Origin of the sequence: Bradyrhizobium sp. Rc2d (assembly GCF_900099855.1) — a bacterium.
Taxonomy (GTDB): domain Bacteria; phylum Pseudomonadota; class Alphaproteobacteria; order Rhizobiales; family Xanthobacteraceae; genus Bradyrhizobium.
Genome location: NZ_FNCU01000044.1, coordinates 1 through 56,202 on the forward strand (window position 1 = coordinate 1; position 56,202 = coordinate 56,202).

Consider the following 56,202-nt stretch of genomic DNA (forward strand, 5'->3'; position numbering starts at 1 on the left):
ATGCGGACGCGGCGCGAGACGATCGAGCATCCCTTCGGCACGATCAAGGCCCGTATGGGTGCGACCCACTTCCTGATGAAGCGCCTGCGGAATGTCGCTGCTGAGATGGCGCTGCATGTTCTCGCCTATAACCTCACACGGGTGATGAACATCCTCGGCAAACCAAGCCTGATTGCAGCCATCCGCGCCGCCTGACGGCCGGAAGTGCGTCCAAAACTACAATCCCCCGGTCGCGGTACCTACTTTGGCCGGTCATTGGACGATTCGATACGCAAATACCGGCCGCGCGCAATACTTGGCGACCACGCCGCGTCAGGCCTATGCGTTTGCACACAACCAAGACCCGTAGCGGACCTTAGGCCGCCGCGCCGCGTCCAGAACGGTTCTGCCTGCATCATCTGTGCGGGAAGTTAGGCGGAATATGCTAGCCTTCATCGGACGCTCTAGGACCGACGCGATGAATTGGGCCGCTTCATTGGTGTCACACACTTAGCCGGAGGTCGCGCCATGCCGTTCGGTTGTAGGACAGTTGTGGGAGTCTTGCTCCTCGTGGGCACTTCGGTATCGGGCGGCGAGTTGCAGGTAAATGGATCTGCCGATTTCTTCCCGATAGGCGTTTGGTTGCAGTCGCCGACTCTCGCTGTCAATTACAAGGCAATCGGGATCAATACCTTTGTGGGATTGCCCGAAGGACCCACTGAAGAGCAACTCGCCGCATTGGCAAGGCAGCACATGTTCGCCGTTGCCGACCAAAACGACCTTGCGCTTAAATCGGTCAATCGACACGTTATCAAGGCATGGATGCAAGAAGACGAACCGGACAATGCTCAACCGATCGGGCCAGGACTGCACGGAACATGCGTCCCAGCAATTGAAGTCGCTCGGCGCACGCAAGAGATGAAAGCGCGGGATCCAACGCGACCGGTGATGATCAATTTCGGACAGGGTGTGGCCAACGAATTCTGGCGCGGTCGTGGCAGCTGCAACGGTGATCAGGGTTACTACGATATTGCGATCCAGGGGGCAGACATCTTGTCGTACGACATCTATCCAGTGGGATCCACTACTCCTCAAGTTAAAGGAAGGCTGGAATATGTTGCACGTGGCGTCACTAATCTCGCGAAGCGGGCTGCCGATGGGCAAAGCGTATGGATGGCAATCGAGACGACAGCACTAGATCCGACCCGTCGACCGACTGCGGCGGAGGTTCGGGCGGAGATCTGGATGGCATTGATTCATGGCGCGACGGGAATTTTTTATTTCGTGCATGAGTTTAAACCAACCTTCCGGGAAGACGCCATCTTCCGCTACCCTGATATCGTGGAGGAGGTCACGAGAACGAACCAGTTGATCCGGTCTCTCTCGCCAGCGTTGAACAGCCCAAGCGTATCCGGGGCTGTATCCGTAAGCTCGCAGGTCCCGATTGCAACCATGGTGAAGGTGTACAAAGGCGATACGTATGTCTTTGCCGTCGCGATGCAGAACTCTCCATCGATAGCGCGGATCTCGGTCAATAGCGTTCACCAGACCACCGCTCGTGTCATCGGCGAGGGTCGTAGCGTATCCCTCGCGCAAGGTTCTTTCGAGGACCAATTTGAAGGCTACGGCGTACATCTTTATCACATTCGATAGCACGCAATTCCGGAGCGAACGGGATTTCGCCGCCCAAGCTGCGGCTTCCGGATCTGGCCCAACTCGGACGTCTGGTTGGCTGCCGTAACGGGCCGGTGTCAGAGGCGGAGCGGACCTCCATCCGCGCCCTGAGTGCAGCGCGGATTATGAGCACGCGCTCCAGCCTAGGCGCAAGCGACGACCGCCTGTCCGCGTCTGGCGCGGGACCCGTGTCATCGTCGCCCCCATGATTATGGGTGTCACGGCGTCCGTGCTGCGGTTAGACTTGCCTCGCGCCGCGGGGGACACGCGGGTCGCGGGACGATGAACATGAGCGAACAGGGCGAGACGGGTGAGGCCATCACCATCCTCCTCGTCGAGGACGACGCGCCGACTTGCTGGCGGCTCCAGGACGCGCTGGTCAAGGCCGGTTACGAGGTGCGCAGTGCCGGCACGCTCGCTGAGGCCCGGTCTGCGCTCGGCGAGGGCACGCCTTGCGTGCTGCTCACCGATCTCAGGCTGCCCGACGGCCATGGCATCGAGCTGATTCGCGAAACCCGGCAGCGCTTTCCCGATACCGAGATCATGGTGATCTCCGCGCTCGGCGACGAGGAAAGCGTGATCTCGGCGATTACCGTGGGTGCGACCGGCTATCTCCTGAAGGATGCCTTCCCGACCGACATCGCCACCACTGTGCGCGATCTGGTCGCCGGCCATTCGCCGATCTCGGCCTCGATCGCCCGTTTCATCGTGCGGCGAACGCAGAGTTCGGCGGAGCCCTCGCCCGGCCCCGCGCTCAACACGGCCAAGCTGACCCCGCGGGAGATCGACATCCTCTGGGGCATCGCCAAAGGCTTCAGCTATGCCGAGATCGCGAGCCATCTCGGCCTGTCCAGGCAGACCGTGCCCGGCCACATCAAGAACATCTATCGCAAGCTCGAGGTGCACACCCGCAGCGAGGCCGTGTTCGAAGCGGTGCAGCAGGGCCTGATCAAGCTGTGAGCGAGATCGCGGCGAAGACAACAACGCGCCCGCGGCGCCGGCTGATCGTGTCGCGCCTCGTGCCTTATCTACTGCTCCAGGCCCTGATCGTCATCGTCACCATCCTTGGGCTCCGGCTGCTGCAACCCGGCGATCCCGAAGACTTCGCGGTGAGCGATTTTTCAGCGCGCGAGGACGGCACGATGCGCGCGGTGAGGCTGCCGCACTTCACCGCATCGCGCTATTCGCTGGCCGACCCGCCGCTCTACACTGGTGCCTTCACATTCCGCAGGGGCGATGCGGGATCGGGATGGTCGGTGTATCTGCCACGCTTCAGCAACGCGGTGGAGGTCGCCGTCAACGGCGTCGTGGTGCTGGATTCCCGGCGTGATGCCAATGCCAACCGGCCGGACCGCAACACGCCGCAGATCGCTGCGATTCCGTCCTCGCTGCTGCGCGACGGCGCCAACGATCTCACGGTGCGGCTGTTCGTCTGGGGGCCGCTGAAGGGCTTTCTCGATACCGTCTATGTCGGGCCGGATGCCGCGTTGCGTCCTGCCTATGAGACGCGCACGCTGCTGTTCGTCACGCTGCCCGTCGTGTTCTCCGCCTGGCAATCGATTCTCGCGGTCATCCTTGCGATCATGTGGCTGATGCGGCGCCACGAGCCGGTTTACGGCGTGCTGGCGGCGGCGATGGTGCTCGGCGTGGTGCAGGCGTTCGTGCCGCCGCCGGTGCCGCCGGCCACGACGTCGCGGCTCGCCGCCGTGCTGCTGGCATCCGCACCGATCGAGAGCGCGCTGATCGTCGTGTTCGGCATGCTGTTCTTCGGCTGGCGTTGGCCGCGCTACGGCACGCTGCTGTTCGTGCCAGGCCTCGTCGTGTTCGTGGTCGGACTGATCGGGGGCCCGCCGCTGCCGCGCATTCTCTTTCTGGTGCTCGGCATTCCCACGGTCGGGCTTTGCCTGTTCCTGATGGCCTGTGTGACCGCAGCCGCAGTGGTCCGGCGGCAGGACGCGGCAAGCTTCACGATCGGCTGCGCCGTGACCATCGTGCTGGTCTGCTGGGTCCAGGACATGCTCACGGTGTTGGAGATCGTGACCAACGATCGCATCTTCGTCTCGCGCCTGTCCTATTCGGCGATGCTCGTCGCGATCGGCGCCGGGCTGACCTGGCGCTTCGCGCGCGCGCTGAACCAGGTCGACAGCTTTGCCGGCCAGCTCGTTGCACGGGTGGGCGAGGCCGAGGAACGGCTGAAGGCGAGCTTTGCCCGCGAAGAGGCGCGCGCCCGTGCCGCTGCGCTCGCCAATGAGCGCACGCGGCTGATGCGGGACCTGCATGACGGACTCGGCGGCCAGCTCGTCAGCATCGTCGCGCTCTCCGAGCGCGGCCATGAGGGCGCGACCATCACGGAGGCCGCTCGCGCAGCACTGAAGGATCTGCGCCTCGTCATCGATTCCATGGACGACATCGGCGGCGACCTGATGCTCGCGCTCGGCTCCTGGCGCGAGCGCGCGACGGCGCAATTGCGGCCGCACGACATCGCGCTCGACTGGCGCGTGGCAACGCCGCAGGGCCTGCCACTGCATCCGGAATTGCGGCCATGGCACGTCATCCAGATCGTGCGCATTCTCGACGAGGCCGTGACCAACGCCGTCAAGCACGCAGAGGCGCGCCACATCGCGGTCGGCATCGAGACGCTCGACGACGATCACGGGCCGTATGGCGTGATCAGCGTGACGGGACGACGGCAAAGGCTTTGCCCTCGCCGGCAATGGCGCGAGCGCCGGCCAGACCGCGCGGGGCTTGCGCAACATGAGGAGCCGCGCCGCCCGCTGCGGCGCGGTGCTCGATCTGAGCTCGGATGCCTCAGGCACGCGCGTGCGGCTGCAATTGCCGCAGCGTTTTCCCGACAGCGATGCGGCTGCGGGCTGAAAAGCCCCCTCCCCGAACGTGTGGGGCGCACGGAGAGAGGGGACGGGCCGGTCCTCTGCGGAGGACGGGGGGCGTTCGTCCGCAGGGGCTTCGTTGGCCCGAAGCAATGCAATCAAATCAACCGAATGGAATATCAGCGCACGCCGACGCGGTTGACCGGGCCGCCGCGGTTCATCGGCGTACCGGCGCGCACGCCGACACCGGGCGCGCCGACACCGGGCGTCGCGACCGCGGCCCGCGCAACCGGAGCTCCCGGCGCGACCACCACGGCCGCAGTCGGCCGCACCACGCAGCCCTTGGGCACGCCGACCGTCTTGCAATAGACCACGGCCTGCGCCGGGCTCGTGCCCAGCGACACCATCGCCGCACCCGCCAGCGCCATGATCGTCAGCCCGGCGCTCAGCGCTCCCGCTCTTTTCGACATCTTGCTCTCCTGCTTCCCGTCCGGCGTCCCGGTGCAATCACCGGGTTCGCAGCCGAGGTGCAGCCTGAATGGCAAAAGACCGGGCGCGGATACATGCCATGAAGATGGGGGTGCCATGCCTGAGAGAGCGCACCCGGTGCCATGAACATGGCATGGACTTGCGCCCGGCCTTCGCGAGATCGTCCGGCCCGCTTGATCCCAGGCGGGACCAACGACAATCCCAAAGAGGTGTTTTATGAAGATTTCGGTTCTTGCCGCGCTGCTGCTCGCCGCCACCGCCATGTCCGCCGCCGCGCAATCCGGTCCGACGCCGCAGGAGCAGATGGCCTGTCGCGGCGATGCCAGCAAATTCTGCGCCGAACATATCGGCAAGCCGCCGGAGATGAATGCCTGCCTGCGTCAGAACAAGACCAAGCTCTCCGACTCCTGCCGCAAGGTCGTGGAATCTCACGGCGGCTGAGCCGGCCCTCAAGTCCGGGAGCGCTCCAGCGGAGCGAGCCCGGACTCTGTTTTGCGGATCATGCTTTAGTCGTCGTCAGGCCCGAACAGCCTGATCTGCGGGAATCCGCTGCGTGGGCGGCTTGCGATATCGCGGGCATCGGAGTCTTCGCGGATGTTGCGCGCGACGTCGTCCCAATCGGTGCGGTCGCGCGGGCCGCGCATCTCGCGGGACTCGTAATAGTGGCGGCGCTCGGCCCAGCGTTCGCGGCGCTCCATCCGGCGCCGTTCGGACGCGGCGCGCTTCACGTCAGAATCCCGCGCCTTGGCATAGGCGTTGTCCGGTGAGGCGGCCGGCTCTGTCGACGCCTGCTGCTCCGCAGGCCTGGGCGCGGCTGGTGCCGGCTTGGACAGTTCCTTGGACTGCTCCTTGGGCGGCTCGACCGCGGCTGCTTGCGACGGCCGCGGTGCTGGCGGTTCAGCGTTGGCCTGAGAGGTTCGCGTATCGGGCTTGGCGGGTTCAGGCTTTGCCTCGGCCTGCGCCGGCGCGGCAATGATCGCGCCAAAAGCCTGCGAACCGGTGAGATAATTCACGCGCTCGGACGGTGCGTTCATCGCCGCCGCTGTGCCAGCGGCGTCGGCGCGCTTGCTGGTGTCCGGCCCCTGCTTGGGCGCGATCGGATTCATGATGTTGCCGGCGACGATGCCGCCGCCGAGACCAATGGCGATGGCCGCGACAATGGTTCCGGCACCGACGAAATAGGCTGTCGAGGCGCGCATTGATCCACTCCCTCTTTGGGGCGAGCAACGCACGTTGATTGCCGGATGTTCCTGATACGGGAGCAGTTCCCAAAGGAACTGTCAGATCTGCTGCGCGACCTTCTCCAGCCCGATGATGCGGGCGAGCTTGCGCACTTCCTCTTTCTGGTCGTCACGCAGCTGGAACAGCAGCGGCATCGCCGCCGACTTCAATTGCTGGACCTCGTCGCAATTTGGATCGATCGGCACGCCCGGCGCGTTCGGATTGGAGAGCTTGTTTGCCGAGATCTTGCGGACGACGTTGCGGAGCGCCGTCTCGACCGAGGGCCAATAATATTCCTGCGACGATGACAGTTTCAGGCGATCCCTGATGCCCGCGATCTGTGCGTCGGACAACAGCGCATAGGATTTCTGCGGTTGCGGCTTGGCCACGACTTTCGGCTTGGCCGGGACTTCGACGGCGGGGACCTCCGCTGCGGCGGGCGCCTCGTGCGAACTTGCCTTCGGCATCGGGAAATCGGAAGGCGTCGCGGCGGCAAAGGCCTGGCGCAGCGGCTCAGTCAGCACCGGCGTCTGGGCGAGCTTGTCGGCGGCGACCTGCACCGGTTCGATTGCGGCCGAAGCCAGCGCCAGCGTCGGAACCAGACGGTCGGCCTTGGCGGCGCGATTGGTGGCGAGCGGTTTGGCCGGAGGCGCCTGCGTGATCATCTCCGCGCTGACACTGGGCACGCTGTCGCGGCCGAGAATGGCGGTCGTCGCAGCGCCAAGGACGAGAAAACAGGTCAGCGCGACGATGGTGATGGCTTTGGACAAACGTCTCTCCGCGCCCAACTTTCAAGTCCACGTGATCACTGCCCGGAAACTGGGCGATAATTAAGGCTTAACCGTGCAATTGCGGCGGCAATCGCGCGGACTGCGGCGACATCGCCTGAAAAGCTCAACGAAATCAGGCAGCTGCCGCCAGTTCGTAGGCATCCTGGATGTCGGCCACGATCTCCGAGGCCTCCCAGACCGCGCGCGGCTCGACCGATTGCAGCGCCACCGTCCAGTTGCCGCCTCGGCGAGTACGGGGGACGCTGACGATGTCGAAGCGCACGTTGCGGCACAGCGGATGGCGGGCCAGCGCGTGGGCCACGCGAACGCGGATTTCGTCCAACGTCGCGGCTGTCTTGCCGTTGAGATAGTTGAAGTCCATCGCCTGTCCCTCTCGGTCCTGATTGGCGGCCTTGAGAGGATTCTTGGCGGGCGATGGTTAATCTGCCGTTAAGTGAGCGGGGCGGAAGAGCGCGGGATTAACCGTGATCGGGGCGCCGGAGGCTCTTCTCCCTCTCCCCGTCCTTACGGGGAGAGGGTCGGGGTGAGGGGCTCTCTCCGCAATCAAGGTGACAGTCGGACTCGCGGAGGCTCCCCCTCACCCGCCGCGCTTCGGACGATGCTTCGCATCGCTCGGCGCGCGTCGGCCTCTCCCCGCACGCAGGGAGAGGCGAACAAGTCTACCGCCCGCCCGCCTCGCGATATTCGGTAACCGTCCCCGCAACGAGATCGTCGACAGTGAGCACGTCCGTCACCCCCGATGTCGAGTGCCCGCCGCTCCAGATGTCGCGCCAGCGTTTCGGCCGGCTCTCGCGCGCGGCGACGTCGATGTCCTTGGCAATGTCGATCGCCCCGCGCGCCGGCAGGTCGTCGGGATCGAGACCCGCGGCCACGATCGACGGCCTCAGCATGCTGGTCTGCAGTCCCGTGAAGGCGGTGGTGAGCAGGACGTCGTCGGCGCTGCTCTCGACCAGCATCCGCTTGTAACGGTCATCCGCCATGCTCTCGCGCGTCGCAATGAACTTCGTGCCCATGTAGGCGAGATCGCAGCCGAGCACTTCCGCGGCATGCAGCGCGTGGCCGTCGCTGATGCCGCCGGCGAGCACGATGATGCCGTCGTAGAATGCGCGCACCGCGCGGACAAAGGCGAACGGATTGAGCCAGCCGGTCTGGCCGCCCGCACCCGCCGTCAGCAGCACCAGCGCGTCGGCGCCTGCTTCCGCCGCACGCTCGGCATGCCGGATCGAGGCGACATCCGCCAGCACCAATGCGCCGGCATCATGTAGCGGCTTCACCACGGGCGCAGGCGAGCCGACCGAGGTGATGACCATCTCCGGCCTGTGCCGCAGCAGGACGGCGAGATCCTGCTCCAGCCGCGCGTTGGAGCGGTGCACGATCAGGTTCGGACACAGCGGCGCCGCCTTGCGTCCGGTTTGCTCTTCGTGCTGCCGCAAGCGGGTTTCGATCGCGGTGAGCCATTCGTCGAGCTGTTCCGCGCTACGGCAATTCGCGGTTGGGAAGCTGCCGATCACGCCGTTGCGGCAGGCCGCGACCACGAGCTCGACGCCCGACACCAGAAACATCGGCGCCGCGATCAGCGGCAGATCAAGACGATCGCGAAAGCGCTGCAGTCGGTCTGATGGCACGCAAATCTCCTTGTCATTCTTGCCGCCCTGCGCGGGCTTTGTCGTTCCATCCCGCATTCGCTGTGCTAGCGTCATCAGCAACATTGGCACGCCAGAAGCCGATGACAAAGCAACGAGGAAACATATGTCCGATCCGCTCCACGCATCGTCCCCGGCTTGTGCGCAGACGCTACGGGCGCTGTCGCGCTATCCCGGCCGCACCGCTTTCGCCTGGCCTGAGGGATCGCTGAGCTATCAGGGCACCATCGACCTGATCGGACGCATCCAGGGCGTGTTCATGCGGCTTGGATTGCAGCCCGGCGCGCGCGTCGCCTTCCTCACCGCCAACCGCGCCGACACCTGGTGCGCGGGCGTCGCGGCGCAGTTGTCGCGGCTCTGCATCACCTGGCTGCATCCTTTGGGATCGCTGGAGGACCAGCTGTTTCAACTCGAGGATTCCGACGCCGAGATGCTGGTGGTCGACGCGGCCGCCTTCCGCGATCGCGGCGGCGACCTCGCCGCGAAGGCCGGCCGGCTCAAGGCGGTCTTCACCATGGGACCAGCCAGCTACGGCGTCGATCTGCTGGCGGCGATCGAGACTGCGGGACACGCCAGCGCGCTGTGCCTCGCCGGCCCCGACGATCTCGCCACGCTGAACTACACCGGCGGCACGACCGGCAAATCCAAGGGCGCGCTGCGCTATCACCGCGAGAATGCCGGAGCCGCCGCCGCGATCCTCGCCGACTTCGAGATTCCCGAGGCCGCGCGCTATCTCACGGTCGCACCGATCAGCCATGTCGCCGGCACAAAGGTGCTGCCGACCTTGATGCGCGGCGGCACCGTGCACATGCTCAAGAGTTTCGATCCCGAGGCGATGCTGGCGACGATCGCGCGCGAGCGCATCAATTTCACGCTGCTCGTGCCGACCATGATCTATGTGCTGCTCGATCATCCCGCGCTCGGCAAGACCGACCTGTCCTCGCTCGAGCTGGTGCTCTATGGCGCCTCCGCGATGTCGCCGAGCCGGCTGGTCGAGGGCATCGAGCGCATCGGGCCGGTGTTCTCGCAGCTTTACGGACAGACCGAATGCTATCCCGTCTCGGTGCTGCGCAAGGCGGATCATGATCCCAAGACACCGGAGCTGTTCCTGTCCTGCGGCTTCCCGATCGCGGCCTGCGAGGCCAAGATCCTCGACGACGACGACCAGGAGGTGAGGACGGACGAAGCCGGCGAGATCTGCGTGCGCGCGCCGCACGTGATGGCGGAGTACTGGAAGCGGCCCGACATCACCGCCGAGACGCTGAAGAACGGCTGGGTCCACACCGGCGACATCGCGCGCAAGGACGAGCGCGGCTACATGTTCATCCTCGACCGCAAGAAGGACATGATCGTCTCCGGCGGCTTCAACATCTTCCCGCGCGAGGTCGAGGACGTGCTGTCGCAGCATGCCGACGTCGCCATGGTGGCTGTCGTCGGCATTCCCGACGAGAAGTGGGGCGAGGCCGTCACCGCCATCGTCGTGCCGCGCGAGGGCGCAAGGCCCGATCCGGACGAGCTGATCAACCTGGTGAAGACGCGAAAGGGCTCGGCGCACGCGCCCAAACAGATCCAGTTCGTCAAGCAGCTGCCGATGACCGGCGTCGGCAAGGTCGACAAGAAGGTGTTGCGCGCGGGCTTCTGGAGCGGGCGGGACCGGATGGTGGGGTGAGCGTCCACGTCGTGAGCCGCAACGCTGCCTCTTCACATCAGGTGTCATCGCCCGGCTTGACCGGGCGATCCAGTACGCCGCGGCCTCTCGATTCAATCAGAGCCGCCTCTGGAATACTGGATGCCCCGCTTGCCGCCTTCGCTAAAGCTTCGGCGCCCCTGGACCTTAGCCCCGGCGAAGCCTTGGCGTAGCCGGGTCGCGGAGCATGACACCGAGATTGAGGCGCGGACTTCGCGCGAGCTACGACCTTTTCTCGATCACCAGGCTTTGCACCGCCCGGCCGAAATAGCCCTGCCGGTCAGCCAGCCGCGACATTGCCAGCCCGGCGCCGTCGGGGCCGATCCAGGAGTCGCCGTCGAGCAGGATCCACTCGCCCACCGGCTGCCGCGCAAAGCTCACGGTGAGATCGGCGTTGATGTAGGTCCAGGCGCGGAAGTCGAGCGTCGAGGCGGTGCCGTTGGAGAAGTCGGCGGCGACCACGGCGCGCATCGCCTGCGAGATCGCCTCGCCTGCAATCAAGGGATGATCGACGCGAAACCAGATCGCGCCGGCGCCGGCCTGGCCGAAGCGGCCGCGCGCGGCCCGCATCGAGACCAAGCGCACGAACGGGCTGGTGGCAGCGTGGCCATCCTCGATTAGGGAGTCCTCGGGCGAGGGCAACGCAACCGGCAGCTCCTTGACGTCGTCGGGCAGGCTCAGCGCCTGGCGCCTGATCTTGAGCACGGTGGCGCCGACCACCTGCACGCCGTCGGCAAGCAGCTTGATTTCGCAGAGCTGGATCTTGCGGCCCTCACGCAAGACCTCGGTCGCGATCGTCAGCGGCGCGACCGGCACCGGACGCATCAGATCGATCGTGACCCGCGCGATCTCCATCGGAACAGGCGTCGGAATGCGTTCGGCCGCCCACGTCACCAGCGACGCCGGCGCCGAGCCGTGCTGCATTCGGCGGTCCCACGGCCCCGCGGCGTCCGGGCTGGTGACGACGCTGTTGCCGTCGACGCGGTAGATGGGGGGCATGGTCGCTCCGTCGCACACATTCGCAGTTCAAAAACAGGTGTCGTCCCGGCGGAGGCCGGGACCCATACTCACAGACCGAACTTGGTGAAGCGAGATCGGGGCTGATATCAGCCGCAACAACAACCTATCGGGGGTATGGGTCCCGGCCTTCGCCGGGACGACGAATGAGAACTAGGCGTGCCACAACAGCCGCCCATCACAACGGCGGATCGATCGCTTCGTCGTATTCCTTCTTGAAGCGTGCGATCAGGTCGGCGGCGGGCAGGATGCCCTCGACGCTGCCGATGCCCTGACCCGAGCCCCAGATCTCCTTCCAGGCCTTCGGCTTGGCGCGCTCGCCGGAGGCGTCGGTGCCGAAGTTCATCTTGGAGGGATCGGAGGTCGGCAGGTTTTCCGGATCCATGCCGGCGGCGAGGATCGAGGGCTTCAGATAATTGCCGTGCACGCCGGTGAAGAGGTTGGAATAGACGATGTCATCGGCGCTCGAGCCGGCGATCATCTCCTTGTACTTCTCGACCGCGTTAGCCTCCTTGGTCGCGATGAAGGCCGAGCCGATATAGGCGAAGTCGGCGCCGAGAATGCGCGCGGCGCGGATCGCCTTGCCGTTGCCGATCGCACCCGACAGCGCAATTGGGCCGTCGAACCACTTTCGCGTCTCGGCGACGAAGGCGAGCGGCGAGATGGTGCCGGCATGGCCGCCGGCGCCGGCTGCGACCAGGATCAGGCCATCCGCGCCCTTCTCGATCGCCTTGTGCGCGAATTTCTGGTTGATCACGTCGTGGAAGACGATGCCGCCCCAGCCGTGCACGGCCTGGTTCAGCTCCTCGCGTGCCCCGAGCGAGGAGATGATCATCGGCACCTTGTACTTGGCGCAGAGCTGCATGTCGTGGTCGAGCCGGTTGTTCGACTTGTGCACGATCTGGTTGACCGCGAACGGCGCCGACGGCTTATCGGGATGTGCGCGGTCATAGGCCGCGAGCTCCTCGGTGATCCGCGCCAGCCATTCGTCGAGCAATTCCGGCGGCCGCGCGTTCAGCGCCGGAAACGAGCCGACCACACCCGCCTTGCACTGCGCGATCACGAGATCGGGCACCGAGATGATGAAGAGCGGCGAACCGATCACGGGGATCGACAGGCGGCCCTTGAATAAGGCAGGCATGGACATTGCGGAATGGTCCTCTCTTGGCGGTCAAACGAAGGTTGGGATCATACCAACAAGGCAATCTTTCCACTGTCAAGTATTGCGTTGTGACGCCATGGCGGATGTGGCTACCGCAATTTCCAACGCGCGGAATTCTTACCCGTACAATCTAACCGTCTTCTTCATCATTGCGAGCGCAGCGAAGCAATCCAGACTCTCTCCGCGGAAGGATTCTGGATTGCTTCGTCGCAAGGGCTCCTCGCAATGACGTGCAGAAAAAGCATCGATCTCCCATGCGCACCGGAAGTCGACGCGATGACTTCACCCGATCAGATCCGGGTTGATCAGCCGCTCGAACGAGAACATCTCGTCCCACTTCTCCTGCGTCAGCAGCTTGCGCTCGACCACCACGATCTGGTGCAGCGACTTGCCGCTCTTGTAGCCCTCGCGTGCGATCTCGGCGCATTGCTTGTAGCCGAGCAGCGGCTTCAGCACCGTGACGATACCGAGCGAGTTCAGCACCATGTTGCGGGTGTGCTCCTCGTTGGCGGTGATGCCGACGACGCAATGCTCGCGCAGGCTGTTGACCGCGCGCTCCATAGTGCGGATCGAGAAGAACAGCGCGAACGAGATCACCGGCTCCATCACGTTGAGCTGGAGCTGGCCGGCGCTGGCGGCCAGCGTCACCGTGGTGTCGAGACCGATGACGAGGAAGCTGGTCTGGTTGACCACCTCGGGGATGACCGGATTGACCTTGCCGGGCATGATCGAGGAGCCCGGCTGAAGCTGCGGCAAGTTGATCTCGTTGAAGCCGGCACGCGGGCCGGAGGCAAGCAGGCGGATGTCGTTACAGATCTTGGTCAGCTTGCTGGCGGTGCGCTTGAGGATGCCCGAGAGCTGCACATAGGCACCGGTGTCGGAGGTCGCCTCGACAAGATCGCCGGCGAGAACGAACTCGACGCCGGTCAGCGCGCTCAGATGCCGGACCGCGAGCTTGGGATAGCCGACGGCCGCGGTCACGGAGGTGCCGATCGCGGTGGCGCCGAGATTGATCTCGCGCAGCAGCGCACGGGCCTCCGAAATGCGATCCACCTCCTCGCCGATCGTGGTGCCCCATCCCCGGAATTCGGCGCCGAGCGACATCGGCACCGCGTCCTGAAGATGCGTGCGGCCCATTTTCAGCACACGGTCGAACTCGCGGCCCTTGGCGAAGAAAGCTTCCTGGAGCTGGCGCAGCGCCGTCATGTAGCTCTCGAGCCGCAGGATCAGCGCCAGGCGAAAGGCGGTAGGATAGGTGTCGTTGGTGGACTGGCCGTAATTGACGTGATCGTTGGGGCTGACCTGCTGGTAATCGCCCTTCGCAAAGCCGAGCGATTCCAGCGCGAGGTTGGCGATCACCTCGTTGGCGTTCATGTTGGTCGATGTGCCGGCACCGCCCTGAATGAAGTCGGTGACGAACTGATCCATCATGTCGCCGGCAATGACGCGGTCACAGCCCAGAATGATCGCGTCCGCGACCTTGGCGTCGATCGCGCCGAGATCGCGGTTGGCCATGGCGGCCGCTTTCTTCACGTAACCAAGCGCCTTCACGAAGTAAGGCTCCTGGCTCATCGGAATGCCGGTGATGTGGAAGTTCTCCTTCCCGCGGATGGTCTGGACGCCGTAATAGATGTCGTCGGCGATCTCACGCTGTCCGAGGAAGTCCTGCTCCGTACGGCTCATTGGCGCTCCTTGTTGCATGCGCGCAGGCCATCACGTTAGTTCTGGCACAGCGCGCTGGTCACGAAAGTGTCGGTGCGGCAATCGTCCGGCTTGCGTTGCCGGCCCGGTATCAGGACCTTGGCCGAGCATTTCTCGGCTGAGTCGGCGTTCAGGCTCTTGCCTTCGCGATAGCCCTTGCTCTGGCAGAGTTGGTCGGCGGCCTGCTTGCAGTCGGGCGCGCCGTTCGCGGAGGCCGGACAGGCCGCACGCCCCGAGACCATGGTGGACGGCTTCGCCAGCCGCGATAAATCGTTCATGGTCTCGCTCGGGCTTTTGATCGGCGGCAGGATCGAGGGCAACTTGTCGAACAGCTTGCCCATTTCGTTGATCAGCCCGGGATTTTCCTCGCGCGCCGGCGGCGCCGAAGGAGCGGGTGTCGACGGCGGCGGCGCGGCCTGCGTCCCCTGCTCCTGGAGGCCGAGCACGGGCGGCGCAGCTTGCGGCCATGCCGTCCTGCCGGCGAAAACCAGGAGCAGCACTGCTGACATCAGCGTCCCGAACCGCATGGCCGGTTTGCCGGATCGAACCATCATGACGGCAAGCGTAGCCGATGCCGGCGCGGCGGCAAAGCGCCGCGAGGTTATTGAGCGAGCATGGTCCTCGCGCAAACGCTAGATCAGCTTGATCGCCACCACGAAGCCGAGCACCAGCACGGCGGCGCCGATCGCCACCCAGAGGCCGAGATGCTTCTCGATCCTGACGCGGATCCAATCGCCATAGCGGTTGAGCAGGATCGCGACGACGAAGAAGCGTCCGCCGCGCGCAACGATCGAGCACAGGATGAACAGAAGGATATTGTAGCCGGCAAAGCCCGAGGTGATGGTGACGAGCTTGTAGGGGATCGGCGTCAACCCCTTCAGCAGGATGATGATCGCACCCCATTCCGCATAGGAAGCACGGAAGGCATCGACCTTGTCGCCAAGGCCGTAGACCTGGATCAGCCACTGGCCGACCGAATCGAACAGCAGCGCTCCGATGGCGTAGCCAACCATACCGCCGACCACCGAGGTCACGGTGCAGATCGCCGCATAGACCCAGGCGCGCTGCGGGCGCGCCAGCGACATCGGGATCAGCATCACGTCCGGCGGTACCGGAAAAAACGAGCTTTCTGCGAAGGCCACGGCTCCCATGATCCAGAGCGCGTAGGGCTTGTGGGCGGCGTCGATGCACCAGTCGTAGATACGTTTCAGCATGGCGCCGCGATGAAGCACCATGGGACGGATTTGTCCATGCCGAGATTGAGGCGAATTATGACGTTTCTAGTGGCGCTTGCGCGCGGCACGGCCCTCGAGCGCGACAATTGGCCGCCTTGAGGCAATTCGCGGTGACGCGACCTTAGGCAGCTTCATCCGCGATTTCGGCAGCTTCTCGGCGATGCCGAGCATATCTTCACGCCTCGTCATCTCCCGCCAGACGTCCTCGGGACGGACCCCGGCCGAAGCCCACAGCACGGTGAGATTGTAGAGCAGGTCGGCGCTCTCCCGGATCACGGCCTCGCTATCGCCGTTGACCGCGTCGATCACGACTTCGATGGCCTCTTCGGCCAGTTTCTTCGCCATTTTGGAAGGCCCGCGCTGAAACAGCCGGGCTGTGCGCGATGTTGCCGGATCAAGATCTCTGGCCGCGAGCACAGCCAGATATAGCCGCTCAAGCGAATCACTCATGGTACTCAAACTACTCTAAACCCATGGCGAGCGCGTTAACGCGCGACAATAAAAGCGAAAAACAGGCCGGCGCGGCAAGCGCGACGGCCCGTTGTGGTCAACCTTTGGTAGCCGGAGCTAGTAGCAGTTGGTGTAGTAGCCCTGGCCGCAGTACTCGGACGGAGCCGTACCGCCATAGCGCTGATACTGGTAGTTGGGGCCCGGACCATAATAGGGCCCGTAAGCAGGACCGCTGTAATAGGCAGGTCCGCCGTAATAGCCGTAGCCCGGACCGTAGTCATAGGCGTAGGCGTCCCGGCTTGCGGCGATGGCGAGACCCGTGCCGATGGCTGCGAAAGCCGCAGCTGCGGCCGCACCGCCTCCACCGCCATGCCAGTGGCGGCCGCCGGCGTATGACGCGGCCGGGGCAATTGCGGTCAGTGCCAGCACCGCGGCGGTGGCAAGAACGGCCTTGCGGCCGACAAATTTCGAAAAACTGTCAAACATGTGGACCCTCCTTGGGACCTCGAATGGTGCCTATAGACAGGCTCGTGTCTGTCAAACACCCGCATCCCATGTTGGGTTCCCCAACCCCAACACAAGCTGAACGGGGTTGCGTAATCGTGACGCAACCTCCGCTCATCCGCCGTTCATGTTGGCGCGGACAGACTGACTGCCAGCCGGCGCTGCGAGCGTCACGAAACCATAACAATGCGGGACCGGCGCACCCGATGTCGGAATTCAAGACGATCGTCCTTCGTTGTCTGCTGGCTCTCGTGATCTCGCTTGCGACACTGATTGCACGCGATGTCAGCGTGGCCGAAACCGCCGCCCCATCCGTTGCGATTCACTTCACCTTCGACCGGCCATTGGACGCGAGCATGGCGCCGTTCTTCCTGGCGGCAAAGGACGGCAAATTCGGCGCCGAGCATCTCAGCGTGTCCTTCAACACCGCAGCCGGATCGTCGGAAGCGCTCGCGCGTGTCGTTAAGGGCGACAGCGAGCTCGCGCTGGTCGACATCAACGAGTTGATCCGCTTTCGCGACAAGGAGCAGGCAGCGCCGGTCAAGGCGGTGTTCGTGCTGTTCAACCGCGCACCCTACGCGATCGTCGCGCGCAGGAGCCGCGGCATCCACCTTCTGTCCGATCTCGACGGCAAAACCGTCGGCGTTGCCGACAGCGACCTGTCGATGCGGCTGTGGCCCGCACTGGCGCAGCAGAACGGCATCAATGTATCGCACGTCAAATTTCACAAGATCAGCGCGGCGGTGCGCGAGCCGATCCTCTCCGCGGGCCAGGTCGATGCGGTCGCCGGCTTCAGCTATCTGTCGGCGGTGAACCTGCGTGACCGCGGCGTGCCCGAAGCCGATCTCGTCGTGCTGCGCTATGCGGATTACGGCTGCGAAGCCTACGGCTTTGCCGTGGTGGTCAATCCCGCCTTCGCCGCAGCAAAGCCGGACGCCGTCAGGGGCTTCGTCCGCGCCTTGATCGCGGGCATCAACGCGACCGTCATGGAGCCGGGGCGCGCGGCGGAGGAGGCCGCGAGCCGCATCGAGGACGGCGACCGCAACCTGGAGCTGGAGCGCCTGCGCACCGCCCTCGCCGACAACATCCTGACCGACGAGGTCAGGCGCAACGGCCTCGGCGGCATCGACCTGGCGCGGCTCGATCGCTCGATCGGCCAGGTCGCGCAGGACTTCAAATTCCGCAAACGACCGACAGCGACCGAGATCTTCGACGACCAATTCCTGCCGCCGCTGGCGGGGCGGCTGATCAACTGAACAAAACCGAAAGCTTCCGCTGTATCTCGCGTACGATCCCTGCTTAGAATACAGGCTCCGTCGTCGCCGAGTTCCTCGCCCGCATGTCCATCCTCCGTCTCTACACCCGCGTTCTCGAACTGCTCGGCAAGGAGGCGCGGCTGGGCTGGCTGCTCGCGGTTGCCAATCTGCTGCTGGCGGGCTCGCAATTCGCCGAGCCCGTGCTGTTCGGCCGGATCGTCGACGTGCTCTCGGGCAAGACAGTAGCCGGCTCGAACTCGGCCTGGCCATTCCTGGCCGCCTGGGTCGCCTTCGGGCTGTTCACCATCGCATGCAGCGCGCTCGTGGCCTTGCAGGCCGATCGGCTCTCGCACCGCCAGCGCCAGGCGGTGCTGACCGATTATTTCGAGCACATCCTGCAACTGCCGCTCACCTTCCACTCCGGCACCCATTCGGGCCGCCTGATGAAGGTGATGCTCAACGGCACCGACGCGCTGTGGCGGCTATGGCTCGGCTTCTTCCGCGAGCATTTTGCCGCGATCCTCTCGGTCGTGGTGCTGCTGCCGCTGTCGCTCTACCTGAACTGGCGGCTCGCGATCCTGCTGTTCGTGCTCTGCATCGTCTTCACCGCGCTGACGACCTTCGTGGTGCGCAAGACCTTCGGTATGCAGATGGAGGTCGAGGAGCACTACAGCGAGCTCTCTGCGCGCGCCTCCGATGCGCTCGGCAACGTCGCGCTGGTGCAGAGCTTCGTCCGCGTCGAATCCGAGGTCAAGGGGCTGCGCTCCGTCGCCGATGAGCTGCTGGCCGCGCAGATGCCGGTACTGTCGTGGTGGGCGCTCGTCACCGTCATCACGCGCGCCTCCACCACCATCACCGTGCTCGCGATCTTCACCCTCGGCATCGCGCTGCACGACCAGGGGCTCACCTCGGTCGGCGAGATCGTGATGTTCGTGAGCTTTGCGACGCTGCTGATCCAGAAGCTCGAGCAGGTCGTGAGCTTCATCAACAACGTATTCATGGAAGCGCCGCGGCTGCGCGAATTCTTCAACGTGCTCGATGCCGTGCCCGCGGTGCACGACAGGCCTGACGCGATCGATGCCGGCAGATTGTCCGGCCTCGTCGAGTTCCACGACGTCACCTTCTCCTATGACGGCAAGCGCCCTGCGGTCGAGGACCTCTCATTCACGGCGCTGCCCGGCCAGACCATCGCGCTGGTCGGTCCGACCGGCGCCGGCAAGTCGACCGCGATCGCGCTCTTGCATCGCGCCTTCGACCCGCAATCCGGCTTCATCAAGATTGACGGCATGGACGTGCGCGGGATCACGCTGACGTCGCTGCGGCGGAACATCGGCGTGGTGTTCCAGGAGGCGCTGCTGTTCAACCGCTCGATCGCGGAGAATCTGCAGGTCGGTAAGCCGGATGCGACCGAGGACGAGATGCGCAAGGCGGCCGCGCGCGCGCAGGCGCTCGAGTTCATCGAGCGCAGCGGCGGCTTCGAGACCAACGCCGGCGAACGCGGCCGCATGCTCTCCGGCGGCGAGCGGCAGCGGCTGTCGATCGCCCGCGCGCTGCTGAAGGATCCGCCGATCCTGATCCTGGACGAAGCGACCAGCGCGCTCGACGCCGTCACCGAGGCCAAGGTGAATGCCGCTCTCGACGAAGTGATGAAGGGCAGGACCACGTTCGTGATCGCGCACCGCCTATCCACCATCCGCAACGCCACGCGGATCCTGGTGTTCGAGAACGGCCGGGTGACCGAAAGCGGAACTTTCGATGAACTCGTGGCCAAAGGCGGCCATTTCGCCGAGCTCGCGAGGGCCCAGTTCATGGTCCAGGAAAACGCACGGGCCAGCGTGACGGCGGCCGAGACTGCCGCGACTCCGGTCAAATCCCAGTAGCAAGTCCCCATAGGCCCGTCGAAATTCGGCCTATTTCATTGCGGAATACCGCACCGGTCCCCCTATTCTCGACGCATCAGCCGGTATAGGTTTGCGACGCCGCAAGCGGCGGCGCTGGATTTCAAAACCGACCATCAGACCACGAGAACCGCAGGGAATCGGCGGGTCTCCAAGGACCGGAATCGGATAGTGCACGCCCTTCGCCCGCTGCTTCGCAAATCGCTGTTCAACCTGCTCGCTGCGAGCCTCGCATGCGCCGCATTGTTCGCGCCGGGCGCAGCGCGAGCCGAAGCGCTGCTGCTGATCGAAGCCGATAGCGGCAAGGTGTTGCAGGCCGATAATGCGACCATCCCCTGGTACCCCGCCTCCGTCACCAAGATCATGACCGCCTATGTGACGCTGAAGGCGGTCAAGGACGGCAGGCTCACGCTCGACACGCTGCTCACGGTGTCGCCGACGGCAGCCTCGCAGTCGCCATCGAAGATGGGCTTCCGCCCGGGAACGCAGCTCACCGTCGACAACGCACTGAAGATGATGATGGTCAAGTCGGCGAACGACATGGCCGTGGTGCTTGCCGAGGGCGTCGGCGGCTCGATCGACGGCTTCTCCGCGATGATGAACGACACCGCGAAAAAACTCGGCATGACGCAGACGAGCTACGTCAATCCGAACGGCCTGCCCGCCGACGGCCAGATCACGTCCGCGCGAGATCTCGGAATCCTGGCGCGCGCGTTCCTGCGCGACCTGCCGGAGTACGAGTACTTCGTGCACATCCCGGCGATCCGCTTCGGCAAGCGCATCACCGGCAATTTCAACAAGCTGATCGGCCGCTATCCCGGCGCCGACGGCTTCAAGACCGGCTTCATCTGCGCCTCCGGCTACAATCTCGTGGCATCGGCCACGCGCAACGGTCGCCGGCTGATCGCCGTGGTGCTCGGCGCCAATTCCGGCACCGCGCGCGCGGTGAAGGCGGCGCAGCTGCTCGAGCGCGGCTTCAGCCAGGACAATCTGACATGGCTGCGACCTTCGCTCGGCACCGTCGATAATCTCGTGCCGGTCGACGCCTCGCCGCCGAACTTGCGCGACGAGATGTGCGGGCCCAACCGCAAGCGGCCGGCCAGCGACGATGACGATGCGCTGATCGCGGCCAATGGCAGCACGACCGGATCGGCCTCGGCCACCGGCGGCGAAGCCCAGGTCACCTTCTTCACGGCCGGCCTGCAGCCGCCCATGATGAAGGCTTCCGAGCTGATGGCCTCTGCTCCGGCCGCTGCCGAGCCCGTGCTGGTCTATACCGGCCCGACCCGTACCGGCACGGCCCTGATCGCGGCGGTCGCCGCCGATGCCGACCAACAGACGGTGGCAAAGCCGCGTGGCAAGAAGTCACGCGTCGCCAAGAAGCCTGACGCCGCCGACAAGCCGAAGGACGGGACCAAGGACGCGGGCAAGGAATCGAAGACGGCGGCGGCGAAGCCGGCTGCCAAGCCTGACGCTAAGACCGACAGCAAGAGCGATACCAAGACCGCAGCCAAGCCGGCCGGGACCAAGCACGCCGCGGCCAAGCACGATGCGGCAAAACCCGCCGAGAAACCGGCGGCAACCGGCGATCAGGCTCCCAAGCCCGCCAAGCCCAAGGCCGCGACCAAGCCCGCCGCCACCAAGCCGGCCAACAACAGTTAACGGCCCCTCAGGCTGGACCGCGCCCGCACTTCGCACCTGCGGCAGCGCGGTCTGATGATTCCAGTAGCTACTCCCGGACCTTTGCCCTAAGCCTCGACGGCTTGCCACCCGTTCCGGCAGGCTCGATACTGGCGGCAATGAGGCAAGCCCGAGACACAACGGGCTCAGTTAGATGAGGGGAGTTTCCATGGAGCGCATCTGGCTCAAGCAATATCCGCCCGGCGTGCCCGCCGATATCGAGCCGACGCAATACGCCTCGCTGGTCGACCTTTTGGAGGAGAGCTTCACCAAGTTCGCCGACCGCAAGGCGTTCATTTGCATGGACAAGTCGATCAGCTATCGCGACCTCGACCAGATGTCGGTCGCGCTCGCCGCCTATTTGCAGGGCCGTGGGCTGCAGCGCGGCGCCCGTGTCGCCATCATGATGCCGAACGTGCTGCAATATCCGGTCGCGACCGCTGCCGTGCTGCGCGCCGGTTTCGCGGTGGTCAACGTCAATCCGCTCTATACCCCGCGCGAGCTCGAACACCAGCTCAAGGATTCCGGCGCCGAGGCCATCATCGTGCTGGAGAATTTCGCCCACACGGTCGAGCAGGTGATCGCGAAGACGCCGGTGAAGCATGTCATCGTCGCCAGCATGGGCGACCTGCTCGGCTTCAAGGGCGTGATCGTCAATCTCGTCGTCCGTCGCGTCAAGAAGATGGTACCGGCATGGTCGCTGCCGGGCGCGGTGCCGTTCAACGACGCGCTCTCCGCCGGCCGCGGCATGACCTTCAACAAGCCAAAGCTCTCGCCGGGCGACGTCGCCTTCCTGCAATATACCGGCGGCACCACCGGCGTCTCCAAGGGCGCCACCCTGCTCCACCGCAACATCGTCGCCAACGTGCTCCAGAACGACGCCTGGCTCCAGCCGGCGCTCGCCGCGCCGCCGCATGTCGATCAGCTCATGATCGTCTGTGCGCTGCCGCTCTATCACATCTTCGCACTGACGGCCTGCTACCTACTCGCGGTGCGCGCCGGCGGCTGCAATCTCTTGATCCCCAATCCACGCGACATCGCCGGCTTCGTCAAGGAGCTGGCGAAATACCAGGTCAACAGCTTCCCGGCCGTGAACACGCTCTACAACGGCCTGATGCATCATCCCGACTTCAAGAAGCTCGACTTCTCCAAGCTGAAGATCTCGAACGGCGGCGGCATGGCGGTGCAGCGCTCCGTGGCCGATCAATGGAAAGCGATCACCGGCTGCTTCATCGCCGAAGGTTACGGCCTGTCGGAGACCTCGCCGACGCTGACCTGCAATCCCGCGACGGCAACGGAGTTCACGGGTACGATCGGCATCCCCGTGCCTTCGACCTGGATCTCGATCCGCGACGACGACGGCAACGAACTCCCGCTCGGCCAGGCGGGCGAGATCTGCGCCAAGGGCCCGCAGGTCATGTCCGGCTACTGGAACAGGCCGGAGGAGACCGCCAAGGTGATGACCGCTGACGGATATTTCCGCACCGGCGACATCGGCGTGATGGACGAGAAGGGCTACACCAAGATCGTCGACCGCAAGAAGGACATGATCCTGGTCTCCGGCTTCAACGTCTATCCCAACGAGATCGAGGAAGTGATCGCGAGCCATCCGGGCGTGCTCGAATGCGCCGTGATCGGCATCCCCGATTCCAAGTCGGGCGAGGCGGTGAAGGCCTTCATCGTCAAGAAGGACCCGAACCTCACGGCGGAAGCCGTGATCAAGTTCTGCCAGGAGCAGCTCACCGGCTACAAGGTGCCCAAGCACATCGAATTCCGCAACGACCTGCCGAAGACCAATGTCGGCAAGATCCTGCGCCGGCAGCTTCGCGACGAGAAGAAGGCGGCGGCGTAAGGCCGCTTTCCATTCATGCTGGAAGTCGGCGACATCACGCCATCGGACATTCTCACCTTCTGGCGCGAGGCCGGCCGCGAGTGCTGGTACAAGCGCGACGACGCTTTCGACGCAGAGGTCAGGCGCCGCTTTCTCGCCCTGTGGCAGAAGGCGGCCGCCGGCGAGCTTGCATCATGGGAGACGAGCGACGACGGCGCGCTCGCGCTCGTCATCGTGCTCGATCAGTTTCCCCGCAACATGTTCCGCGACACGCCGCAGGCTTTTGCCAGCGACGCGCAGGCGCGCGATGTTGCCCGCCGCGCCATCGAAAGGGGCATAGATCGCAGGGTCGATCCCATCCTGCTCGAATTCCTCTATCTGCCCTTCATGCATTCCGAGCACCTGGCTGACCAGCTGCATTGCGTTGCGCTGTTTCAAAACACCGACAATGCCGTGAACCTGAAATACGCTCGCGAGCACGCCGACATCATCCGACGGTTCGGCCGCTTTCCCCACCGCAATCGCCTGCTCGGCCGTGACACGACTGAGGAAGAGCAGGCCTTCCTCGACGGCGGCGGTTTTACGGGCTGATGACATCACGGTGAACAGCCGCTGCCTTCGCCGCTTCCGCCGCCGGCAATATTGTGCAGGCCGGCGCCACGGTCTAAAAAGCGGGACCGATATTCAGGGAGACCGATGATGGCGATCCAGACTGGCGACAAGCTGCCCGAGGCGAAATTCCGCGTGATGACGGCGGAAGGTCCGCAGGTGAAGACCACCGACGATATCTTCAAGGGCAAGAAGGTGGCGCTGTTCGCGGTGCCCGGCGCCTATACCGGCACCTGCCACAAGATGCATCTGCCGAGCATCTTCCTCAACGCCTACGCCATGAAGGACAAGGGCGTCGACACCATCGCCATCGTCTCCGTCAACGACGCCTTCGTCATGAATGCCTGGAAGCGCGACACCGACCAGCGCGACGAGGCCATCTTCCTCGCCGACGGCAACGCCGATTTCACCAAGGCGATCGGCATGGAGCTGGACGCCTCCGCCAACGGCCTCGGCATCCGCTCCAAACGCTATTCGATGCTGGTCGAGGACGGCGTGGTCAAGAAGCTGAACCTCGAGGCGATGCCCGGCAAGGTCGAGGTCTCCGGCGGCGATACGCTGCTGGGGCAGCTGTAAGGCGCGACATTCTCGCGCCACTTGCACAACTGTCATCGCCCGCGAAGAAGGCGGGCGATCCAGTACGCCGAGGCTTCTCGGCTCAACCACAGCCGCCTCTGGAATACTGGATCGCCCGGACAAGCCGGGCGATGACGCCGGAGAGCTTGGCGACGACGTCGCCTACTCCCTCACCCTCTGCTGCAACCGCGCCATCGCGATCCCGTCTCGCGCCAGTTGATCGGCGCGTTCGTTTTCGGGATGGCCGGCATGGCCCTTGACCCAGTGCCAGCGGACTTCGTGCTGCTTCAGCGCGGCATCGAGACGCTGCCATAGCTCGACATTCTTCACCGGCTTCTTGTCGGCGGTGCGCCAGCCGTTGCGCTTCCAGCCGAAGATCCACCCCGTGATGCCCTGACGGACATATTGGCTGTCGGTGTAGAGATCGACCGTGCACGGCTTCTTCAGTGCTTCGAGCGCGGAGATCGCCGCCATCAACTCCATCTGGTTGTTGGTGGTGTGGCGCTCGCCGCCGTTCAGCTCCTTCTCCTTGTCGCCGAACTTCAGGATCGCGCCCCAGCCGCCCGGCCCGGGATTTCCCGAGCAGGCGCCGTCGGTATAGATCGTGACATTCGGAAGCTCGCTCACGCCACCAGTCCTGAGGGCATCAGCCCATAGTCGCGTACGCTCGTCACGCTCTGATGGAAGCGCAGCTTGCGGACATATTCCAGCGGATCCTTCGGCTTCACCAGCGCGCCCGGCGGCACGTTGAGCCAGTCGACCAGCCGCGTCAGCAGGAAACGGATCGCAGCACCGCGCGCGAGCAGCGGCAGCGCCGCCTCCTCGGCTTCGGAGAGCTTTCGCACCCGGCCATAGGCATTGAGGAAGGCGCGCGCCTTGGTGACGTTGAAGGAATGATCCGGCTCGAAGCACCAGGCGTTGAGGCAGATCGCGATGTCATAGGCCAGCATGTCGTTGCAGGCGAAGGTGAAGTCGATGATCCCCGAGAGCCGGTCGCCGAGAAAAAAGACGTTGTCGTTGAAGAGGTCGGCGTGGATCACGCCCTCCGGCAGGTCGGTCGGCCAGACCCCGCTCGAGAGATGATCGAGCTCGGCGGCGAGGAACGCGCGCAGGCCCGGCTGTACCTCGTCGGCACGGCTTGCGGCCGCATCGAACAGCGGCCGCCAGCCAGCGACCGAGAGCGTATTGGCGCGCTTGATCGCGAAGTTGACGCCAGCCAGATGCATCTTCGCCAGCGCCTCGCCAACGCCGGCGCAATGGACCACGTTCGGCTTGCGCGGCCACACGCCTTCGAGAAAGGTGATGATCGCGGCCGGCCGGCCCGACAGCTCGCGCAGCGCCTCGCCGTCCCTCGCCTTCACCGGCAACGGGCAGTTGATGCCGTGCTCGGCGAGATGCGTCATCAGCGCGAGGAAGTAGGGCAGGTCGTTCTTCGCCACGCGTTTCTCATAGAGCGTGAGGATGAACGATCCGGTCGTCGTATGCAGCAGGAAGTTGGAGTTTTCGACGCCCTCGGCGATGCCCTTGTAGGAGAGCAATTCGCCGAGATCGTATTGCTTCAGGAAATCCGCAAGCTCGTCGGCGGCAACGTCGGTGTAGACCGCCATGCAGATTTACTCTGCGGCGGCTTCGGGGCGCACCGAGCGCGGCAGCGGAAAGAACTCGTTCTCTTCCGCAGCCGAGACCGTCTCCACATGCAGCGTGTAGCGCTCGGCGAACGCGTCCATGATCTCCTCGACGATCACTTCCGGCGCCGACGCGCCCGCAGTGATGCCGAGGCTCGTGATGTTGCCGAACTTGTCCCAATCGAGGTCGGTGGCGCGCTGCGCCAGCACCGCGATTCTGCAGCCCTCGCGCTCGGCGACCTCGCGCAGGCGCTGCGAGTTCGACGAATTCGGCGCGCCGACCACGATCAGGGCGTCCACCACCGGCGCCACCTTCTTCACCGCGAGTTGGCGGTTGGTGGTGGCGTAGCAGATGTCTTCCTTGTGCGGCCCGTTGATGTTCGGGAAGCGCTCCTTGAGCAGCGCCACGATCTCCGCGGTGTCGTCGATCGACAATGTGGTCTGGGTCACGAAGGCGAGGTTGTCAGGGTCCTTCGGCGTAATGGTCTTGGCGTCCTCGGCGGTCTCGATCAAGGTCACGGCGCCGACCGGAAGCTGGCCGAGGGTGCCGACCACTTCGGGATGATGCGAATGGCCGATCAGGAAGATCTCGCGGCCGCGCTTGAAGTGGATCGCGGCCTCGCGGTGCACCTTGGTCACCAGCGGGCAGGTCGCATCCAGCGAGAACAAATTGCGCGACTGGGCATCGGCCGGAACCGACTTCGGCACGCCATGGGCCGAGAACACCACCGGCGCGGTGGTGTTGTCAGGTATTTCGGCGAGCTCCTCGACGAAGATGGCGCCCTTCTTCTTCAACCCATCGACGACGTACTTGTTGTGCACAATCTCATGGCGAACATAGACGGGGGCGCCGTATTTATCGAGCGCCCGTTCCACGGTGTCGATCGCCCGGACCACCCCGGCGCAGAAGCCGCGGGGAGAACAAAGCACGATCTTGAGGTCTGGTTTGGCTGACATTGAGCGATCTCGGGACCGAATCACCCGTTTCGCCTTCTGGCGGGGGCGGTCGATGGATGGAATTGGGCTTAAAACAGCTGCTTGGACCTTACAGCGACTTTAAAAGGAATTGGGCCCCCTTTCGGGCGCTGTCAAGGCACTATCTATAGCAGAACCATTGCGTGGCTACCCCCTCCGGGCTTATATAGCGCGAATTCCCTGTCATCGCTGATGACCACCGGTTTCGCCTCCAGAGGGGTGGGCGAAGCACAAAGGAGATTTGCCATGAGCAACGCACCTCTGATGCCCAAGGCGACCGCCGTCTGGCTGCTCGACAACACCGCGCTGACCTTCGACCAGGTCGCCGATTTCACCAAAATGCATCCCCTCGAAGTGCGCGCGATCGCCGATGGCGACGCTGCCCAGGGCATTAAGGGCATGGATCCCCTCTCCAACGGTCAGTTGACCCGCGAGGAGATCGAGAAAGGCGAGAAGAACCCGGACTACCGGCTTCGCCTCCAGGAGAGCAAGGTGGTGCTGCCGCCCCAGCCCAAGCGCAAGGGCCCGCGCTACACCCCGGTCTCGCGCCGCCACGAGCGGCCGAGCGCCATCCTCTGGCTGCTGCGCAACCATCCGGAACTGAAGGACGCCCAGATCATGCGCCTGGTCGGCACCACCAAGAGCACGATCGCGAGCGTGCGCGACCGCACCCATTGGAACACATCGTCCCTGACCCCGATCGACCCCGTCACCCTCGGCCTCTGCTCGCAGATCGAACTCGATTTCGAGGTGCAGCGCGCCGCCAAGGAAAAGCCGATCGACGCAGCCTATGGCGGCGCCACCTTGCTGCCGGCCTCCGAGACCACCAAGAAGGACGAGTACGAGCCCGCGGAGAAGTCCAGCGACGATCTCAACGTCGACGCCGTATTCGCCAAGCTGAAGACGCTCGGCGGCAAGAAGCAGGAGGACGAGGAGGAGTAGGCTTCCTTCCCTGCACCGCATCCGGTTCGAACGCGGCGGAGCGATCCGCCGCGTTTTTGCTTGCGGGCGGGAACTTTCGCGACACCGCTACCGGAACGATGCGGCTGACGTCGCATTGTTTCCAGCGCGGAGGATCAGCGATGCGGGACGAAAACCATTTTGCGTTGATGCTGGGGCGCGCTGTCCTGGCAGCATGGGGCGACATGCCCAGGGATATCCAGGAAGCCCTGTTCGAGATTGCCCTGACGGACCGCCCTGGCGATCGCGACGATTTGGCGAAGCTGCTGCATGAGCGGCATCCGCGGACGGCGCACGCGGGATAGCCGCTTTCCACCGTTATCGCATTCGCTGGTGAGACGATGCCAAGCACCGTCAATGTCAGGCCCCGGCGATGACGATCCCATAACAATCAAACGGAAAATACACCGCGGCGCCGGGGCCCGACCCGGCGCCGCGAAACGCCGTCAGAACTTGTAGGTGACGCCCGCGCCAACCAGCCACGGGTCGATATGCGCAGTGCCGGTGACGGGCAGGCCAGAGACGGTCGCCGAGTAGTCCGGCCGCAGCCAGAGCTTCTTCACGTCGACGTTGAGCCCCCAGTGCCGGTCGAGCATGTAGTCGAAGCCGAACTGCACCGCCCCACCCCAGGCATTGCTGACGTGCAGGCTCGTGGTGGTGGCGACGATCGCGGGCGGCCCGACGATCGCGGCCGGCGTGTTGGCGGCCGAATTGTTGAAGAACACGGTGTAGTTCACACCGGCGCCGATATACGGCTTGAACGCGCCGAAATTGTCGAAGTGATATTGCAGCGTCAGCGTCGGCGGCAGCAGGGCGGTCTTGCCGATCGGCAGGTTCGCGAGCGAACCGGTGCCGCTGATCGAATGCCTGGTCACGCCGAGGATCAGCTCGGCCGCGATGTTCCTGGTGAAGAAATAGCTGATATCGAGCTCGGGCACGACCTGGTCGCTGATCGAGAGGCCCGAATTCGGCGACGACAGCGACGGCACGCCTGCAACGTTGACAGTGCTGCCGCCGGCATCCGGCAGCACGCCGAGCACGCGCAGGCGCACCATCCAGGGATTGAAGCTTTCTACCTGTGGCAGCGCCTTCTTGTAGACCGGCAGATCGGCGGCCTGCACTGAGGCAGAAGTCACCGCGAGCATCGCGCCAATCGCTGCGAGCCGTGCCAAGTTTCTTATCGTTCCGTCCATCTTCATTCCCCTTCAGCATCTCTCGCGCGTCGTTGCGCGATACGAGCGTCAGAGCAGAAAGGAGATGATGAAGGATTTGACGCCGATCAAATCAGGACAGGCCGCCTGCGATTTGGTCGCGGCGTGGCAGATGTGTCACGGGAAACGTGAGTGCAGGCAAGCGGCGCGGCATGATAATTCCGCGCCAGCGTTCACGGCCGTTCCGGATGGTTCAGCATGTATTCGCCGAGATCGCGCTGACGGCGGTCGGCGCGCGCGGTGGCCGCATTGCGCTGGACGTCGCGGTCCTTGCGGCAGGCCACGTATTCCGGCGAGCCCTGCGCATAGCCGCGGCTCTGACAGACGGCGTCGTCGTCGTCGCCGCCCACCGCCACCGGCGTCTGGTAACGCGCAGAGCAGGCGGAGAGAACGATGGCGAGAGTGACGGCTGCAAGCAGACGCGACGTGGCGGCGAGTGGCATACGAGGTCCCCTATTGGCCGGCACTGTTTAACGCGGAATGCGGAGAATGTAAGTCCTTGGATACCGTCCCCTCTCGCTGTCATTCCCCGCGGAGGCGGGGAATCCACTACGCCGCGGCGGTCATTGGGTCACACAACTGCCGCCGCGGAGTACTGGATCGCCCGCCTGCGCGGGCGATGACAGCGGAAGGTGGAGAGGGCGGCATTGCGCCTCACAGGCAGAACGACCGGCGCAAATCTCACACCCTCCCCTTCAGCGCCGCGCCGATTTCGTCGAGCACCCTGGGATCCTCGATCGTCGCCGGCATGGTCCAGGCCTCGCCGTCCGCGATCTTCTTGATGGTGCCGCGCAGGATCTTTCCGGAGCGCGTCTTGGGTAGGCGGCCGACGGTGATCGCGAGCTTGAAGGCGGCGACCGGGCCGAGCTTGTCGCGCACCAGCGCGATGATCTCCTTCTCGATCTCGGCGGGCGCACGCGTCACGCCCGCTTTCAGCACCAGGAAGCCGCAGGGCACCTCGCCCTTGATCGCGTCCTTGACGCCCAGCACCGCGCATTCGGCCACATCCGGATGCGAGGCCAGGATCTCCTCCATGCCACCGGTAGAGAGGCGATGGCCGGCGACGTTGATAATGTCGTCGGTGCGGCCCATGACGAAGACATAGCCGTCCTCGTCCTTGTAGCCGGCGTCCGAGGTTTTGTAATAGCCGGGAAATTCGCTCAAGTAAGATTCCTTGAAGCGCGCGTCCTGATTCCACAGCGTCGGCAGGCAGCCCGGCGGCATCGGCAGCTTGATAACGATCGAGCCCATGGTGTTGGGGCCAACTGGCTTTGCCGCTTCGTCGACGATGTCGACTTGGTAGCCTGGCATCGGCACCGTCGGCGAGCCGTGCTTCACCGGCAGCATGCCGAGGCCGACCGGATTGCCCGCGATGCACCAGCCGGTCTCGGTCTGCCACCAATGATCGATCACCGGCACCTTCAGCTGCTGCTCCGCCCATTCCACCGTCGGCGGATCGGCGCGCTCGCCGGCGAGGAACAGCGTGCGGAATTTCGAAAGGTCATATTGCCGGATGAATTTTCCTTCGGGATCCTCCTTGCGGATCGCGCGGAACGCGGTCGGCGCCGTGAAGAAGGCGACCGCCTTGTGCTCAGAGATCACGCGCCAGAACGCGCCGGCATCGGGCGTGCCGACCGGCTTGCCCTCATACATGATCGTGGTCGCGCCGTGGATCAGCGGCCCGTAGACGATATAGCTGTGGCCGACCACCCAGCCGATGTCCGAGCCGCACCACCAGACCTCGCCCGGCTTGACCCCATAGAGATTGAACATCGACCAATTCACGGCGACGAGGTGACCGCCATTGTCGCGCACCACGCCCTTGGGGATGCCTGTGGTGCCTGACGTATAGAGGATGTACAGCGGATCGGTGGCCGCGACCGGCACGCAAGGGGCTTTCTTGCCGTCGTTCATCGCCTTGCGGCGTAAGCTCGCCCAATCATAGTCACGGCCGGGCGTGAGGTCGCAGGTGTGCTGCGGACGTTGCAGCACGATACAGGCCTTCGGCTTCGTGCTCGCGAGCTTGATCGCCTCGTCGAGCAGCGGCTTGTATTGCACGATGCGGCCGGGCTCGATGCCGCAGCTCGCGGAGAGAATGAGTTTCGGCTGGGCGTCGTCGATGCGGGTGGCGAGTTCCTTGGCGGCAAAGCCGCCGAACACCACGGAATGCACCGCGCCGATGCGCGCGCAGGCGAGCATCGCGACCACCGCCTCCGGCACCATCGGCATATAGAGAATGACGCGTTCGCCCTTGGCGACACCAAAATCCCGCATGATCGCGGCAAGCGCCTGCACCTCGCTCAAAAGCTCGGCGTAGGTGATTTTGGTGACGCTGGCCGTCAGCGGCGAATCATGGATCAGCGCGACCTGGTCGGCGCGGCCGCGTTCGACATGGCGGTCGAGTGCGTTGTAGCAGGTGTTGACCACGCCGCCGGCGAACCAGCGGCCGTAGGTTCCTTGCCTGGAATCGAAGATGGCCTTCGGCGGCTCGATCCAGTCGATCTCCTTGGCCGCCTCGGCCCAGAAGCCCTCGGGGTCCGCCAGCGAGCGCGCATGGACCTCGTGATAGAGACTCTTGCCCTGGATGTTCATTCCCGCGCTCCCGTTCCCTTTCTGGCCTGGCCCTGACCCTTGTGGCAGGACGGGCGTCCCGCCATGACCAGGATCAAGTGCCGGCCCTGTTTGAGGCTATTTTCCCGGGAACGGGCCGCGGTTCAAGCCGAAAAGGATGGGCCTTTTGGCGGAGAGGCGTAGAGCTTGCGCGGCATCGGCGCTGCGCTCCCTCTCCCGCTTGCGGGGGAGGGCTGGGGTGGGGGTGCCGCCGCGTTGGGATAGTCCGAAGCTTATGGAGAAAGTCTCCAAGGGGAGAAAGCCCTCACCCGCCGCGCTCGGGACGATGCTTCGCATCGCCCGGGGCGCGTCGACCTCTCCCGCAAGCGGGAGAGGTAACCGAGCCAGCCGCGCGACTTCGGTTTCCTCAGTGCTTCTCAACCCTCCATCGCGTTCAACCGCTGCAGCCGCTCCTGCATGACCTTTTTCAGATCATAGCCCGGGCGACGGAAGCTCGCATCGCGCGTGACGAGGAAATCGCGCTGGGACTTGCGCAGGCCATCCGCCGAGCGCTTGCTCGCGGATTTCAGCACCCGCTCGTAGGCCTCGGCGATCTGACGGTCGAGCACGCCGAGCTGCGGATCGGCGCAGATCACCTTCTCGACCTCGCGCTTGGCGGAGGCGCAGTCGAACGACGGTTCGCTGGGAACGGCGTTCAGCACACTGCGCGGCTCGCCGCCGAATTTTGCGATCTCGGCGATCATCGCGCGGCGGCCGTTGAGCGCGTTCTCATTGGCGGGATCGAGCCGCAACGCCGCCTCGTAGTCGGCCAGCGCCTTCTTGCGCTCGCCCATCTTCTTGTAGAGCACGGCGCGGTTGTTATAGGTCTTGGCAAAATTCGGATCGAGTTTCAGCGCGTCGTTGTAGTCCGACAGCGCAGCACCGAGCTCGCCCTTGAACTGGTAGGAGTCGCCGCGGTTGGTCAGGAAGTTCACCCGCTGCTCGAGACGGATCGCCTGATCGTAATCGGCGATCGCCTTGTCGTACTCCTCCATCGCGGCATAGGTGAGACCGCGGTTGTCGAAATACTCCGGCACCTTTGGATCGAGCCGGATCGCCTCACTGTCGTCTGCGATCGCCTTGTCGAGCTCGCCGAGCTTCTTGTAGGCGGCGCCGCGGTTGGTGTAACTGCGCGCCCGGCTCGGATCGAGGCGCAGCGCCTCGCTGAGGTCAGCGACGGCCTTGTCGTAGTCGCCGCGCAGATAGAAGGTCGCGCCGCGGTCGGACCAAGCCTGGGCGAAATCCGTCTTCAGCTTGATGGCCTGATCGTAGTCTGCAATGGCGCGGTCGAAGCGATGCTGGTTGGTGTAGACGACGCCGCGCAGCTCGTAAGCCTCCGCATCCTGCGGATCGAGCTCGATCGCCTTGGTCAGATCCGCCGCGGCGCGATTGAGGTCGCCGCCGGCCTCGCGCAAGAGGTTGCCGCGCACGCGCCAGGCCTTTGCGTTCTTGCCGTCGAGCGCGATGGCGCGGTCCAGATCGCGCAGCGCCTGCGACTGGCCTCCGGAGGTGCGCACATTGGCTTCGGCGCGAGCGACGAGCGCAATGGAGCGTTCAGACGCCGGATTTGCGCTCTGGTCGATGATGGCGCTGCACGCGGAGATCAGGTCCGCGGGAGCAGCCTTGCTGCCCGGCACGCAATCGGTGCCGGCGGCGGCTGGAGCGACGAGGGCTAGGCTCATTGCCGCGCCGAGGAAGAACGCGCGCAGCGAAATTTTGGCAAACGAGGGCATTTGCGCGGAATAAGGCGTGCCGCACATGGCATAGGGCTCCGTGACGTCGGGTTCTCACCGTTGTCGCGGCTGGCAAGCGATGGGTTCAAATCGGGGCGTGTGAGGGGAGCACTGGCGCTTCTCTCCCTCGCCCCGCGAGCGGAGAGAGGCGAAGAGCTCAATATCCGTCCACCCCATTCAACCGCTGCAACCGCTCCTGCATCGCCTTCTTCAGGTCGTACCCAGGCCGGCCGTACCCGGCATTTCGGCGGGCAATAAAGTCATCCTGCTCGCGCTGGAGCGCCTTGGCCTCGCCCGCATTGCGCGCCTCGCGGATCGCGCGGGCATTTGATGCAAAAATCTCCCGGTCGAGATCGGCGAGCTCCCGATTGCCGCAGATCGCCCTTTCCACCGCACGGCGCGCTCGCGCGCAATTGAAGCTGGGCTTGCCGGCGACTGCCATCTGCGCCCCGATCCGCTCGAGCTCGCGCGCCATCGCCTTGTGATTGGCCTTGGCCTTCTCGTGGTTGGGATCGATTCTGAGCGCCGCGCCGAAATCCTGCACCGCCTTGGGCTTGTCGCCCTTCTTCAGCCAGAGCTCGCCGCGCGCGTTGAAGATGTCCGCGAGGGCGGGATCGAGCAGGAGTGCACGGCTGTCGTCGGCGATCGCGCGGTCGACCTGGTCGTGACGCGCATAAAGCGCGCCGCGCGCGATCAGCGCCTTGATCAGATCTTCCTTCGCGATCTTCTCATCGTCGATCACGGCCGCGCAGGCCGTGACGGCCTTGTCCACCTCGTCGGCCGCGGTCGCCGCAAGGCATGGCGCGACGTCGACCTGCGGCACCGCGACCGGCTCGCTGCCCGTCGCGGCATGGGCCGCGGCGAGCGAGAGCGCGCAGAGCAGCCCGGCGCCTGACAGTTGAATGAGAAAAGAACGCATGCTCGCTGCAGTCGGAAAGTCTTGCCTTCAGCCTTATCGTCAGCCTTGTGGTCGGCCTCACCTTCAATCTTGCCTTGCCGCCCCACTATCCATCATTAGGGCCGGATTGGTGCTAGCTTGTGGTGTCGCTCAAATCGGTTTCGGGGATCATCGTGTCGACATTCGAATGGATCATCGTGCTTCTGCTCGGCGCTGTTGGCTTATCGGCGCTGGCGCGGCGGATCAAGGTCCCCTACCCGACCTTCCTCGCCATCGGCGGCGCGCTGATCGCCTTCGTGCCGTCGAGCCCGTCCTGGACGCTGGAGCCGGACCTGGCTTTGGCGCTTTTTGTCGCACCGGTCCTGCTCGATGCCGCGTTCGACACCTCGCTGCGCGATCTGCGCAACAATTGGGTTCCGGTCTCGACCCTTGTCGTCGCCGCGGTCGGCCTCACCACGGTTGGTGTGGCCTATGTCGCGCACCGGCTGATGCCCGACATGCCCTGGGCCGCTGCGGTCGCGCTCGGCGCCATCGTGGCGCCGCCGGATGCCGCGGCCGCGGTCGCGATCCTGAGCCAGGTGAAGCTGCCCCACCGCATGGTCAAGGTCCTGGAGGGCGAGAGCCTGCTCAACGACGCGACCGCGCTGCTGATCTATCGCATCGCAGTCGGCGCGATCGCCACCGAGCACCTGACGTGGAGCCAGGTCGCACCGACCATGGCACTGGCGCTGGTCGGCAGCGTCATCGCCGGCCTGCTCGCAGGGCGCATCATTCCGCTGTTCATGGAGCGGGTGACGGAGGCGCCGAGTGCCATCATCGTGCAGTTCGCCACCACCTTCCTGGTCTGGATCGCCGCCGAGCATCTCGGCCTCTCCGGCATCCTTACCATCGTGGTCTACGCCATCACGGTCGCGCGCACGGCGCCGGCGCGCATCCCGGCGCGGCTGCGGGTGCCATCCTATGCGGTCTGGGAGACGACGGTGTTCGTGCTCAACGTGCTCGCCTTCATGCTGATCGGCATGCAGATGCGGCCGATCTGGACGCGGCTCGATGCCGACGTGCGTTGGGAATATTGCGTCGCCGCCGCCTGGATCCTGCTCACCGTGGTGCTGGTCCGGCTGTGCTGGGTGACGTTCTACCGCACGACGCTGCGCGTGCTGGTCGCCCACGGCATCTATCATCCGAAGGATCCAAAACAGGTCGCCTCGGCCAAGGGCGGCCTCATCATCTCCTGGTGCGGCATGCGCGGCCTCGTCACGCTCGCCACCGCCTTCGCCCTGCCGGAGAACTTTCCCTATCGCGACTTCATCGTCTTCATCGCCTTTGCAGTGGTGCTGGGATCGCTGGTGATCCAGGGCTTGACGCTGCGGCCGCTGATCCTGGCCTTCGGCCTCAAGGACGACGATCCCGTCGGCATCGAGGTCGCGCGCGGACGCGCCATCGCCTATCGCGCCGCGCTCGACGCCATCGAGAGCGATCCGTCGGAGGAAGCGGAGATCCTCAGGCTCGAATATCGCGCCATCCTGATGCAGGCCGAGACCGATCCGAACGGCGGCATCGCCAATGGCGAATTGCCTGCCGATCCCCTGCGCCGCCGCGCCATCGAGGCCGCGCGCAAATCCATCTTCGATCTGCGCGCCACCGAGGTGATCGGCGACGACGCCTTCCACAAACTCGAGGAAGAGCTCGATCGCGCCGAATTGAGCGCGGGGGGGGATAGGCCAAATCGGCCGTCGTCCCGGACAAGCGAAGCTCCAGACAACGCGCAGCGTTGACGGGAGCGGAGCGCCGATCCGGGACCCATAACCACAGGATGTGGTTTGACGAAGACTCGGAGTTACCAGCTCGTGCGGTAACTCAACCCTGTGGTTATGGGTCCCGGATCTGCGCGCGCTTGAGAGCGCGCTTGTCCGGGACGACAGCGGAGGGTGAACGGCGGGCGTTTGAACCAAACCGCTCCTCCCCAGACTCATTCCAGATGACGACCCTGATCGACGACCGTCGTGTCCGCGCGCGAGATGCGTCGCCTGCACGATATTTTTATTTCCATATGGCGCTGGCTTGCGCCGCCACGGCGTTTCTGGGCTTTGCACCGACCTATTGGGTGCCACTCGCCAACCGGACGTTCTCGGCGAGCCCCGTGATTCATTTTCACGGACTCTTGTTCTTCACCTGGTCGCTCTATTTCGTGCTCCAGACCTGGCTCGCAGCGTCCGGCCGTGTGGTCAACCACCGTTCGCTCGGCATCGCCGGCGTGTCGCTGGCGACCGCGATGACGATCTTCGGGTTCCTCGCCTCCGTGCATGTGATGCAGCATTCCGCAGCGCTCGGGCAGAAGGAGGCCGGCATCGCGTTCTCGATCGTGCCGATGAGCGGCATCGCGTTCTTCGCAATGGTGTTCGTGCTGGCGATCATGAACACGCGGAGGCCCGAGATTCACAAGCGCCTGATGCTGCTGGCGGCGGTCTCGATTCTGGATGCCGCGATCGCGCGCTGGTTCCTCACCTTCCTCGCCCCTCCCGGACCGCCGGGCCCGCCGCCGGTGCCCGTCACCATCGCGCCGGCTGTCGTCGCCTCGCTTCTGCTCGTCGTCGCCATGGTGCGCGACTGGCGCACCGAGGGCCGCGTCCACCCGGTCTACGTCTACGGCACGCTCGCGCTGCTGGTGGTGAAGGTGCTGAACTGGCCGGTCAGCGAGACGGCGGCCTGGCACGCGTTTGCGGGCGGGATCCTGGCGCTGGCGCAGTAAGCAACCCAACACTCCGTGTCGTCCCGGACAAGCGCAGCCCCAGACAACGCGCAGCGTTGACTGGAGCGGAGCGCCGATCCGGGACCCATAACCACAGGCAGATGCGGTAACGATGACTCGGAGTTACCGTTGAGCAAAACAACTCCGGCCTGGGAGTATGGGTCCCGGATCGGCGCGCGCTTTGGGCGCGCTTGTCCGGGACGACGGCGAAGGCTGAGATGGGACTACGCCCCCGCCTTGCAGGTGATCCCGCCGTCCACCACCAGCTCGATCCCCGTCACGTATTTCGACTCGTCCGACGCCAGGAACAGCGCGGCGTTGGCGACGTCGAAGGCATCGCCCATGTGGCCCATCGGCACTTGCGCGTCGCGCGCGCGCCACATCGCCTCGACGTCACCCTTGGCATAGCTCGCGGCAAGGCCGGCGGAGTGCTCGACCATCGGCGTCTTCATCAGGCCGGGCAGGATCGCATTGACCCGCACATGGTGGCGCGCGAACTCGATCGCGGTGGTGCGCGTCATCTGGTTCATCGCCGCCTTCGAGGTGCCGTAGGTGACGTAGGAGATGCCCATGTGGCGGATCGAGGCGATCGAGGAGATGTTGATGATCGAGCCGCCGCCCTGCTTCACCATGACGGGAATGACGTGCTTCATGGCGAAATAAGCGCTCTTGAGGTTGACGCTGAAGACGCGATCCCAGCTCTCCTCGGTCACCTCGACCACGCTGCCCATCTCGGCGATGCCGACATTGTTGTCGAGCACGTCGATGCGGCCATGGGCCTTCAGGCACGCCGCCACCATCGCCTCGATCTCGGCAGACCGCGAGACGTCGGCCGTGAACGCCGTCGCCTTGCCGCCTTCATCGGTGATGATCTTCGCGGTCTCCTCGGCGGCCGCGCCGTTGCGATCGACGCAAAAAACCTGCGCGCCCTCGCGCGCAAAGGCCACAGCGGTCGCCTTGCCATTGCCCCAGCCGGGTCCAATCGAGCCGGCGCCCACCACCATCGCAACTTTGCCCTTGAGCCGATCCATCGCGTTTCTCCTTTGTTGTTCTTGTAGCCCGGATGGAGCGCAGCGTAATCCGGGATCACCGTCCCCGGATTGCGCTGCGCTCCATCCGGGCTACGGATCGTTGCAAATCTTCATCGTGGTGACGTTAGCACCGATCGGATGCCCCACAATCTCCGACAACGTCCGGCACTTGCCGTCATGACAGAGCCGCCACTCTCCCGCCGCGCCGGAATTGCCCAGCACCACCTCCGGCATCGGCGCGCGGTCCGGCCGCCACTGAAACCAGCCGCCAATCAGCCGCGCTTCGGGCGGAGGCTCCATGCCGGGGCCGGTGCCCTTGACGCGGGCTTGCACCAATTCGAGACCGGCGGGCGTGACCCGCCAATCTTCCTGCCATTCGACCTTCGCGATCGAATGGGTCCAGGCCAACGTGAAGGCGGACAGCGCCAGCGCCTTCACGCCGCCTGCTGTTGCGAAGCAGAGGCTCACACCGCCTCGACCGTTACAGGCGGGCGCTGCCGCCATTGCCACAGCACGAGCGCCGCGGAGAGCACGAAGCCGGCAGTATCGCTGAACGGGAAGTCGCCGAGCAGGCAGAACGCGGCGCCGAGCGCGACCAGCCGCTCGATCAGCGACAGCCGCGTGAACAGGAAGCCGATCGCGACCATGCCGAACAGCGCGATCGCCACCAGCGCCTTCAAGCTCGCGAGCGCGACCGCGCCGTAGAAGCCGAGCTTGGCCGCCATGGGATCGCCGGCTTGCAGCATCAACGCCGGGGAGTAGACGAAGATGAAGGGGATGACGTAGCCGGCGAGCGCGATGCGCATCGCCTCCCAGCCGATCTTGTCCGGATTCTCCTTCGCGATCGGCGCCGCCGCAAGCGCGGCGAGCGCCACCGGCGGCGAGAGGTCAGCCATGATGCCGTAGTAGAACGCGAACATGTGGCTCGCGATCAGGGGCACGCCGAGCTTGGCGAGCGCCGGCGCGGCGAGCGCGGCGGTGATGATGTAGGTCGGGATGGTCGGGATGCCGGTGCCGAGCAGGATCGACAGCAGCATGGTCATGATCAGCGCCAGGAACAGGCTCTTTTCGCCGAGGCCAATCACCCAGCCGCCGAAGATGGTGCCGACACCGGTCTGCGACATCATGCCGATGATGACGCCGACGATGGCGCAGGCCATGCCGACGGTGATGGCGGATTTGGCGCTCTCAGCAAGCGCATCGCGGCAGGCACGCAACGCCGCAAAGCCGCCGCGCACGAAGGCGGTGATCACGATCAGCCCGACCACGACACAAGCAACCGGCACGATCTGAAGCCCATCACGCGACAGCGCGGCGACGACCAGCGCGAGGCCGATCCAGAAGATGTAGCGGATGACCGTCGCGGACACGCCGGCCGTGATGCTGGTGCCAAGGATCAGTGCCACCGTCAGCGCAAGGCCCATGCTGCCGGCATAGAGCGGCGTGAAGCCTTCGAACAGCATGTAGACGAGGGCTGCGAGCGGCAGCACGAGATACCAGCCCTTCACCAGCGCCTTCCAGGCGCTCGGGGTTTCCGAACGCTTCATGCCGGTGAGACCATGCTTGCCGGCTTCCAGATGCACCATCCAGAACGCTGAGGCGAAATAGAGGATGGCGGGGATCGCGGCCGCCTTGACGATCTCGGAATATTGCACGCCGAGCGTCTCCGCCATGATGAAGGCGACCGCGCCCATCACCGGCGGCATGATCTGGCCGCCCATCGAGGCCGTCGCTTCGACGCCCGCCGCAAACGCGCGGCGATAGCCGAACCTGATCATCAAGGGAATCGTGAACTGGCCGACGGTGACGACGTTGGCGACGCCCGAACCGGAAATCGTGCCCATCATGCCCGAAGCGAACACCGCGACCTTGGCAGGTCCGCCACGGGTGCGGCCGAACAGGCCGAGCGAGACGTCGGTGAACAGCTGGATCATGCCGGCGCGCTCCAGGAACGAGCCGAACAGGATGAACAGGAAGATGTAGGTCGCCGAGACGTAGATCGGCACGCCGTAGAAGCCCTCGGTGCCGAACGACAGATGCGTGACAATCTGGTCGAAATCATAGCCGCGATGGTTGAGCGGCGACGGCAGGTATTGGCCGAAGAACCAGTAGAGAAGGCACGCGCCGCACATCAGCGGCAGCGCCGCGCCCATCAGCCGCCGCGTGCCCTCGAAGATCAGCACCGCGAGCAGCGTGCCGACCACGAGATCAAGCCGCGTCGGATCGCCGTCGCGGGCGATCAGATCGGCGTAGAAGATCCACTGATAGAGGCCGCAGAAGAAACCCGCGCCGCCGATCAGCCAGCCAAGCGCGCGGCCGAAATTGCTCTTCGCCGTGAAATTGGCGATCAGGCCGAAGGTGAGCAGAACGAGGAAGCCGACATGGACGCCGCGCACCACCTGGCTCGGCAAATAGTTGAAGGCGGCGACATAGAGCTGGAAGGTCGCAAACGCGATGCCAATCCAGTAGGCGAGATGGCCCCACCAGCCCGGACCAAAGCCTTCCGGAAAGCCGTGCTCGAAATTGTCGAACTCGACCTTGATGGGCGCAGCTTCGGTGCCCTCTGTCTGCAACATTGATGTTTTCCCGCGCCCTGATGGGGCGTTCTTACAGCATTCGCGCTGTGCCCTGAATACGTCATGCCCGGGCTTGACCCGGGCATCCATCGAAAGACGATATCCTTTTAGGATGGATGGCCGGGTCAAGCCCGGCTATGACAAGCGTCTTACTTGATCAGCCCCTTTTCCTTGTAATAGCGGATCGCGCCGGGGTGCAGCGGAACCGGGCTGCCGGCGGCCGCAGTCTCGAGCTTGATCTCCTTGCCGGCCGCATGCGCGTTGGCGAGCTCGGGGAGCGACTCGTAGACCAGTTTTGTCATCTGATAGGCGAGATCGTCAGATACCGCGGAACTCGTGACGAGATAATTGACCACGGCAGCCGTCGGCACGTCCTTGTCCTGGCCGGTATAGGTGTTGGCCGGAATGATCGCGGAGATGAAGGGCGGGCCGATCTTGTCGACGGTCTCCTTCGGCACCGACACCACCGTGATTGGGCTCGAGGTCGACAGGTCCTTCAGCGAGGCAACGCCGAGGCCCGCCGATTGCAGCGTGGCAGCGAGCTGGCGGTTCTTCATGAGATCGACGGATTCGGCGAAGGGCAGATATTCGACCTTGCCGAGATCCTTGTAGCTCATGCCGGCCGCCGCGAGGATCGCGCGGGAATTCAGCTCCGTGCCCGACTTCGGTGCCCCGACCGACAGGCTCTTGCCCTTGAGGTCGGCGAGCGTCTTGATGCCGGACTCAGTGGTCGCGACGATCTGGATGTAGTTCGGATAGATCGCGCCGATGGTCCTGAGCTTGTCGAGCTTGGTCTTGAAGCCCGCCTCCTCCTCGCCGTTCCAGGCCGCTTTCAGCGAGTCACCCAGCGTGAACGCCAGTTCGCCGCGGCCCTGCTGCAGCAGGATGAGATTCTCGACCGACGCCTTGGTGGCCTGCACCTGCGTCTTCACGTTCGGAATCTTGTCGCCGTAGATCTTCCCGATCGCGACCCCGAGCGGATAGTAGACGCCGGAGGTGCCGCCGGTCAGCACGTTGATGAAGGATTGCGCATGTGCGCAAGGTGCCGACGCCGCCAGAGCAAGAGCCGCGGCCACGCCGAAGAACGTCCGTTTCATGGTTGTTGTACTCCCCAAACCGGCGGCGAAATTGGCCGGATGAGGGCAGCGGGTCAACCCATCCAAAAGGCAAAACAGGACTGCGGTAAATGGCCGTTCCGGCTGGATTTTTGGGAACCCGGCGGTGCGGCGAGGTGGCGCAGCAGAACGAACCGAGATGAGTTTCAATCACTCGCGCGGCAGGCTCCGTCACCTCTCCCGCTTGCGGGAGAGGTCGCGCCGAAGGCGCGGGTGAGGGCTTTCTCCTCTTAGGGATTGTCCCATTGCGGAAGCACCCTCTCCCCAACCCTCCCCCGCAGGCGGGGGAGGGAGCGCACCGTCGCCGGAAAGGACTTACTGGAACGTCATGTCCAGGCATTTGGAGATGTCGGAGCCGAGGCCGGAGGAGATGATGATGCAGCCGCGCACCTTTTGCGCGCTGACGTCGGTGGCCCAGACCGAATAGCCGCCGGGGCCGAAGAACGAGTTGGTGTTCGGCGGCTCGGTCTCGGTGGCGTCGAAATCGTACTTGCCGTCGGTCTCGAAGATGCGCGGCTTCTTGGTGCAGCCGCCGTCGGTCTGCACGTTGATGACTTCCTTGTTGTCGCGGGTCAGCGCCAGCGAGACCTGGCAGCGGAAATATTCCGAGGTCTTGGTGTTGAAGAGATAGGTGTAGGACTTGCAGGTGGCGGTGTTCAGCTTACCGGGGGCAAGGCCGCGGCTGCACGAAATGCGCTGGTTGTGGCTGAGCTGGTAGTCATCGGCCCGCGCGGCCGGCGCCAGCGCCGTCAACGACAATGCAGCAGCCCAGCAAAGTTTGATCACATGGCGCATCCGAATCATCCCCTACCCATCATTTTGTCGAGTTGCGTTCTAGACGGAAAGCGGAACATAGTCGCGAGGGGACGAAGGGAAAATCACAAACTGCTGGGCAGGACGTGATGCGCTGCGGCGCTTTCGCAAATTGACCCGGAAATGCCGTTCGTGATTTGTTCAAGCCGACACCCCAGCGACGGGGAGGATGGATGATGGCATTTTCAACGAAGACATTTGCACTTGCTTCAGCAGCACTCGTCACGATGCTCGGCGCGTTTGCCGTGCCCGCATTGGCGCAAGTCCCGGCAACGCCGTGGGAGCTCAAGCCCGACATGGGCTACGCCTATGACAGGGACGGCAAGACCTATTCCTACAAGATGGGCACCAGCAACGCCGGCGAGCTGCTCAAGGGCGCCAAGAAGGTGCCGAAGGGCACGCTGTTCTTCATCGGCCACAACGGCCAGCTCTACATGCGCACCGGTCCGTATCTCGAAGGCGACGGCAAGTTCAAGTTCGGGCCGGATCAGTAGGACAAGGCCGCGCGCCCATACTCGGTGTCATCACCCGCGAAGGCGGGTGATCCAGTATTCCAGAGACAGCGATGGGATACGGAGACGCCGCGGCGTACTGGATGCCCCGCCTCCGCGGGGCATGACAGAGTCGAGAAACTGTAGGGTGGGCAAAGGCGCGGCAGCGCCGTGCCCACCATCGATCAGCACATTCCGATCGAGAATGGTGGGCACGCTTCCGCCTTCGGCTCTTCGAGCTACGGCGGACAAGTCGCTTTGCCCACCCTACGGCAGCTTCGCCGGGACGACACCTGATATCTGAAACACCCCTGCCAGCTCCCTTGCGCCGGCTTTGCTGCCGTTCGAATCCATGCGCTCATCCGTCACGGCCAGCAGCTTCGCCACCGTGTTGTGGCGGATTGCGACCGGGTTGCGCTCGTAGCCGCCGCGCTGGAAGAAGTTCGAAGTCGGCACCTGCTCGCGCATCGCCTGCGGCATCGTCACCATGTCGAGGCCGGTGCCGTCGCCGGTGAGGTTCATCATCTCGAGCTCGGCCGCGGTGAGCGGGCGGGCGTAGCCCTTGGCGCGCGCGAACAGCACCGAGGTCAGCAGCTTGTGGGTCTGCAGCATCGGGCCGACGTCGACGTCGAGCACCATCGCATGCATGGCCCAGCCCTGCGCGGTGTTGCCGATCTTCTCGTGCTCCGACCAGGTGTCGGGCACCGACTTCGCATGCGCGACCATTTTCTTCAGAACAGCGAGCTTGTGCTCGAGCGACTGGCGCGCCGGCCCTGAGCTGCGCGCCACCTTGTCCGAAAGCGCGCGGATGAATTCATGGCCCTGCTCAGCCAGCAGCTCGACGCTGTTGGTGGTCAGGAGCTGGTTGTAGCCCATCGCAGTCGAGATCGCGCGCTTGCCGCCGTGCTCTATGCCCGCCTGCACGTCGTAACTGCCGGTACCGCCGGTCTCGAACGAATAGACTCGCACCGCCTGCTCGCGCGTCAGCCCGGAGGCGAGCGCATAGCGCGCATAGGCGCGCTTGAACTCGACCTCGCTGGTCGGGCGCTGCGGCGTGAACTGGTACAGCTCCTGCGCCGCGCGCAGGAAATCAGCGACCACCGGAATGGGCTTTCGGGGCGGACGCTCCGGCGCTTCCTCCGGCTCCGGGTTCACCGGCCGCTTCGGCCCGGTATAAAGCGGCGGATGCTCCAGCACGTAATCATCGAGGGTCACCTGCTGCCCGCTCCGCCGCTTGGCGTTGCGGGTTTTCCGCTTCTCGGAGATCTGGCTCCAATAGGCGCCAGCCTCGGCGTCGAAGGCGGCGCGCGCCGCCTGGTATTCCGCGAGCTTGCGGCGATATTCGAGCACGGCCGGCGAGGCCCCGCCTTGTGCAAAAAACTGCGACAACAGCTGAGCATTGGCATTGCTGACAGCGGGCGGCAGCGCGTCGGCGCCACCGCCGCGCGCGGCGGGCGCGAGCAGCGCGAGCGCGAATGGAACCAGCGTCAGGGCGCGTCGAATCGGTGTGTGATGCATGCTGCCCTCTTAGCAGGCATCCGGTAACCGTCACGTTAACGCGCCGTTTACCATCGTCACTTCCAGGCGAACACCGGCTGTTCCAGCTCGGTGACGCGGGTGCGCCGGCCCGCCAGCACTTCGCGGAACTGGTAGATCAGCGCCGCCGTCGGCGCGTGGATCAGGCTCATCTGATGATGGAAGCGGATCACGCGGCGCGCGCTCTCGGGGATCGCGATGAAGTCGAAGGCGTCATCGCGCTCGATCGTGGCGAGCGCGATGCGATGGACAGACGCGACCTCGTCCGGGTTCGGCCTGATCGCGGCGCTCTCGGCGGCCCAGACCACGACCGGCGTGATCAGATAGCCGGAGCGTGTCGGATAGTCGTCGAGCGTGCCGAGCACGTCGGCGCCGGTGAGACGAAGCCCAAGCTCCTCGTCGAGCTCGCGCAGCGCCGCCTCGATCGGCGTCTCGTCGGCGTCGCAGCGTCCGCCCGGCAAGGCCCATTGGCCGCGATGGGCGCGTAAGTGCGATGCGCGCAGCGTGAGCAGCAGCGCAGTCTCGTCGCCCTCGCCTGCTGCGGTCAGCGCAACCGCAACCGCGGCACGCTTCAATGCCGGCTGCGCTTCTTCCTCAGGCAGCCGCGCAAAGGCCGCGCAGGCATCCGCGATATTCCGCCGTGTGGCATCGTCGAACGGTCTCATGATGCTTGACTACACCACGTCCGGCCTCGATGAAATGAGATCGCAAGGTCCGCACCGGAATGGACGACGACATGACCAACAAGGCCGCCGCAAGGCTGAAATCAGACGGCTGGACCATCCTCGAGACCACGGGCTTCATGCACCTGATCGGCCCGTTGTGGGAGCGCAAGATCGACGGCCATTACGAGTTCGCCCTCGCCACCGAAGACAAGCACCACAACCGCCGCGGCATGGTCCAGGGCGGCGTGATGATGACCTTCGCCGACCGCACTTGCGGCATGACCGCCCGCTACCTCTCCGGCAAGGAGTTCATGGCGACGGTGCAGCTCGACACCCATTTCGTCGAGGCCGGCCAGATCGGCGACATCCTAATCTCCCGCCCGCGCGTGGTGCGTTCGACCCGCAGCCTCATCTTCATGAGCACCGAGGTGACGGTAGACGATCGCTGCATCGTGATGGCCAATGGCGTGTTCAAGATTTTGAAGGGGCCGGGGTAAGGCGCGTCTCGTCGGACCGACGCTGCGCACCACACCCACCGCTGTCATTCCCCGCGAAGGCGGGGAATCCAGTACGCCGCGGCGTCTCGATCAGTTGCAGGCGTCTCGGCGTACTGGATCGCCCGCCTTCGCGGGCGATGACACCGATTGTGAGGCATGAGCGTACCCCACACCGTCATTGCGAGCGCAGCGAAGCAATCCAGCATCTTTCCGCGGACGCAGCTCTGGATTGCTTCGCTGCGCTCGCAATGACTGACGTAGCTGGCTATGCTGGCACCAACGCAAGCGTTGAGGAAGCACCCCATGCAATACCGCCAGCTCGGCCGCAGCGGCCTGAAAGTGTCGCCGATTTGTCTCGGCACCATGATGTTCGGCGGGCCGACGGATGAAGCCGCGTCCAAGCAGATCATCGCGAAAGCGTTCGATGCCGGGATCAACTTCATCGACACGGCGGACGCCTATTCGAAGTGCGCGTCCGAAGAGGTCGTGGGCCGCGCCATTGCCGGCAATCGTCACGCCTGGGTGCTCGCCACGAAGCTCGCTAACCCAATGAACAACGAAATGGGCGACGATCCCAATCGCGGCGGCCTGTCGCGGCGCTGGGTGTTGCAGGCCGCCGACGAGAGCTTGACGCGGCTCGGCACCGATCACATCGACATCTACTATCTGCACAAGGAAGACCATGCGACGCCGCTGGAGGAGACGGTGCGCGCGATGGGCGACCTGATCCGCGCGGGCAAGGTGCGCTATTTCGGCGTCTCGAACTACCGCGCCTGGCGCGTCGCCGAGATCTGCAACATCTGCGACCGGCTTGGCATCGACCGCCCCGCGGTGAGCCAGCCCTATTACAACGCGATGAACCGCATGCCCGAGGTCGAGCACTTCCCGGCCTGCGCCTATTACGGCCTCGGCATCGTGCCCTACAGCCCGCTCGCGCGTGGCGTCCTCACCGGCAAGTACCAGCCCGATGCTAAGCCAGACAAGGAGACGCGCGCAGGCCGCAACGACACCCGCATGATGCAGACCGAATGGCGGCCGGAATCGCTCCAGCTCGCGCAGCAGATCAAGTCCCACGCCGAGAAGAGGGGCATCACCGCCGGCCAGTTCGCGGTCGCCTGGGTGCTGAACTCCGCCTTCGTAACCTCCATCATCGCCGGTCCCCGCACCGAGCAGCAATGGGACGACTATATCCGCGCGCTCGACTATCGCTTCACCGCGGAGGACGAGGCGCTGATCGACCGGCTGGTCGTGCCGGGCCATCCCTCGACGCCCGGGTACAACGATCCGGCCTATCCGATCGAGGGACGCCGCGCGCGGACGGCTTGAACTCCGGAGACGACCATGGCGCTTGAAGACCGCTACGGCCTGCCGCTCTCCACCACATCCGATGCGGCGGCATCCGCCTATCGCGAGGGCGTCGACCTTATGCTCGCGGGCTGGACCGGCACGGTGGAGGCGCTGGAAGGCGCGATTGCGGCCGACCCGGATTTTGCGCTGGCGCATATCGCCCGCGCCCGCGTGCATGCCTTCTATCAGCAGGGCGATCTCGCGCGCAGCAAGGCCGCAGTCGCACGCGAACGCGCAGCGAAACGCGGCACGGAGCGCGAGCGCTCCCATGTCGAGACGCTGGCGCTGGCGATCGAGGGCCGGCTGCCCGAGGCGATGGCAGCGATGCGCAAGCACGTCGAGACATGGCCGCGCGATGCATTGGTGCTATCGCTGCCGCTCGGCGCGTTCGGTCTGTTCGCATTCTCCGGCATGGCCGATCACGATCGCGCCCGGCATGAGCTCTGCGCGAGCGTCGCGCAGCACTATGGCGAGGATTGGTGGTTCCTCACCATGTATGGTTGGGCGATGACGGAGAACGGCGATGTCGCTCACGGCCGCAGCGTCACCGAGCGCGGCTTCAATCTGCGTCGCGCCAACGCCCATGCCGCGCATGCCGTGCTGCATGCGATGTTCGAGGACGGCGCGATCGACGACGCCGATCGCCTCGTCGACGACTGGATCCCCACTTACGACCGCGCCGGAATTTTGCACGGCCACATCCGCTGGCACCAGGCCCTCGGCGCGCTCGAGCACGGCGATGGAGCGCGGGCGCTGTCGATCTACGCCGACGTGCTTCAGCCGTCAGTCACGCAGGCGCCACCGCTCAACGCCGTCACCGATGGCGCCTCGCTGCTGTGGCGCCTGTCGGCCTACGGCCATGCCGTGCCCGAGGCGCTCTGGCGCGATGCCGACGCCGCCGCGCAAAAACTATTCCCGAAATCCGGCCTGCCGTTCGCCGACGTCCACATGGCGCTGTTCGCCGCCGCAACGCAGAACCACAAGGCGCTTGCCGCGCGCCTTGCGGTGATCGAGCAGCGGCTCGCGGACGGCAAGCTGCCGGCCGGCCCGGTGGTGCCCGCGATCTGCCGCGCGCTTCTAGCCTTTGCAGACGAGGATTACAGGGCCTGCGTGCAAACGCTCGCGCCGGTTCTCACTGACGTCGTGCGCATCGGCGGCAGTCACGCCCAGCGCGAATTGATCGAGGATACCTACGTCGTCGCCCTCATGCGCAGCGACGAGCTGCCGCGTGCCCACGCCCTGCTCGAGGCTCGCCTGCACCGCCGCCCGTCCCTGCGCGATAGGCGCTGGCAGGCGGCGATGGGCTAGCCCTGCCACGAAAAAAACACCGGCCTGACGGCAAGTGCCACCGGATGGATTTGGGGCGATCTCGCGAATCGCCGTTGGGGTGGCGCGGTGGTATTCCAATCGGGTTCGGCAAGACAAACGGGATCGCAACCAATTTGCGGTTCGATGGTTATCGGACGGAACTTTCCCGTGGTTCCCTGGCATGTGAGCCTTCCGATGCGCCTCCGCCGACCCGCCCTCGGTGCCGCTCTCATTGCCCTGGCAAGCCCTTGTTTTGCCGAGACTTCCGCCATCCCGGTCAACAATCCGCTGGTGCAGCAAAATTCCTTTATCGACCTGCTGGCGCTGATGTCGGGCAAGTGCAAGACGCTGAAGGTCGCCGGGCGCACCTATGGCTGCAAGACGGTGGCCTACGCCCATGGCGACAAGGGCCGGGTCAATTTCGCGGTCGCGGTCGACGATCCCGCCGACGCAAATCACGTGGTGTCGTTCTCCGGCGAGAACGGCAAGCGCGCCGACGACAATTCCTACGAGTTGCCGATCGACCGCATGCTGCTCAACTCCAAGGACCGTCCGAAGGTCGATGGCCTGCCGGTGCCGGCCGAGCAGACCTCCACCGGGGTCTGCCGCCAGACCGGCAATTTCGCCGCCAGGAAGGTGAACGACGTCACCTGCTCCGCCACCGACAGCGAAGGCCGCAAATACGAGCTCTTGTTCGTCTCCGACGGCACGCCGGTCAGCGTGCGCCGCATCCGGCAATCGGCGCCGTCGATCCAGGATCCGTTCAAGTAACGGCAGCCTTGCCGCCCGCGCATCGTCATCAAAGATGTCGCCAACGCATCAATCGAGGCGAGGTGATGGCAGCATCGCGATCGACGTCGGTGCTGCGGCAATAAATCCCACGACACGCAATCCTTCACGCGAACCGGACGTCGCATGCTGCGTCGTTTCGACGCCCGCATTGGCCGGAACGCGCCGGATGCTCATCTGTTGTCACACGACGTTCAACTGGAGTGATGACATGAAGTATCTCTTTGTCGCGATAGCCATCGGTGCTGCGGCGCTCGCCGGCGGATCGGCGGCGAACGCGGCCAATAGTTCGAGCGCGAAGCAGAACGCGCAAGGCAGCCGATCGACCGACATCAGCGCGCAGTACAGGCACCACTATTATGGCCATCGGCACCATCATCACTGGCGCCATCACTACGGCCATTATCGCCCGTATTACCGCAGCTACGGCTATTACCCGCGGCACCACGGCTATTATGGCGGCGGCCCGTACGGATATTACGGCGGCGGTCCCGGCGTGACATTCAGCTTCGGCGGCGGACGCTGGTGAGACAAAAGGCCCGCAGAGATGCGGGCCTTCTTCTTAGCTCCGCAAGATCATCTCTGCCATCTCCAGGCCGCTCGTCAGCGCCGCTTCGACCGTGCCCATATCGCGGCCGCGATAGAGCGCTTCGCCGGACAACAGCACCAAGCCGTCGGCGCGAGCGAGAACCGCCTGCGCCTCGCGCGTCCGTGGCGTCGCCCAGGAATAGGCGCCACGGGCGAAGGGATCCTGCGCCCAATTGGTTGCAGCCGCCGCCACGAGATCGCGCGCGATGTCCTGGCGTGGTCGCTTGAAGATGGCGGCGAGCGAATCGAGCCCGGCCTCGATCAGTCCTTGCGGCTCGAGATGCGACAGCTCCGCCGTTCGCGGGCCGCCGAACCAGCCGGTGAGCAGCGGATGCTGGTCCGGGTATCGCGTCCACCACACCGGAATCACTTCGTTCGACAGCAGGAAGGTCATGTCGGCGAGGTCTTCCTGTCGGTCGCGCCACCAGGGCCGCGCGAAGCGGAGCAGGATCTTGATGACGTTGCCGAAGCCGATGTCGTCGGTCGCAGCAAGCCTCGCGCTGACGTGTGCCGGCAGCGCGATTTCGCGCAGCAGCGGCAGCGGCACGGTGAGGATCGCCCGATGGCAGGTAAGTCCATCGCCGCTGGCGCAGCGAACCACCACGGCGCCGCCTTCTTCCACGATCGCCGATACGGCGCAACCGAGCCGGATCGCAACGCCGCGGGCGCGGCACTCGGCCGCCAGAAAATCGATCAGCGCGCCATAGCCACCATTGATGCGCGCCTGCGGAGAGTGGCCGCCATCCATCCACTCCTCGCGCAGCGCCAGCGTCGAGGCGCGCGCGGGGTCCGCCGCATCATAGCCCTCGGCCATTCGCTCGATGGAATGGCGCAGCCGCGCATAGTCCTCTCCGGCAAAATGACGGCGCAGGAAGTCGGCGACGGCGAGATCGTCCTTCAAGTCCCGCAGCGCGGCTTGCAGCTCCGCCTCGTGCGGATCGTGGCGGTCCTCGCGCGAGAGGCTTGCGCCGTCAAAGCTCCATTGCGTGCCTTCGATCTCCTGAAGCGACAGCCCGGCCTCACGCAGCAAAGTCCGCGTGACCGGCGCCTCGCCATGGACGAACTCGGCGCCGCCATCGGCGGGGTAGCCGAACTGCGCCGCCGGCAGCGGATGGATGCGCCCGCCGCAGCGCTCGCGCGCCTCCAGGATGGTCACGCGTCTACCCGCACGCGCTAGCTCGCGCGCCGCCATCAGACCGGCCGCGCCGGCACCGACGATGACGATGTGCTCCGATGGTCGCGACATGCCGACGCGCTACTTGGCCGCGGCTTGCGGATCGTTCTGGATCAGATACCGCAGCAGCAGGACACCGCCGCCGAGCTCTCGCGTGCTCTCCAGGGTCATCGCCGTGATCGGCGCGCGCTTGTGGCTGTCCGCTGCCGTCGAGTCGAACACGAAGGGCGCGCCGCTCGCGCCATCCACCGCGGGGCTGAGGATCAGATTGAATTCGTCGATGAGACCGGCGCGCAGGAACGCGCCATTGGCGACGCCGCCGCCCTCCACCAGCAGACGCTTCACGCCGAGCTCGCGATTGAGAATGTCCAGCGTGAGCGCCAGATCGATCTCGGACTTGCCGGCGAAGATGTAGGACACGCCCTCGCCGCGCAGCCCTGCGAGATGCGAATCCGGCACGCTCTCGGTCAGCACGACGACAATTGGATCCTCGCCGATATCGGAGCGGCCCCAGCCGATCTTGCCCTGCGCGTCGAGCACGATGCCATAGGTTTTCGCATCGCGTCGCGCGAACCAGTTTTCGCGCGGAAATTTCTCGCTCGTCCCGGTCGGGTACGGCTTGCCCTTGGCGAATTCCGAGCCGGTGACGCGGCCGATCACCCAGGCATCGCCGCCGAGCTCGTCATGGATCTTCTCGAACCAGTCCGTGCCCGCACCCTTCGGGCGCCAGCGACTGGGATGCGTGCGGCCATCCAGGCTGGCGTGCATCAGGCAGATGACATAAGGCTTCATGTGATTCCTCCGGTCTCAGGCCGCCGATCCGCCGCCCTTGGCGCGATCGTTCACGATCACCGCAAGCGGATTGAGCTTTGGCGGCGCGACGAGCTTGAGCGTGTTGGTGTCGTGGTGATTGAATGGCGCGCCGCGCACGAACAACTCGGTCTGGATCAGATAGGTCCAGCTGCCGTCGTCGTTGAAGCTGATGTCGCAGCGATAGGAATCGGTGCGGAAGGCCTGCTCCAGGAAGTCGGTCGAGCAGATCCCGTAAGCAGTGTCGCCGCGCTTTGCCGTGACGGAGATCTTCCTGTCGTCCGGCCCGGCCTTGCCCGAGGCGAGCAGCACCTGCCCGCGCGGGATCGCCAGCGTCTGCATGATCAATCCGGTCGCGGGCTCCCACAGCCAGTAGCCGACCTGGTCGTGGAAGGTGATGTCCTCCTCGGGCGTGTTGATGTGGATGTGATAGCGCAGCCCGTAAAATAGCTGCGGCCCGTTGGCCTGCGGATCAATGGGATCCATGCGGATGCGCTCGATGAAGGTGCGCCGCTCCGGCCCCTCCGCCTTCGGATTGACGTCGATGCCCTTGTCCGCCTGCCAGCTGCCGGCGAGACGGCGGAGCGGACCGAGATTGGCAAGACCGTCGGGCGAGACGTCCTCGGGCTCGGTGAAGATGTCGGCAGGAAGGGGAAGCATGGATGTCCTCGCGTCATTGCGAGGAGCAGCAATAGCACGGAGGCGGGACCGCGGCTCGTGCTCAAGTCTCACAATTGCGAATGGACATAGGCGCCACGCGTAGACGGCTGTGGGAAGGAGCTCGCCAAGGGAGCGAAGCCGGGACGGTCAATTCCATCCCCGAGGGGGAGGATAGACGCGCGAATTTAAGATCCGCGCCCTGCCTTCTCCTCACGCCGCCGCCCGCCGCCTCCGCCGCGTGGCGGGAGCTTGCCACGACAAGCCGGCGAGCGGCACGGGCTTGCTGAAGTAGTAGCCTTGGCCGAGCGGAATTCCGAGCGAATGGAGCTGTCTGAGCTGTTCGGAGGTCTCGACACCCTCGGCGACAATCGAGAGCTTCAGGGTCTCGGCAAGCTGCACGATGGATTTCAGCACGGCGACGGTCTCGCGGCGGTCAATCCTGTCGATGAAGGATTTGTCGATCTTGACCTTGTCGAACGGAAAGGCCGTCAGATAGGACAATGACGAGTAACCGACCCCGAAGTCGTCAAGCGCAATGGAGACGCCGAGCGCCTTGAGGCGCTGGAGCGTCTTGAGATTTTCCTGGGTATCGGCGAGGAAAACGCTCTCGGTGATCTCGAGCTCGAGCCGGGTTTGAGGAAGTCCACTCTGCGCCAGTGCGAACGTCACGGTGTCGACGAGGTTGGTGCTGGCGAACTGCAGGGCGGACAGGTTGACCGCGACCTTGACGTCGTCCGGCATGGTCATCGCATCCCGGCACGCCTTGGTCAGCACCTGATTGCCGAGTTCAACGATCAGTCCCCCCGCCTCTGCAACCGCAATGAACTCGGCGGGGGAAATGAAGCCCCTGGTGCCGTGATGCCAACGCGCAAGAGCCTCGACCGATTTCACACGGCCGGTGCCGAGTTCGGTCACAGGCTGATAGAACACTTCGATTTCCTCGCGCCAGATCGCCTCACGAAGCTCGATCTCGAGCACGTTGCGCTGATCCGCTTCGGCCTTGAGCTCCACCGAGTAGGTATGGAAGCAGTTCCGGCCGGCGTTCTTCGACTTGTAGAGTGCAAGGTCGGCGTTACGAAGGATCTCATCGACGCGGCTGCCATGCTCGGGAGCCACGGCGATGCCGATGCTGCAGCCGATCACGATGGGATGATCGTCGATCTGATAGGGCTCGGCAATGGCCTGAACCAGCCGCGCGGCGAGGCTGGCGGCGCCGTCGTGCATCGCGCCCCGGCCCGGCGCAACGATCACGGCAAACTCGTCGCCGCCGATCCGCGCCGCCGTGTCGGCGTCACGGATCTGCGCCTTGATCCGGCCCGCGACCTGCTTCAGCAAGGCATCGCCACATTGGTGACCGAGCACGTCGTTGACGGACTTGAACTTGTCGAGATCCAGCAGGAGTACGGCGAAGGGAGCTCCGGAGGAGCCGGACGTCGCGAGTGCCTCGTCGATGCGCTCCTTGAACAGATTGCGATTGGCCAATCCGGTCAGACTGTCGTAATGGGCGAGCCTTTCGATCCGGTCCTCGGATGCCTTGCGTTCGGTGATGTCCTCATGGGTGGCGACCCAGCCACCGCCCTCGCGCCGCCCGTAGGAGACATAGACAACCCGCCCATCCGGAAACTGCACGGTGTTCGAGGTGTGCTCCGACTTGGCGAGCCGATTCTTCAGATCGACCAGGTAAGCCTCGACGTCGAGAACGGCGGTCTGTTTTGCAAACACCTCGCGGAAGTCCATGCCGATCCGAATCTCCTCCGGCACGAGACCATAGAGTTCGAGCCATTGTTGATTGAATGCGATCAGGCGGTCGCTGCCGTCGAACATGCTCAAGCCCTGGGGAAGGTTTCTGAGCGCGTCTTCGAACTTGCTGGCGAATTCGCGCAGCTCGCGCTGGGCGCGATCCAGCGCCTGTCGGCGCCGCCAGTGGAACATGGTCGCAGTCAGGATGATGAACGTGAGCAGCAATGCGCCGCCGAGATAGACCTTCTGCCTGGTATCCGCGCGCGAATAGATCTCGCGCTCCGAGATTCCCACGGTGAAGATGAGTGGAAAGAGCCGCGATCTGCGCGCGGTCACCAGCCGGTCATCGCGGTTGGGATGGTTCTCGTTCCAATATTGGGCGTAGAAGCCGTCCCGCAGTTCGCCTTCGACGCGGTTCGGCGCACGCTGCCCCAACACCGCGTCCTGGTTTATGCCCCGCGCGGCGAGCACGACCTGGTTTGCATTTCTGAGGACCAGCGTTCCTCCAGCGCCGAGCTTTGCGGTGTCGTAGAATCGACCGACGACATCGACGCTGATCGAGCCGACGACCACGCCCACGGGATTCCTGGCAAGATCGAAGAGCTTTCTTGCGAGCTGTATGGTCCATTTGTTGGACGCGCGGCCCAGAACCGGTTTCGCCACGTAGAGGCGATCGTCGACCTGCGACATGGTTTGAATGAAGTGCTCGCGATCGCCGAGATAGAGCGGCGGACCGGAATAGCCCGTCGTCGTATCCGTCATGTAGCCATCCGACCCGATCAGGGCGAACTGGACCACGTCGCCGGTGGCGATGCGAGCCTTCTCGGACCAGAACTTCAGGCTGAAGGTCAACGGATCCTGGGCGTAGAGTGCTCGCACCACCAGCAACGACTGGTCCACGCGCTCGAAGATGCGCTCGGTGTTCTCCTCGAACAATTCGGCGACGCTGTTGCCGTGCGACCGCGCCTGCTCGACCGCATCGGTCCGTTCCGATGACGTGATCGCGAAATAGCCGATCCAGACCAGGGGCAGGAAGAACAATGCGATCTGCAGCGGAGCATTCCGCAGGATCGTTCTTCCGGCTTTGCGGACGGAACTTGCGGGAATCACGACACGCGCCCTCGCCTCAGCCGCCAGGGCAGAACTGCGCTCGCCGCCAGTGATGGCATCGCCTGTCTCCGCCTCGATTGAGACCGCCGCGGCCGGAAGCGGCGCGGGTGCTGTTCATAGCCCGAAGCTAGGCGGGACAGCCTTAAGTTTCTGTTTTGATAATGCTCAATTCTTTAGCTTACAACATCCGTATGACCACGGAGGTCGGCTGTTTTTGAGCAACCACGCGGTATTGGCAGGGCGATATCTTTGGTCGTCTGGACCGGCCGCTCAGATCGCGCGCGCAAGAACGATCGTGCCGGATAGGATGAGGACCGCGCCTGCGGCATGACTCAATCGTTGGCCGAACGGCAGCAGTTTCTCGGCGGCGACATAGAGCGCGATGCCGATGATCCAGGCCATATTCATCACGCCGCCGACGAACAGCAATACCATCAGAAACCAGCAGCAGCCGACGCAGTAGCTGCCATGGCGAAGTCCCATGCGAAATGCTCCGCGCGTGCCGGGCCGCCAATGCCGGCTGAGAAACAGCAGCGGGCTCTCGCAATAGCGGAGGCAGGCGTGTTTGAGCGACGTGAACTGATAGAGGCCGGTGGCAAGCAGGATGATGCCGCCCAAAACCGCGCTGGTGCTGGCCATCGCCATCGACAACAACCCGAAGCGTTCGAGCGCCGATTGCGCCAGCACCGCAACGACACTGAACCCCGCCCATGTCACGAGATAACCGGCGAGAAAGATCCAGGCGTCGATTGCGGCCCGGGATGCAGTCTCCTGCTTGCGCTTGACGGTCGCATACAAGAGAACAGTGGGCGCCACGCTCGGCGCCATCATCGCGATCATCATCACCCACCACATCACGAACAACAGCGCGGCATAGAGCAGCGTCCACGGCATTGGCGCCATGTCCGGCATGTCGGCCATCATCTCGGTGTCCATGCCGGCGCCGCCGGCGAGATAGGC

The 56,202-nt window shown here is 64.7% G+C and carries 53 protein-coding genes and 1 pseudogene (1 of these 54 only partly in view); 22 read left to right on the top strand and 32 right to left on the bottom strand.

Features of this window, described 5'->3' with window-relative positions; all coding sequences use genetic code 11:
- The 4 genes and pseudogenes from BLV07_RS35290 to BLV07_RS35305 form a co-directional block, all read left to right on the top strand.
- A partial coding sequence (locus tag BLV07_RS35290) for a transposase (protein WP_143035584.1) occupies positions 1-195 on the top strand: 195 nt, incomplete at its 5' end.
- A 354-nt stretch (positions 196-549) separates the two neighbouring features.
- The gene (locus BLV07_RS35295; RefSeq protein ID WP_143035585.1) at positions 550-1,632 is read left to right on the top strand and encodes an alpha-amylase family protein; all 1,083 of its coding nucleotides are present in this window, start codon (positions 550-552) and stop codon (positions 1,630-1,632) included.
- Positions 1,633-1,941: 309 nt separating this feature from the next.
- Positions 1,942-2,613: a response regulator transcription factor gene (locus BLV07_RS35300; RefSeq protein ID WP_176945963.1), complete on the top strand. Its 672-nt coding sequence runs from the start codon at positions 1,942-1,944 to the stop codon at positions 2,611-2,613.
- Positions 2,610-4,527: pseudogene (locus BLV07_RS35305) on the top strand (sensor histidine kinase). The gene BLV07_RS35300 and the pseudogene BLV07_RS35305 overlap by 4 nt, the downstream one beginning before the upstream one ends.
- Positions 4,528-4,660: 133 nt before the next feature.
- Here the strand turns inward: BLV07_RS35305 and BLV07_RS35310 are convergent.
- Positions 4,661-4,951 carry a hypothetical protein gene (locus BLV07_RS35310; RefSeq protein ID WP_060737488.1) on the bottom strand — a complete coding sequence of 97 codons (291 nt, stop codon included), beginning with the start codon at positions 4,949-4,951 and terminating at the stop codon, positions 4,661-4,663.
- Between the two features lie 235 nt (positions 4,952-5,186).
- Here BLV07_RS35310 and BLV07_RS35315 point away from each other — a divergent pair, with 235 nt between their 5' ends.
- Positions 5,187-5,411 carry a hypothetical protein gene (locus BLV07_RS35315; protein ID WP_091895085.1) on the top strand — a complete coding sequence of 75 codons (225 nt, stop codon included), beginning with the start codon at positions 5,187-5,189 and terminating at the stop codon, positions 5,409-5,411.
- Positions 5,412-5,476: 65 nt separating this feature from the next.
- Here BLV07_RS35315 and BLV07_RS35320 read toward each other — a convergent pair whose 3' ends face one another.
- The 4 genes from BLV07_RS35320 to BLV07_RS35335 all read right to left on the bottom strand — a co-directional run bounded on the left by BLV07_RS35320 (position 5,477) and on the right by BLV07_RS35335 (position 8,607).
- Positions 5,477-6,169 carry a hypothetical protein gene (locus BLV07_RS35320; protein ID WP_091895087.1) on the bottom strand — a complete coding sequence of 231 codons (693 nt, stop codon included), beginning with the start codon at positions 6,167-6,169 and terminating at the stop codon, positions 5,477-5,479.
- Between the two features lie 81 nt (positions 6,170-6,250).
- Entirely contained in the window at positions 6,251-6,961 is a 711-nt protein-coding gene (locus BLV07_RS35325; protein ID WP_164935137.1) for a hypothetical protein, read from the bottom strand.
- Positions 6,962-7,094: 133 nt separating this feature from the next.
- The gene (locus BLV07_RS35330; RefSeq protein ID WP_091895088.1) at positions 7,095-7,343 is read right to left on the bottom strand and encodes a hypothetical protein; all 249 of its coding nucleotides are present in this window, start codon (positions 7,341-7,343) and stop codon (positions 7,095-7,097) included.
- A 298-nt stretch (positions 7,344-7,641) separates the two neighbouring features.
- Positions 7,642-8,607: an NAD(P)H-dependent flavin oxidoreductase gene (locus BLV07_RS35335; protein WP_091895194.1), complete on the bottom strand. Its 966-nt coding sequence runs from the start codon at positions 8,605-8,607 to the stop codon at positions 7,642-7,644.
- Between the two features lie 124 nt (positions 8,608-8,731).
- Between BLV07_RS35335 and BLV07_RS35340 the strand changes: the two genes are divergently transcribed.
- A complete protein-coding gene (locus tag BLV07_RS35340; protein WP_091895089.1) occupies positions 8,732-10,294 on the top strand; it encodes an AMP-binding protein in 1,563 nt (520 codons plus the stop codon).
- 240 nt (positions 10,295-10,534) lie between these two features.
- Here BLV07_RS35340 and BLV07_RS35345 read toward each other — a convergent pair whose 3' ends face one another.
- The 7 genes from BLV07_RS35345 to BLV07_RS35375 all read right to left on the bottom strand — a co-directional run bounded on the left by BLV07_RS35345 (position 10,535) and on the right by BLV07_RS35375 (position 16,363).
- Entirely contained in the window at positions 10,535-11,311 is a 777-nt protein-coding gene (locus tag BLV07_RS35345; protein ID WP_091895090.1) for a thioesterase family protein, read from the bottom strand.
- Between the two features lie 196 nt (positions 11,312-11,507).
- Positions 11,508-12,476, bottom strand: a complete 969-nt coding sequence (locus BLV07_RS35350; protein WP_091895091.1) for an NAD(P)H-dependent flavin oxidoreductase — start codon at positions 12,474-12,476, stop codon at positions 11,508-11,510.
- Positions 12,477-12,773: 297 nt separating this feature from the next.
- Positions 12,774-14,174, bottom strand: a complete 1,401-nt coding sequence (locus tag BLV07_RS35355; protein ID WP_091895098.1) for an aspartate ammonia-lyase — start codon at positions 14,172-14,174, stop codon at positions 12,774-12,776.
- Between the two features lie 35 nt (positions 14,175-14,209).
- Complete coding sequence (locus BLV07_RS35360; RefSeq protein WP_091895099.1) at positions 14,210-14,746, bottom strand: hypothetical protein; 537 nt, start codon at positions 14,744-14,746, stop codon at positions 14,210-14,212.
- Positions 14,747-14,824: 78 nt separating this feature from the next.
- On the bottom strand, positions 14,825-15,427 hold the full coding sequence (locus BLV07_RS35365; protein WP_176945964.1) for a YqaA family protein: 603 nt from the start codon (positions 15,425-15,427) through the stop codon (positions 14,825-14,827).
- Positions 15,428-15,472: 45 nt separating this feature from the next.
- On the bottom strand, positions 15,473-15,877 hold the full coding sequence (gene hisE, locus BLV07_RS35370) for a phosphoribosyl-ATP diphosphatase (protein WP_091895100.1): 405 nt from the start codon (positions 15,875-15,877) through the stop codon (positions 15,473-15,475).
- A gap of 117 nt (positions 15,878-15,994) precedes the next feature.
- Complete coding sequence (locus BLV07_RS35375; protein ID WP_091895101.1) at positions 15,995-16,363, bottom strand: hypothetical protein; 369 nt, start codon at positions 16,361-16,363, stop codon at positions 15,995-15,997.
- A gap of 224 nt (positions 16,364-16,587) precedes the next feature.
- On the opposite strand from BLV07_RS35375, the gene BLV07_RS35380 reads away from it, so the two are divergent.
- The 6 genes from BLV07_RS35380 to BLV07_RS35405 all read left to right on the top strand — a co-directional run bounded on the left by BLV07_RS35380 (position 16,588) and on the right by BLV07_RS35405 (position 24,231).
- Positions 16,588-17,637, top strand: coding sequence for an ABC transporter substrate-binding protein (locus BLV07_RS35380; RefSeq protein WP_176945965.1), 1,050 nt, complete (start codon positions 16,588-16,590; stop codon positions 17,635-17,637).
- A gap of 83 nt (positions 17,638-17,720) precedes the next feature.
- A complete protein-coding gene (locus BLV07_RS35385) occupies positions 17,721-19,517 on the top strand; it encodes a glucan ABC transporter ATP-binding protein/ permease (protein WP_091895103.1) in 1,797 nt (598 codons plus the stop codon).
- Between the two features lie 189 nt (positions 19,518-19,706).
- Positions 19,707-21,197 carry a D-alanyl-D-alanine carboxypeptidase family protein gene (locus tag BLV07_RS35390; protein WP_091895104.1) on the top strand — a complete coding sequence of 497 codons (1,491 nt, stop codon included), beginning with the start codon at positions 19,707-19,709 and terminating at the stop codon, positions 21,195-21,197.
- A 187-nt stretch (positions 21,198-21,384) separates the two neighbouring features.
- The gene (locus BLV07_RS35395) at positions 21,385-23,067 is read left to right on the top strand and encodes a long-chain fatty acid--CoA ligase (protein ID WP_091895105.1); all 1,683 of its coding nucleotides are present in this window, start codon (positions 21,385-21,387) and stop codon (positions 23,065-23,067) included.
- A 15-nt stretch (positions 23,068-23,082) separates the two neighbouring features.
- Positions 23,083-23,637, top strand: coding sequence for a DUF924 family protein (locus tag BLV07_RS35400; protein ID WP_091895106.1), 555 nt, complete (start codon positions 23,083-23,085; stop codon positions 23,635-23,637).
- A 108-nt stretch (positions 23,638-23,745) separates the two neighbouring features.
- Positions 23,746-24,231, top strand: a complete 486-nt coding sequence (locus tag BLV07_RS35405; protein ID WP_091895200.1) for a peroxiredoxin — start codon at positions 23,746-23,748, stop codon at positions 24,229-24,231.
- A gap of 162 nt (positions 24,232-24,393) precedes the next feature.
- Here BLV07_RS35405 and rnhA read toward each other — a convergent pair whose 3' ends face one another.
- From rnhA to ispH, 3 genes are read right to left on the bottom strand one after another with little or no spacing between them, the layout of a single operon-like run.
- Positions 24,394-24,858 (bottom strand): ribonuclease HI, encoded by a 465-nt coding sequence (rnhA, locus tag BLV07_RS35410; protein WP_091895107.1) that lies wholly within the window; start codon positions 24,856-24,858, stop codon positions 24,394-24,396.
- The gene (locus BLV07_RS35415; RefSeq protein ID WP_091895108.1) at positions 24,855-25,838 is read right to left on the bottom strand and encodes a homoserine kinase; all 984 of its coding nucleotides are present in this window, start codon (positions 25,836-25,838) and stop codon (positions 24,855-24,857) included. Before BLV07_RS35415 ends, rnhA begins: the two co-directional genes overlap by 4 nt.
- 6 nt (positions 25,839-25,844) lie before the next feature.
- Positions 25,845-26,813, bottom strand: coding sequence for a 4-hydroxy-3-methylbut-2-enyl diphosphate reductase (ispH, locus tag BLV07_RS35420; RefSeq protein WP_091895109.1), 969 nt, complete (start codon positions 26,811-26,813; stop codon positions 25,845-25,847).
- A 264-nt stretch (positions 26,814-27,077) separates the two neighbouring features.
- Between ispH and BLV07_RS35425 the strand changes: the two genes are divergently transcribed.
- Positions 27,078-27,773, top strand: coding sequence for a DUF1013 domain-containing protein (locus BLV07_RS35425; RefSeq protein ID WP_164935139.1), 696 nt, complete (start codon positions 27,078-27,080; stop codon positions 27,771-27,773).
- A gap of 140 nt (positions 27,774-27,913) precedes the next feature.
- Entirely contained in the window at positions 27,914-28,096 is a 183-nt protein-coding gene (locus tag BLV07_RS35430) for a hypothetical protein (protein ID WP_091895111.1), read from the top strand.
- 141 nt (positions 28,097-28,237) lie between these two features.
- Here BLV07_RS35430 and BLV07_RS35435 read toward each other — a convergent pair whose 3' ends face one another.
- From BLV07_RS35435 to BLV07_RS35460, 5 genes are all read right to left on the bottom strand, one after another.
- A complete protein-coding gene (locus tag BLV07_RS35435) occupies positions 28,238-28,984 on the bottom strand; it encodes an OmpW/AlkL family protein (protein WP_091895201.1) in 747 nt (248 codons plus the stop codon).
- Positions 28,985-29,175: 191 nt separating this feature from the next.
- The gene (locus tag BLV07_RS35440; protein ID WP_091895113.1) at positions 29,176-29,445 is read right to left on the bottom strand and encodes a hypothetical protein; all 270 of its coding nucleotides are present in this window, start codon (positions 29,443-29,445) and stop codon (positions 29,176-29,178) included.
- Positions 29,446-29,683: 238 nt separating this feature from the next.
- Positions 29,684-31,594 (bottom strand): propionyl-CoA synthetase, encoded by a 1,911-nt coding sequence (locus tag BLV07_RS35445; RefSeq protein WP_091895115.1) that lies wholly within the window; start codon positions 31,592-31,594, stop codon positions 29,684-29,686.
- Between the two features lie 395 nt (positions 31,595-31,989).
- Positions 31,990-33,372, bottom strand: a complete 1,383-nt coding sequence (locus BLV07_RS35455; protein WP_091895118.1) for a tetratricopeptide repeat protein — start codon at positions 33,370-33,372, stop codon at positions 31,990-31,992.
- 130 nt (positions 33,373-33,502) lie between these two features.
- The gene (locus BLV07_RS35460; RefSeq protein ID WP_091895119.1) at positions 33,503-34,264 is read right to left on the bottom strand and encodes a tetratricopeptide repeat protein; all 762 of its coding nucleotides are present in this window, start codon (positions 34,262-34,264) and stop codon (positions 33,503-33,505) included.
- 119 nt (positions 34,265-34,383) lie between these two features.
- On the opposite strand from BLV07_RS35460, the gene BLV07_RS35465 reads away from it, so the two are divergent.
- Both BLV07_RS35465 and BLV07_RS35470 read left to right on the top strand, forming a co-directional pair.
- Positions 34,384-36,018: a cation:proton antiporter gene (locus BLV07_RS35465; RefSeq protein WP_091895120.1), complete on the top strand. Its 1,635-nt coding sequence runs from the start codon at positions 34,384-34,386 to the stop codon at positions 36,016-36,018.
- 203 nt (positions 36,019-36,221) lie between these two features.
- The gene (locus BLV07_RS35470; protein ID WP_091895121.1) at positions 36,222-36,992 is read left to right on the top strand and encodes a hypothetical protein; all 771 of its coding nucleotides are present in this window, start codon (positions 36,222-36,224) and stop codon (positions 36,990-36,992) included.
- Positions 36,993-37,216: 224 nt separating this feature from the next.
- Here BLV07_RS35470 and BLV07_RS35475 read toward each other — a convergent pair whose 3' ends face one another.
- From BLV07_RS35475 to BLV07_RS35495, 5 genes are all read right to left on the bottom strand, one after another.
- Positions 37,217-38,023 carry an SDR family NAD(P)-dependent oxidoreductase gene (locus BLV07_RS35475; RefSeq protein WP_091895122.1) on the bottom strand — a complete coding sequence of 269 codons (807 nt, stop codon included), beginning with the start codon at positions 38,021-38,023 and terminating at the stop codon, positions 37,217-37,219.
- 90 nt (positions 38,024-38,113) lie between these two features.
- On the bottom strand, positions 38,114-38,527 hold the full coding sequence (locus BLV07_RS35480) for a DUF1850 domain-containing protein (protein WP_091895123.1): 414 nt from the start codon (positions 38,525-38,527) through the stop codon (positions 38,114-38,116).
- Complete coding sequence (locus BLV07_RS35485; protein WP_091895125.1) at positions 38,488-40,599, bottom strand: TRAP transporter permease; 2,112 nt, start codon at positions 40,597-40,599, stop codon at positions 38,488-38,490. The genes BLV07_RS35480 and BLV07_RS35485 overlap by 40 nt, the downstream gene beginning before the upstream one ends.
- A 149-nt stretch (positions 40,600-40,748) precedes the next feature.
- Positions 40,749-41,696 (bottom strand): TAXI family TRAP transporter solute-binding subunit, encoded by a 948-nt coding sequence (locus BLV07_RS35490; RefSeq protein WP_091895128.1) that lies wholly within the window; start codon positions 41,694-41,696, stop codon positions 40,749-40,751.
- A 333-nt stretch (positions 41,697-42,029) separates the two neighbouring features.
- Positions 42,030-42,509: a hypothetical protein gene (locus BLV07_RS35495; protein ID WP_091895130.1), complete on the bottom strand. Its 480-nt coding sequence runs from the start codon at positions 42,507-42,509 to the stop codon at positions 42,030-42,032.
- Between the two features lie 194 nt (positions 42,510-42,703).
- On the opposite strand from BLV07_RS35495, the gene BLV07_RS35500 reads away from it, so the two are divergent.
- Positions 42,704-43,021, top strand: a complete 318-nt coding sequence (locus BLV07_RS35500; protein ID WP_091895202.1) for a hypothetical protein — start codon at positions 42,704-42,706, stop codon at positions 43,019-43,021.
- Between the two features lie 264 nt (positions 43,022-43,285).
- On the opposite strand, the gene BLV07_RS35505 is transcribed toward BLV07_RS35500, so the two are convergent.
- Both BLV07_RS35505 and BLV07_RS35510 read right to left on the bottom strand, forming a co-directional pair.
- Positions 43,286-44,536: a hypothetical protein gene (locus tag BLV07_RS35505; protein WP_091895141.1), complete on the bottom strand. Its 1,251-nt coding sequence runs from the start codon at positions 44,534-44,536 to the stop codon at positions 43,286-43,288.
- Between the two features lie 56 nt (positions 44,537-44,592).
- Entirely contained in the window at positions 44,593-45,222 is a 630-nt protein-coding gene (locus BLV07_RS35510) for an NUDIX hydrolase (RefSeq protein ID WP_091895142.1), read from the bottom strand.
- Between the two features lie 68 nt (positions 45,223-45,290).
- Between BLV07_RS35510 and BLV07_RS35515 the strand changes: the two genes are divergently transcribed.
- From BLV07_RS35515 to BLV07_RS35535, 5 genes are all read left to right on the top strand, one after another.
- Positions 45,291-45,716 (top strand): PaaI family thioesterase, encoded by a 426-nt coding sequence (locus tag BLV07_RS35515; RefSeq protein WP_164935146.1) that lies wholly within the window; start codon positions 45,291-45,293, stop codon positions 45,714-45,716.
- A gap of 303 nt (positions 45,717-46,019) precedes the next feature.
- Complete coding sequence (locus tag BLV07_RS35520; RefSeq protein WP_091895145.1) at positions 46,020-47,042, top strand: aldo/keto reductase; 1,023 nt, start codon at positions 46,020-46,022, stop codon at positions 47,040-47,042.
- Positions 47,043-47,057: 15 nt separating this feature from the next.
- Positions 47,058-48,371 (top strand): tetratricopeptide repeat protein, encoded by a 1,314-nt coding sequence (locus BLV07_RS35525; RefSeq protein WP_091895152.1) that lies wholly within the window; start codon positions 47,058-47,060, stop codon positions 48,369-48,371.
- A 195-nt stretch (positions 48,372-48,566) separates the two neighbouring features.
- Positions 48,567-49,142 carry a hypothetical protein gene (locus tag BLV07_RS35530; RefSeq protein ID WP_176945967.1) on the top strand — a complete coding sequence of 192 codons (576 nt, stop codon included), beginning with the start codon at positions 48,567-48,569 and terminating at the stop codon, positions 49,140-49,142.
- Positions 49,143-49,371: 229 nt separating this feature from the next.
- The gene (locus BLV07_RS35535; RefSeq protein ID WP_176945968.1) at positions 49,372-49,689 is read left to right on the top strand and encodes a hypothetical protein; all 318 of its coding nucleotides are present in this window, start codon (positions 49,372-49,374) and stop codon (positions 49,687-49,689) included.
- A gap of 33 nt (positions 49,690-49,722) precedes the next feature.
- On the opposite strand, the gene BLV07_RS35540 is transcribed toward BLV07_RS35535, so the two are convergent.
- From BLV07_RS35540 to BLV07_RS35560, 5 genes are all read right to left on the bottom strand, one after another.
- Positions 49,723-50,994: a flavin monoamine oxidase family protein gene (locus tag BLV07_RS35540; protein ID WP_091895156.1), complete on the bottom strand. Its 1,272-nt coding sequence runs from the start codon at positions 50,992-50,994 to the stop codon at positions 49,723-49,725.
- Between the two features lie 9 nt (positions 50,995-51,003).
- Complete coding sequence (locus tag BLV07_RS35545; RefSeq protein WP_091895157.1) at positions 51,004-51,714, bottom strand: RibD family protein; 711 nt, start codon at positions 51,712-51,714, stop codon at positions 51,004-51,006.
- A gap of 15 nt (positions 51,715-51,729) precedes the next feature.
- Positions 51,730-52,392, bottom strand: coding sequence for an FABP family protein (locus tag BLV07_RS35550; protein ID WP_091895158.1), 663 nt, complete (start codon positions 52,390-52,392; stop codon positions 51,730-51,732).
- A 210-nt stretch (positions 52,393-52,602) separates the two neighbouring features.
- Positions 52,603-55,173 carry a bifunctional diguanylate cyclase/phosphodiesterase gene (locus BLV07_RS49855; RefSeq protein WP_143035586.1) on the bottom strand — a complete coding sequence of 857 codons (2,571 nt, stop codon included), beginning with the start codon at positions 55,171-55,173 and terminating at the stop codon, positions 52,603-52,605.
- A gap of 339 nt (positions 55,174-55,512) precedes the next feature.
- Positions 55,513-56,202, bottom strand: the 3' portion of a protein-coding gene (locus BLV07_RS35560) for a DUF2182 domain-containing protein (protein ID WP_244551310.1). 75 nt of this gene lie beyond the right edge of the window; the window shows 690 of its 765 coding nt (coding positions 76-765); the start codon falls outside the window, past its right edge — the gene reads right to left on this strand; its stop codon occupies positions 55,513-55,515.

What these genes read in the sequence shown, in the direction of transcription:
- BLV07_RS35315 (WP_091895085.1), top strand. Translation starts at nt 5,187, where the DNA reads ATGAAGATTTCGGTTCTTGCCGCGCTGCTGCTCGCCGCCACCGCCATG.
- BLV07_RS35365 (WP_176945964.1), bottom strand. Translation starts at nt 15,427, where the DNA reads ATGGTGCTTCATCGCGGCGCCATGCTGAAACGTATCTACGACTGGTGC.
- BLV07_RS35435 (WP_091895201.1), bottom strand. Translation starts at nt 28,984, where the DNA reads ATGGACGGAACGATAAGAAACTTGGCACGGCTCGCAGCGATTGGCGCG.
- BLV07_RS35310 (WP_060737488.1), bottom strand. Translation starts at nt 4,951, where the DNA reads ATGTCGAAAAGAGCGGGAGCGCTGAGCGCCGGGCTGACGATCATGGCG.
- BLV07_RS35440 (WP_091895113.1), bottom strand. Translation starts at nt 29,445, where the DNA reads ATGCCACTCGCCGCCACGTCGCGTCTGCTTGCAGCCGTCACTCTCGCC.
- BLV07_RS35360 (WP_091895099.1), bottom strand. Translation starts at nt 14,746, where the DNA reads ATGATGGTTCGATCCGGCAAACCGGCCATGCGGTTCGGGACGCTGATG.
- hisE (WP_091895100.1), bottom strand. Translation starts at nt 15,877, where the DNA reads ATGAGTGATTCGCTTGAGCGGCTATATCTGGCTGTGCTCGCGGCCAGA.
- BLV07_RS35525 (WP_091895152.1), top strand. Translation starts at nt 47,058, where the DNA reads ATGGCGCTTGAAGACCGCTACGGCCTGCCGCTCTCCACCACATCCGAT.
- BLV07_RS35550 (WP_091895158.1), bottom strand. Translation starts at nt 52,392, where the DNA reads ATGCTTCCCCTTCCTGCCGACATCTTCACCGAGCCCGAGGACGTCTCG.
- BLV07_RS35330 (WP_091895088.1), bottom strand. Translation starts at nt 7,343, where the DNA reads ATGGACTTCAACTATCTCAACGGCAAGACAGCCGCGACGTTGGACGAA.
- BLV07_RS35490 (WP_091895128.1), bottom strand. Translation starts at nt 41,696, where the DNA reads ATGAAACGGACGTTCTTCGGCGTGGCCGCGGCTCTTGCTCTGGCGGCG.
- BLV07_RS35540 (WP_091895156.1), bottom strand. Translation starts at nt 50,994, where the DNA reads ATGTCGCGACCATCGGAGCACATCGTCATCGTCGGTGCCGGCGCGGCC.
- BLV07_RS35430 (WP_091895111.1), top strand. Translation starts at nt 27,914, where the DNA reads ATGCGGGACGAAAACCATTTTGCGTTGATGCTGGGGCGCGCTGTCCTG.
- BLV07_RS35345 (WP_091895090.1), bottom strand. Translation starts at nt 11,311, where the DNA reads ATGCCCCCCATCTACCGCGTCGACGGCAACAGCGTCGTCACCAGCCCG.
- BLV07_RS35445 (WP_091895115.1), bottom strand. Translation starts at nt 31,594, where the DNA reads ATGAACATCCAGGGCAAGAGTCTCTATCACGAGGTCCATGCGCGCTCG.
- BLV07_RS35425 (WP_164935139.1), top strand. Translation starts at nt 27,078, where the DNA reads ATGAGCAACGCACCTCTGATGCCCAAGGCGACCGCCGTCTGGCTGCTC.
- BLV07_RS35485 (WP_091895125.1), bottom strand. Translation starts at nt 40,599, where the DNA reads ATGTTGCAGACAGAGGGCACCGAAGCTGCGCCCATCAAGGTCGAGTTC.
- BLV07_RS35350 (WP_091895091.1), bottom strand. Translation starts at nt 12,476, where the DNA reads ATGTCCATGCCTGCCTTATTCAAGGGCCGCCTGTCGATCCCCGTGATC.
- BLV07_RS35455 (WP_091895118.1), bottom strand. Translation starts at nt 33,372, where the DNA reads ATGTGCGGCACGCCTTATTCCGCGCAAATGCCCTCGTTTGCCAAAATT.
- BLV07_RS35535 (WP_176945968.1), top strand. Translation starts at nt 49,372, where the DNA reads ATGAAGTATCTCTTTGTCGCGATAGCCATCGGTGCTGCGGCGCTCGCC.
- BLV07_RS35460 (WP_091895119.1), bottom strand. Translation starts at nt 34,264, where the DNA reads ATGCGTTCTTTTCTCATTCAACTGTCAGGCGCCGGGCTGCTCTGCGCG.
- BLV07_RS35375 (WP_091895101.1), bottom strand. Translation starts at nt 16,363, where the DNA reads ATGTTTGACAGTTTTTCGAAATTTGTCGGCCGCAAGGCCGTTCTTGCC.
- BLV07_RS35385 (WP_091895103.1), top strand. Translation starts at nt 17,721, where the DNA reads ATGTCCATCCTCCGTCTCTACACCCGCGTTCTCGAACTGCTCGGCAAG.
- BLV07_RS35545 (WP_091895157.1), bottom strand. Translation starts at nt 51,714, where the DNA reads ATGAAGCCTTATGTCATCTGCCTGATGCACGCCAGCCTGGATGGCCGC.
- BLV07_RS35380 (WP_176945965.1), top strand. Translation starts at nt 16,588, where the DNA reads ATGTCGGAATTCAAGACGATCGTCCTTCGTTGTCTGCTGGCTCTCGTG.
- BLV07_RS35415 (WP_091895108.1), bottom strand. Translation starts at nt 25,838, where the DNA reads ATGGCGGTCTACACCGACGTTGCCGCCGACGAGCTTGCGGATTTCCTG.
- BLV07_RS35300 (WP_176945963.1), top strand. Translation starts at nt 1,942, where the DNA reads ATGAGCGAACAGGGCGAGACGGGTGAGGCCATCACCATCCTCCTCGTC.
- BLV07_RS35530 (WP_176945967.1), top strand. Translation starts at nt 48,567, where the DNA reads ATGCGCCTCCGCCGACCCGCCCTCGGTGCCGCTCTCATTGCCCTGGCA.
- BLV07_RS35515 (WP_164935146.1), top strand. Translation starts at nt 45,291, where the DNA reads ATGACCAACAAGGCCGCCGCAAGGCTGAAATCAGACGGCTGGACCATC.
- BLV07_RS35395 (WP_091895105.1), top strand. Translation starts at nt 21,385, where the DNA reads ATGGAGCGCATCTGGCTCAAGCAATATCCGCCCGGCGTGCCCGCCGAT.
- BLV07_RS35505 (WP_091895141.1), bottom strand. Translation starts at nt 44,536, where the DNA reads ATGCATCACACACCGATTCGACGCGCCCTGACGCTGGTTCCATTCGCG.
- BLV07_RS35520 (WP_091895145.1), top strand. Translation starts at nt 46,020, where the DNA reads ATGCAATACCGCCAGCTCGGCCGCAGCGGCCTGAAAGTGTCGCCGATT.
- BLV07_RS35405 (WP_091895200.1), top strand. Translation starts at nt 23,746, where the DNA reads ATGGCGATCCAGACTGGCGACAAGCTGCCCGAGGCGAAATTCCGCGTG.
- BLV07_RS35320 (WP_091895087.1), bottom strand. Translation starts at nt 6,169, where the DNA reads ATGCGCGCCTCGACAGCCTATTTCGTCGGTGCCGGAACCATTGTCGCG.
- BLV07_RS35480 (WP_091895123.1), bottom strand. Translation starts at nt 38,527, where the DNA reads ATGGCGGCAGCGCCCGCCTGTAACGGTCGAGGCGGTGTGAGCCTCTGC.
- BLV07_RS35340 (WP_091895089.1), top strand. Translation starts at nt 8,732, where the DNA reads ATGTCCGATCCGCTCCACGCATCGTCCCCGGCTTGTGCGCAGACGCTA.
- BLV07_RS35475 (WP_091895122.1), bottom strand. Translation starts at nt 38,023, where the DNA reads ATGGATCGGCTCAAGGGCAAAGTTGCGATGGTGGTGGGCGCCGGCTCG.
- BLV07_RS35500 (WP_091895202.1), top strand. Translation starts at nt 42,704, where the DNA reads ATGGCATTTTCAACGAAGACATTTGCACTTGCTTCAGCAGCACTCGTC.
- ispH (WP_091895109.1), bottom strand. Translation starts at nt 26,813, where the DNA reads ATGTCAGCCAAACCAGACCTCAAGATCGTGCTTTGTTCTCCCCGCGGC.
- BLV07_RS35355 (WP_091895098.1), bottom strand. Translation starts at nt 14,174, where the DNA reads ATGAGCCGTACGGAGCAGGACTTCCTCGGACAGCGTGAGATCGCCGAC.
- BLV07_RS35495 (WP_091895130.1), bottom strand. Translation starts at nt 42,509, where the DNA reads ATGCGCCATGTGATCAAACTTTGCTGGGCTGCTGCATTGTCGTTGACG.
- BLV07_RS35400 (WP_091895106.1), top strand. Translation starts at nt 23,083, where the DNA reads ATGCTGGAAGTCGGCGACATCACGCCATCGGACATTCTCACCTTCTGG.
- BLV07_RS35470 (WP_091895121.1), top strand. Translation starts at nt 36,222, where the DNA reads ATGACGACCCTGATCGACGACCGTCGTGTCCGCGCGCGAGATGCGTCG.